At 63.6% G+C, this 55,400-nt stretch carries 58 protein-coding genes and 1 tRNA gene; 5 read left to right on the top strand and 54 right to left on the bottom strand.

The window, feature by feature from the left end; genetic code table 11:
• Positions 1–14: 14 nt before the first annotated feature.
• From IVA96_RS08770 to IVA96_RS08745, 6 genes are all read right to left on the bottom strand, one after another.
• On the bottom strand, positions 15–278 hold the full coding sequence (locus IVA96_RS08770; protein WP_247276197.1) for an EscU/YscU/HrcU family type III secretion system export apparatus switch protein: 264 nt from the start codon (positions 276–278) through the stop codon (positions 15–17).
• A complete protein-coding gene (locus IVA96_RS08765) occupies positions 275–1,900 on the bottom strand; it encodes a flagellar hook-length control protein FliK (RefSeq protein WP_247276196.1) in 1,626 nt (541 codons plus the stop codon). The genes IVA96_RS08770 and IVA96_RS08765 overlap by 4 nt, the downstream gene beginning before the upstream one ends.
• 56 nt (positions 1,901–1,956) lie before the next feature.
• A complete protein-coding gene (locus tag IVA96_RS08760; RefSeq protein ID WP_247416832.1) occupies positions 1,957–2,751 on the bottom strand; it encodes an ATP12 family protein in 795 nt (264 codons plus the stop codon).
• 139 nt (positions 2,752–2,890) lie between these two features.
• Positions 2,891–4,105: an RluA family pseudouridine synthase gene (locus tag IVA96_RS08755; RefSeq protein WP_247276194.1), complete on the bottom strand. Its 1,215-nt coding sequence runs from the start codon at positions 4,103–4,105 to the stop codon at positions 2,891–2,893.
• A 56-nt stretch (positions 4,106–4,161) separates the two neighbouring features.
• Positions 4,162–5,493 carry a replication-associated recombination protein A gene (locus IVA96_RS08750; protein WP_247276193.1) on the bottom strand — a complete coding sequence of 444 codons (1,332 nt, stop codon included), beginning with the start codon at positions 5,491–5,493 and terminating at the stop codon, positions 4,162–4,164.
• Positions 5,490–6,896 (bottom strand): DegQ family serine endoprotease, encoded by a 1,407-nt coding sequence (locus tag IVA96_RS08745; RefSeq protein ID WP_247276192.1) that lies wholly within the window; start codon positions 6,894–6,896, stop codon positions 5,490–5,492. Before IVA96_RS08745 ends, IVA96_RS08750 begins: the two co-directional genes overlap by 4 nt.
• Before the next feature lie 311 nt (positions 6,897–7,207).
• Here IVA96_RS08745 and IVA96_RS08740 point away from each other — a divergent pair, with 311 nt between their 5' ends.
• Positions 7,208–8,827 (top strand): OprO/OprP family phosphate-selective porin, encoded by a 1,620-nt coding sequence (locus IVA96_RS08740; RefSeq protein ID WP_247416829.1) that lies wholly within the window; start codon positions 7,208–7,210, stop codon positions 8,825–8,827.
• A 41-nt stretch (positions 8,828–8,868) separates the two neighbouring features.
• On the opposite strand, the gene IVA96_RS08735 is transcribed toward IVA96_RS08740, so the two are convergent.
• Positions 8,869–9,246, bottom strand: coding sequence for a helix-turn-helix domain-containing protein (locus tag IVA96_RS08735; protein WP_018647266.1), 378 nt, complete (start codon positions 9,244–9,246; stop codon positions 8,869–8,871).
• Positions 9,247–9,369: 123 nt separating this feature from the next.
• Between IVA96_RS08735 and IVA96_RS08730 the strand changes: the two genes are divergently transcribed.
• Positions 9,370–10,383: a zinc-binding alcohol dehydrogenase family protein gene (locus IVA96_RS08730; RefSeq protein ID WP_247279375.1), complete on the top strand. Its 1,014-nt coding sequence runs from the start codon at positions 9,370–9,372 to the stop codon at positions 10,381–10,383.
• 50 nt (positions 10,384–10,433) lie between these two features.
• Here the strand turns inward: IVA96_RS08730 and IVA96_RS08725 are convergent, their stop codons facing one another.
• From IVA96_RS08725 to IVA96_RS08505, 45 genes are all read right to left on the bottom strand, one after another.
• Complete coding sequence (locus tag IVA96_RS08725; RefSeq protein WP_247279376.1) at positions 10,434–10,730, bottom strand: DUF1330 domain-containing protein; 297 nt, start codon at positions 10,728–10,730, stop codon at positions 10,434–10,436.
• A 7-nt stretch (positions 10,731–10,737) separates the two neighbouring features.
• Positions 10,738–11,526, bottom strand: coding sequence for an SDR family oxidoreductase (locus IVA96_RS08720; RefSeq protein ID WP_247279374.1), 789 nt, complete (start codon positions 11,524–11,526; stop codon positions 10,738–10,740).
• A 424-nt stretch (positions 11,527–11,950) separates the two neighbouring features.
• The gene (gene rplQ, locus IVA96_RS08715; protein WP_247279373.1) at positions 11,951–12,367 is read right to left on the bottom strand and encodes a 50S ribosomal protein L17; all 417 of its coding nucleotides are present in this window, start codon (positions 12,365–12,367) and stop codon (positions 11,951–11,953) included.
• A 121-nt stretch (positions 12,368–12,488) separates the two neighbouring features.
• Positions 12,489–13,520, bottom strand: coding sequence for a DNA-directed RNA polymerase subunit alpha (locus tag IVA96_RS08710; protein ID WP_247279372.1), 1,032 nt, complete (start codon positions 13,518–13,520; stop codon positions 12,489–12,491).
• A 113-nt stretch (positions 13,521–13,633) separates the two neighbouring features.
• Entirely contained in the window at positions 13,634–14,023 is a 390-nt protein-coding gene (gene rpsK, locus IVA96_RS08705; RefSeq protein WP_007603045.1) for a 30S ribosomal protein S11, read from the bottom strand.
• 123 nt (positions 14,024–14,146) lie between these two features.
• The gene (rpsM, locus tag IVA96_RS08700; RefSeq protein ID WP_247279371.1) at positions 14,147–14,515 is read right to left on the bottom strand and encodes a 30S ribosomal protein S13; all 369 of its coding nucleotides are present in this window, start codon (positions 14,513–14,515) and stop codon (positions 14,147–14,149) included.
• A gap of 185 nt (positions 14,516–14,700) precedes the next feature.
• Positions 14,701–15,570, bottom strand: a complete 870-nt coding sequence (locus IVA96_RS08695; RefSeq protein ID WP_247279370.1) for an adenylate kinase — start codon at positions 15,568–15,570, stop codon at positions 14,701–14,703.
• 273 nt (positions 15,571–15,843) lie between these two features.
• Positions 15,844–17,175, bottom strand: coding sequence for a preprotein translocase subunit SecY (secY, locus tag IVA96_RS08690; RefSeq protein WP_247279369.1), 1,332 nt, complete (start codon positions 17,173–17,175; stop codon positions 15,844–15,846).
• Positions 17,176–17,447: 272 nt separating this feature from the next.
• A complete protein-coding gene (gene rplO, locus IVA96_RS08685; RefSeq protein ID WP_247279368.1) occupies positions 17,448–17,933 on the bottom strand; it encodes a 50S ribosomal protein L15 in 486 nt (161 codons plus the stop codon).
• 76 nt (positions 17,934–18,009) lie between these two features.
• On the bottom strand, positions 18,010–18,204 hold the full coding sequence (gene rpmD / locus IVA96_RS08680) for a 50S ribosomal protein L30 (protein WP_011088137.1): 195 nt from the start codon (positions 18,202–18,204) through the stop codon (positions 18,010–18,012).
• A gap of 25 nt (positions 18,205–18,229) precedes the next feature.
• Positions 18,230–18,826, bottom strand: coding sequence for a 30S ribosomal protein S5 (rpsE, locus tag IVA96_RS08675; protein WP_247279367.1), 597 nt, complete (start codon positions 18,824–18,826; stop codon positions 18,230–18,232).
• Between the two features lie 47 nt (positions 18,827–18,873).
• Positions 18,874–19,236: a 50S ribosomal protein L18 gene (gene rplR / locus IVA96_RS08670; protein ID WP_007603036.1), complete on the bottom strand. Its 363-nt coding sequence runs from the start codon at positions 19,234–19,236 to the stop codon at positions 18,874–18,876.
• A gap of 11 nt (positions 19,237–19,247) precedes the next feature.
• Positions 19,248–19,781, bottom strand: a complete 534-nt coding sequence (rplF, locus tag IVA96_RS08665; RefSeq protein WP_247279366.1) for a 50S ribosomal protein L6 — start codon at positions 19,779–19,781, stop codon at positions 19,248–19,250.
• A gap of 16 nt (positions 19,782–19,797) precedes the next feature.
• A complete protein-coding gene (gene rpsH, locus IVA96_RS08660) occupies positions 19,798–20,196 on the bottom strand; it encodes a 30S ribosomal protein S8 (protein WP_008549240.1) in 399 nt (132 codons plus the stop codon).
• Positions 20,197–20,210: 14 nt separating this feature from the next.
• A complete protein-coding gene (rpsN, locus tag IVA96_RS08655; protein ID WP_018647251.1) occupies positions 20,211–20,516 on the bottom strand; it encodes a 30S ribosomal protein S14 in 306 nt (101 codons plus the stop codon).
• Between the two features lie 46 nt (positions 20,517–20,562).
• A complete protein-coding gene (gene rplE / locus IVA96_RS08650; protein ID WP_247279365.1) occupies positions 20,563–21,120 on the bottom strand; it encodes a 50S ribosomal protein L5 in 558 nt (185 codons plus the stop codon).
• Positions 21,113–21,427, bottom strand: a complete 315-nt coding sequence (gene rplX, locus IVA96_RS08645; RefSeq protein WP_011088142.1) for a 50S ribosomal protein L24 — start codon at positions 21,425–21,427, stop codon at positions 21,113–21,115. Before rplX ends, rplE begins: the two co-directional genes overlap by 8 nt.
• The gene (gene rplN, locus IVA96_RS08640) at positions 21,427–21,795 is read right to left on the bottom strand and encodes a 50S ribosomal protein L14 (RefSeq protein WP_008549246.1); all 369 of its coding nucleotides are present in this window, start codon (positions 21,793–21,795) and stop codon (positions 21,427–21,429) included. Before rplN ends, rplX begins: the two co-directional genes overlap by 1 nt.
• An 83-nt stretch (positions 21,796–21,878) precedes the next feature.
• On the bottom strand, positions 21,879–22,127 hold the full coding sequence (gene rpsQ / locus IVA96_RS08635) for a 30S ribosomal protein S17 (RefSeq protein WP_008549247.1): 249 nt from the start codon (positions 22,125–22,127) through the stop codon (positions 21,879–21,881).
• 13 nt (positions 22,128–22,140) lie between these two features.
• The gene (rpmC, locus tag IVA96_RS08630) at positions 22,141–22,347 is read right to left on the bottom strand and encodes a 50S ribosomal protein L29 (protein WP_011088144.1); all 207 of its coding nucleotides are present in this window, start codon (positions 22,345–22,347) and stop codon (positions 22,141–22,143) included.
• A 5-nt stretch (positions 22,348–22,352) separates the two neighbouring features.
• Positions 22,353–22,766: a 50S ribosomal protein L16 gene (gene rplP / locus IVA96_RS08625; protein ID WP_018647247.1), complete on the bottom strand. Its 414-nt coding sequence runs from the start codon at positions 22,764–22,766 to the stop codon at positions 22,353–22,355.
• Between the two features lie 30 nt (positions 22,767–22,796).
• The gene (gene rpsC, locus IVA96_RS08620) at positions 22,797–23,522 is read right to left on the bottom strand and encodes a 30S ribosomal protein S3 (protein WP_247279364.1); all 726 of its coding nucleotides are present in this window, start codon (positions 23,520–23,522) and stop codon (positions 22,797–22,799) included.
• Between the two features lie 17 nt (positions 23,523–23,539).
• The gene (gene rplV, locus IVA96_RS08615) at positions 23,540–23,929 is read right to left on the bottom strand and encodes a 50S ribosomal protein L22 (protein ID WP_035729589.1); all 390 of its coding nucleotides are present in this window, start codon (positions 23,927–23,929) and stop codon (positions 23,540–23,542) included.
• 10 nt (positions 23,930–23,939) lie between these two features.
• Positions 23,940–24,218, bottom strand: coding sequence for a 30S ribosomal protein S19 (gene rpsS, locus IVA96_RS08610; RefSeq protein WP_008136357.1), 279 nt, complete (start codon positions 24,216–24,218; stop codon positions 23,940–23,942).
• A gap of 12 nt (positions 24,219–24,230) precedes the next feature.
• Positions 24,231–25,064, bottom strand: a complete 834-nt coding sequence (gene rplB / locus IVA96_RS08605; protein WP_194467932.1) for a 50S ribosomal protein L2 — start codon at positions 25,062–25,064, stop codon at positions 24,231–24,233.
• A gap of 12 nt (positions 25,065–25,076) precedes the next feature.
• Positions 25,077–25,379 (bottom strand): 50S ribosomal protein L23, encoded by a 303-nt coding sequence (locus IVA96_RS08600; protein ID WP_247279363.1) that lies wholly within the window; start codon positions 25,377–25,379, stop codon positions 25,077–25,079.
• Positions 25,376–25,996 (bottom strand): 50S ribosomal protein L4, encoded by a 621-nt coding sequence (gene rplD / locus IVA96_RS08595; protein ID WP_018647243.1) that lies wholly within the window; start codon positions 25,994–25,996, stop codon positions 25,376–25,378. The genes IVA96_RS08600 and rplD overlap by 4 nt, the downstream gene beginning before the upstream one ends.
• A 1-nt stretch (position 25,997) precedes the next feature.
• Complete coding sequence (rplC, locus tag IVA96_RS08590; RefSeq protein WP_247279362.1) at positions 25,998–26,711, bottom strand: 50S ribosomal protein L3; 714 nt, start codon at positions 26,709–26,711, stop codon at positions 25,998–26,000.
• Positions 26,712–26,763: 52 nt separating this feature from the next.
• Positions 26,764–27,072: a 30S ribosomal protein S10 gene (rpsJ, locus tag IVA96_RS08585; RefSeq protein ID WP_002712302.1), complete on the bottom strand. Its 309-nt coding sequence runs from the start codon at positions 27,070–27,072 to the stop codon at positions 26,764–26,766.
• Positions 27,073–27,159: 87 nt separating this feature from the next.
• On the bottom strand, positions 27,160–28,350 hold the full coding sequence (tuf, locus tag IVA96_RS08580) for an elongation factor Tu (RefSeq protein WP_211406468.1): 1,191 nt from the start codon (positions 28,348–28,350) through the stop codon (positions 27,160–27,162).
• 40 nt (positions 28,351–28,390) lie between these two features.
• A complete protein-coding gene (fusA, locus tag IVA96_RS08575) occupies positions 28,391–30,463 on the bottom strand; it encodes an elongation factor G (protein ID WP_247279361.1) in 2,073 nt (690 codons plus the stop codon).
• A 32-nt stretch (positions 30,464–30,495) separates the two neighbouring features.
• Positions 30,496–30,966, bottom strand: a complete 471-nt coding sequence (gene rpsG / locus IVA96_RS08570) for a 30S ribosomal protein S7 (protein ID WP_035709569.1) — start codon at positions 30,964–30,966, stop codon at positions 30,496–30,498.
• A gap of 15 nt (positions 30,967–30,981) precedes the next feature.
• Positions 30,982–31,353, bottom strand: a complete 372-nt coding sequence (gene rpsL, locus IVA96_RS08565) for a 30S ribosomal protein S12 (protein ID WP_007603006.1) — start codon at positions 31,351–31,353, stop codon at positions 30,982–30,984.
• A gap of 890 nt (positions 31,354–32,243) precedes the next feature.
• Positions 32,244–34,268 carry an ABC transporter ATP-binding protein gene (locus tag IVA96_RS08560; RefSeq protein WP_247279360.1) on the bottom strand — a complete coding sequence of 675 codons (2,025 nt, stop codon included), beginning with the start codon at positions 34,266–34,268 and terminating at the stop codon, positions 32,244–32,246.
• Positions 34,269–34,400: 132 nt separating this feature from the next.
• Complete coding sequence (locus IVA96_RS08555; RefSeq protein ID WP_247279359.1) at positions 34,401–36,461, bottom strand: FAD-dependent oxidoreductase; 2,061 nt, start codon at positions 36,459–36,461, stop codon at positions 34,401–34,403.
• 192 nt (positions 36,462–36,653) lie between these two features.
• On the bottom strand, positions 36,654–40,850 hold the full coding sequence (gene rpoC / locus IVA96_RS08550) for a DNA-directed RNA polymerase subunit beta' (RefSeq protein WP_247416824.1): 4,197 nt from the start codon (positions 40,848–40,850) through the stop codon (positions 36,654–36,656).
• A gap of 128 nt (positions 40,851–40,978) precedes the next feature.
• Positions 40,979–45,097 carry a DNA-directed RNA polymerase subunit beta gene (gene rpoB, locus IVA96_RS08545; protein WP_247279357.1) on the bottom strand — a complete coding sequence of 1,373 codons (4,119 nt, stop codon included), beginning with the start codon at positions 45,095–45,097 and terminating at the stop codon, positions 40,979–40,981.
• 482 nt (positions 45,098–45,579) lie between these two features.
• A complete protein-coding gene (rplL, locus tag IVA96_RS08540; protein WP_124157674.1) occupies positions 45,580–45,957 on the bottom strand; it encodes a 50S ribosomal protein L7/L12 in 378 nt (125 codons plus the stop codon).
• Positions 45,958–46,011: 54 nt separating this feature from the next.
• The gene (rplJ, locus tag IVA96_RS08535; RefSeq protein WP_247279356.1) at positions 46,012–46,530 is read right to left on the bottom strand and encodes a 50S ribosomal protein L10; all 519 of its coding nucleotides are present in this window, start codon (positions 46,528–46,530) and stop codon (positions 46,012–46,014) included.
• 586 nt (positions 46,531–47,116) lie between these two features.
• The gene (locus IVA96_RS08530) at positions 47,117–48,070 is read right to left on the bottom strand and encodes a 2-hydroxyacid dehydrogenase (protein ID WP_247279355.1); all 954 of its coding nucleotides are present in this window, start codon (positions 48,068–48,070) and stop codon (positions 47,117–47,119) included.
• Positions 48,071–48,176: 106 nt separating this feature from the next.
• On the bottom strand, positions 48,177–48,869 hold the full coding sequence (gene rplA, locus IVA96_RS08525; RefSeq protein ID WP_018647230.1) for a 50S ribosomal protein L1: 693 nt from the start codon (positions 48,867–48,869) through the stop codon (positions 48,177–48,179).
• Positions 48,870–48,875: 6 nt separating this feature from the next.
• On the bottom strand, positions 48,876–49,304 hold the full coding sequence (gene rplK / locus IVA96_RS08520; protein WP_012045056.1) for a 50S ribosomal protein L11: 429 nt from the start codon (positions 49,302–49,304) through the stop codon (positions 48,876–48,878).
• Positions 49,305–49,436: 132 nt separating this feature from the next.
• On the bottom strand, positions 49,437–49,991 hold the full coding sequence (nusG, locus tag IVA96_RS08515) for a transcription termination/antitermination protein NusG (RefSeq protein ID WP_247279354.1): 555 nt from the start codon (positions 49,989–49,991) through the stop codon (positions 49,437–49,439).
• Positions 49,991–50,182, bottom strand: coding sequence for a preprotein translocase subunit SecE (gene secE, locus IVA96_RS08510; protein ID WP_027564420.1), 192 nt, complete (start codon positions 50,180–50,182; stop codon positions 49,991–49,993). Before secE ends, nusG begins: the two co-directional genes overlap by 1 nt.
• A 259-nt stretch (positions 50,183–50,441) precedes the next feature.
• Positions 50,442–50,517: transfer RNA gene (locus IVA96_RS08505), tRNA-Trp, on the bottom strand.
• Between the two features lie 150 nt (positions 50,518–50,667).
• Between IVA96_RS08505 and IVA96_RS08500 the strand changes: the two genes are divergently transcribed.
• On the top strand, positions 50,668–51,891 hold the full coding sequence (locus tag IVA96_RS08500; protein ID WP_247279353.1) for a serine hydrolase domain-containing protein: 1,224 nt from the start codon (positions 50,668–50,670) through the stop codon (positions 51,889–51,891).
• 116 nt (positions 51,892–52,007) lie between these two features.
• Here the strand turns inward: IVA96_RS08500 and IVA96_RS08495 are convergent, their stop codons facing one another.
• Both IVA96_RS08495 and IVA96_RS08490 read right to left on the bottom strand, forming a co-directional pair.
• Positions 52,008–52,775, bottom strand: coding sequence for an SDR family oxidoreductase (locus IVA96_RS08495; protein ID WP_247279352.1), 768 nt, complete (start codon positions 52,773–52,775; stop codon positions 52,008–52,010).
• Between the two features lie 70 nt (positions 52,776–52,845).
• Complete coding sequence (locus IVA96_RS08490) at positions 52,846–53,544, bottom strand: histidine phosphatase family protein (protein ID WP_247279351.1); 699 nt, start codon at positions 53,542–53,544, stop codon at positions 52,846–52,848.
• 133 nt (positions 53,545–53,677) lie between these two features.
• Here IVA96_RS08490 and IVA96_RS08485 point away from each other — a divergent pair, with 133 nt between their 5' ends.
• Both IVA96_RS08485 and IVA96_RS08480 read left to right on the top strand, forming a co-directional pair.
• Positions 53,678–54,463, top strand: coding sequence for an SDR family oxidoreductase (locus tag IVA96_RS08485; protein WP_247279350.1), 786 nt, complete (start codon positions 53,678–53,680; stop codon positions 54,461–54,463).
• A 711-nt stretch (positions 54,464–55,174) separates the two neighbouring features.
• On the top strand, positions 55,175–55,400 hold a 226-nt coding region (locus tag IVA96_RS08480), incomplete at its 3' end, for an IS110 family transposase (RefSeq protein ID WP_247416820.1).

The following is a 55,400-nucleotide window of genomic DNA, read 5'->3' as shown; positions in this document are numbered from 1 at the left end:
GTCCGGATCATGCTCTACCGCCCGCGACCCGAAAGCCGCAGCACGAACACCAGCACTTCGGCGACGGCCTTGTAGAGGTCTGGAGGGATCTCCTCGCCGAGCTCGAGCTTGGAGAGCGCGCCGGCCAAGACCTCGTTCTCCTCGATCGGAATGTCATGGGCCTTGGCGATCTCGACGATCTTTTCACCGATCGTGCCCTTGCCCTTGGCGACGACGACGGGGGCGTTGGTGCCCTTCTCGTAGTGCAGGGCAATCGCAAGCTTGGAGGCGTCGCTCATGTGGCCCGATCCAGGAAATGTCCGGCGCGGGCCGGCGCCGGTTGCGGCGGGGTGCCCTCGCGCACCACGATATCACCGGGCTTGAGCTCGGCTCTCGTCAGTGCCTGGTTGAGTTCACCGATTCCGGCGCGGAGCTGCTGCGCCGTCGCCGGCCGCTCCGCCCACATCCGCACAAAAGTCTTGTCGCCGCTCAGCGTGATCAGCGCATGCACGGGACCTGCCGGCTCGACATTAAGTGAGAAGCGCGCGCGCCAGGCACGCGTGGCGGGATCGGCGGATTCGTTGCCGCCGTCGCGCGAGATCTCGAACTGCGCCATCGCGGTGCCCTGTTGGGTTGCGAAGGGAATTTCGAAACTCCATTGCGGCACGGCCGGGTCGATGCGGTGGCCGGAGGCATCGGCGCGATCAGGGAGCGAGGCGATCTGAAGCAATGTCTGCCGCGCGATCGCGGCATCGGTGTCGTCGAGCAGACGGTGCACGGTTGCAGCGAGCGGGGTATCGGGCGCGAGCGATGGCGAGGCGATGGGTTGGGGCACCGGCAATGCGCCGCGGAACGGTGGTGGCGCGGTCGCATGGGTGGCCACCTCGAAGATGTGGCCATCCGGTACGGCCTTGTTGGAGCCGGGCACGTTGCCGATGATCCGCGGCAGGTTCTGCGTCATCTCCTGCAAGAGGCTGGCGGCAAGGCCGGCCGTCACGGTTCGCGGCATCGCCATTTGTGGCGCCTTGGCAGCCATGTCGGCGAGGACCGCGGCCGCGAGATTAGCGCCGCGCGGATGTTGCGCCGTTTGGGCAATATCGGGGGCCGCTGACGACAATGCGGCCTGCGCGGCCTCACCTGCTGCCTGCGCCGGCGCGGCGTTGACCTGCGGTGTGCCCGTGGCGCTGGCAGGAATGGCGGCGCCTTGCGTCTGAGGCGAGGTTGTCCCGAGCGCGGCCAGCGTCTGGCGCAGCACGAGCAACGCCGCTTTCAAATCGGGCGTTGCGCCGGACGCCGGCGTGCGGCCGGCGGCCAGCGAGGCTTCGAGGAAGAGGCCAGACTTTTGGAAGGCAGTCTCGATATCGCCGCCGTCGAGCCCGGCGTTGAGCGGCGTCTGCTGCGCCAGCACGTCCAGCACGGCCTGCTTCAGCCCCGCCGGCAAATCGCTGCCGACGACGACCGCGGCGAGATTGGCGAATAGCGGCGCTTGGCTGCCCTGCCTGGTCACGGCCTCGGCGGACGCCGCAGTGACGGCAATCTGCTCCGCTGGCGTCAGCGTATTGCGCGCAGCGCTCGTCGACGGCGCAAGCGGCGGGCTATCCATCAGCGAGGCCGCAGCCGGCGTCAGCGTAATCTGATCGGACGCCGCCCCGTCTGCCCCGCCCACGACGACGGCGAGCCGGATGGTGCCGTCGTTCTGCGACACCGCGAGCTGGAGATTCTGCCCCGGCGACAACGCCACTTCCGACATCACGTCCATCGAAAGGTTGGCGATTGCGATCCGCACGAGATTGTCGGCGAGCACGCTGACCACTTTGGCGTCGACAACGCTGCCGGCCTGAAGCACGAGATCGGGCGTCGCCGCGTCAGCCACAGGGCTGGCGGCGCTGATCGGAACGATCGAGCTTATCGGCGTCGGCATCTCGAAGGGCCCAGGGAATGCTGGCGCCACCCTAAGGCCGCCTCGTAAACCTCTCGTTAAGGACCTTCCGGTGCTTGCGGCTTTACCGTCGCCAAGACCGTCACGGCGGCCTCGAAATCCCGCAGGCGCGTGGCGCGGCGAGCGGCCGCTTCCTCGTCCACGCCCCATTGGTCGATGTTCCAGTCCTCATCGACATGGGCGGCGGCCCAGACCTGCCCAGCATCGCGCACGCCATGGGCCAGGGCCAGCGCCAGCAGCGCCGAGCCGGTCAACGTTGTCACCATATGGAGCGCCGCGACCGACCAGGCATCCCCCGGCAGCGCGGCGCGCGCGGCCCTGACCGCCTCGTCCGGCTGCTTCACATGCATGATGCCTTCGGACAGGATGAAATGCGCGCCCAGCGTCTCTGCGGCCCAAAACAGCACGGGGTCCCAATGCGCGGCCTCGCGGGCAACCAGCCCTTCGGGGTGGCCGGCGCGATAGAACAACAGGTCGGTCTCGAAGTATTTTGCGAGGTCGTCGCTGACGAGATCGATCCGGTCGATCACACCCTCGACTACACTGTTGGCGATCCGCGTCAGTGGCATGGTCACGGGATCGATCGTCTCGCCCTGTGCCGCCCATTCGGCAGCAACCGCATCGGCGAGCTCGCGCGAGGGAATCAGCACCTGGCGGCCGGAGGGCGTGCGGATCGGCTTGCCGTCGAGGGCGATGGCGAAACCGCCCTCGGCCTCGACTGCGCCGGCATCCTTGTAGAAGCGCTTGCGCAGGGGCGCGCGCGCGGAGGCGCGCGCCGATTCCTGCGGATCCGACGCGGGTTGCCCCGCAGCTTCTTCGAACAATTCGCGCATGTGAGTCTTCGGTCCCGGTCGCTGAGTGCTAAGCTTTCAAAGATAAGGGCGGCGGGCGACAAAGCGAGCGGCAGGCATAAGGGAACTTGCGGGCATTGCGGCCCGTTCGCCGGGCTTTGGCTGGCCCCGGCGCCTAGCCCTACTCCTCCGGCGCGTTCTCGATCGGATCAAACCGGGTTGCGTCGAGCCCGAGCAGATTCCACGATTGCTGCATATGCGGCGGCAGTGGTGCCGTGGCGTCGATCACGCCGCCGCGCGGATGCGGAATGACGATCCGGCGTGCCAGGAGATGCAGACGGTTTTGCAAGCCACCCGGCAGCTGCCAGTTCTCGATGTTGAAATATTTGGGGTCGCCGACGATGGGATGGCCGATATGGGCCATGTGGGCGCGGAGCTGGTGGGTGCGTCCCGTCACCGGCTTCAGCGACACCCAGGTCAGCTTGTTGCCGGCGGTCTCGACCATCGCATAGTAGGTCACCGCGTGGCTTGCACCCTCATCGCCATGCTGGGCGATGCGCATGATAGTGTCGTCCTCGCCCTCCTCCTTCGCGAGAAAGGTCGAGATGCGGCCCTGCTTCGGCTTCGGCAGGCCCGGGACCAGCGCCCAATAGACCTTTCGCGCCGACCGCGAGCGGAACGCGCCGGTCAGATGCGAGGCGGCAAAGCGCGTCTTGGCGATCAGGAGACAGCCCGACGTCTCCCGGTCGATACGGTGCACGAGGCGCGGCTTCTGGCCTTTGGAATCGCGCATCACCTCCAGCATCTGGTCGATGTGCCGCGTCATGCCCGAGCCGCCCTGCACGGCAAGTCCGGCGGGCTTGTTGAGCACGAGCACGTCATCGTCCTCCCAGATCGTCATCTCCTTCAGCGCGGCCAGCGTCTTCTGCGCGGCTTCCGAGAGTGGGCCGGCGGCCTTCGGCGTGTCGAGCTTCAGCGGCGGAATGCGGACGCTCTGGCCCTCCTCCAGGCGGTCCTTGCTGTCGACGCGCTTGCCGTCGACGCGCAGCTCGCCTTTGCGCACGACGCGCTGGATGTGGGAGAACGACAGGCCGGGAAAGCGTGCTTCGAGAAAGCGGTCGACGCGCATGTTGTTCTCGTCGGCCGTGACGGTGACAGTCTGCACCTTGGTCGGCAGCAATGCCTCGACGGACTTTTCCGGCGCGGTCTTTTCCAGCGCAGCTTTGGGTGCGCGCCGCTCGGCGCGCTCGCCTGCAAAGCGCGGCGGCTTGCTCGCTGCCTTGCCGCCCGGCCGCGGCCCCGCTTTCTGCGCGCTGCGCGCCTTGAAGGGACGCGCGTCACCGCGCTCGTCGCGCGAACGGGGCTTTGGGTTCATTCTCTTGATGCGGCGGCTCATGGCTGCCTGCCTATCCCAAAAGAGCCCTTTCGTCACGACGAAATGGCGATTGGGCCTCAGCCACCCCGCTCCTTGCGCAGCTTGGCCCAGTAATCCAGCCGTGTTCTGATCTCGCGCTCGAAACCGCGCTCGGGCGGGTCATAAAAAGTCTGGCGGCCCAGGGCTTCCGGGAAATAATCCTGGCCGGAGAAGGCTTCCGGCGTGTCGTGGTCGTATTCGTAAGCTGCGCCGTAGCCTTCCGACTTCATCAGCTTGGTCGGGGAATTGAGGATGTGTTTTGGCGGCAGGAGCGAGCCGGCCTGTTTTGCCACCTGCATCGCCGTGCCGAAGGCAGTGTAGACCGCGTTCGATTTCGGCGCGGTGGCGAGATAGACCACGGCCTGCGCGATCGCGAGCTCCCCCTCGGGATGGCCGAGAAAGTCGAAGGCGTCCTTAGCCGCATTGGCGATGACGAGCGCCTGTGGATCGGCAAGCCCGATGTCCTCCACGGCCATGCGCACGACGCGGCGGGCCAGGAACAGCGGATCCTCGCCGGCATCGAGCATGCGCGCGAGGTAATAGAGCGCGGCATCGGGATCAGAGCCGCGCACCGATTTATGCAGCGCCGAGATCAGGTTGTAATGGCCATCGGCCGACTTGTCGTAGATCGGGGCGCGGCGCTGCAAAATCTCCTGCAGCTGCGCGGCGTCGAAAATCTCGTCCTTGCGCGCGGCGCGCCAGACTTCCTCGGCGAGCGTCAGCGAGGCACGTCCGTCGCCGTCGGCCATGCGCACCAGAACCGCGCGTGCCTCGGCATCGAGCGGCAGCTTCTTGCCCTCGACCGCCTCGGCATGGGCGAACAGCTTTTCGATCGCGGCAGCATCGAGCGAGCGAAACACCAGGACGCGCGCGCGAGAGAGCAACGCCGCGTTGAGCTCGAACGACGGATTCTCGGTGGTGGCGCCGACCAGGACCACCGTGCCGTCTTCCATCACAGGCAGAAACGAATCCTGCTGGGCACGATTAAATCGATGCACCTCATCGACGAACAGCAGCGTGCCCTTGCCCGTCTCGCGGCGGGCGCGCGCGGCATCGAAGGCCTTCTTCAAATCGGCGACACCGGAGAACACCGCGGAAATCTGCTCGAAATGCAGGTCGGTTGCATCCGCCAGCAGCCGCGCCACCGTGGTCTTGCCGGTACCCGGCGGCCCCCAGAAGATGAGCGAGCCGAGCGTGCGCGTCTCCAGCATGCGCGTCAGCGCACCGTCCGGACCGAGGATGTGGTCCTGGCCCACAACCTCCGACAGCGCGCGCGGACGCAGCCGGTCCGGCAGCGGATGTGGAGCGTCGTGATCGAGCCCCGCCGCGGCGAAGAGAGTTGGCGTCTCCTGTGGTCGCTTCGAACTCATCCGCCTAGCGTGACGTTGATCTGCTGGCCGCCGCGCACCAGCGTGATGCGCCAGATCCGCGACCGCTCGCCGGCAGCCTTCTCGAGGTCCCCGGTCTTGCTGATCTTTTGGTTGTTGACGGCCAGGATGATGTCGCCTTTCTGAAAACCGACATTTGCGGCCGCGGTATCGCCGCCGATATCGGTGATCACGACGCCTTCGGTGTCGGCATCCAGATGCAATTCGTCGGCGAGCGCCGGCGTGATGGTCGAGACTTTCGCGCCCTGGAATGGCGAGCGCGCGGTCACGACGAGCTCGTTGCGGCCGGTGTCGGGGGCAGTCTCCAGCGCCACCGTCAGCTTGACCGGCTTGCTGCCGCGCTGCACGTCGATCTGCGCGGTACCGCCCAGCGGACGGGTTGCGAAGCGGTAGTCGAAGGCATTGGGATCGTCCACGATCTGGCCGTCGATCCCGGTGATGAGGTCGGAGGATTTCAGGCCGGCCTTCGCCGCGGGGCCATTCGGCACCACGCTTGCGACCAGCGCGCCGGTCGGCGAACGCAAGCCGAGGCTTTCGGCGATCTCGGGCGTCACCGCCTGCAATTTTGCCCCCAGCCACGGCCGCTTCACTGCCTTGCCGCCACTCTTGGCGGAAGCGACGACGACGCGCACCATGTTGGCGGGAATGGCAAAGCCGATACCTTGCGAGCCGCCGGAGCGCGAATAGATCGCAGTGTTGATGCCGGCGAGCTTGCCGCTCATGTCGACCAGCGCGCCGCCGGAATTGCCGGGATTGATCGCCGCATCGGTCTGGATGAAGAACTGGTAATCGGTGATGCCGACCTGCGTGCGCGCCAGCGCCGAGATGATGCCGTGGGTCACGGTCTGGCCGACGCCGAAGGGATTGCCGATGGCGAGGACGACGTCACCGACCAGCAATTCGTCGGAATTGGTGAAGTCCAGGGTCGGGAATTTCTCCTTGGAGTCCTTCAGGCGGAGCACGGCGAGATCGGTGCGGGAATCCTTCAGCAGGATCTCGGCCTCGAATTCGCGCTTGTCCGACAATGACACTTTCACCTGGTCCGCGCCCTCGATGACGTGGACGTTGGTGACGACGAGGCCGGAGGCATCGACGATGACTCCGGAGCCGAGCGAACGCTGCATCTGCTCGGGCTGCTGGCCCGGCACGCCGAAGAAACGGCGGAAGATCGGGTCGTCGAGCAGCGGATTGCGGTTCTGCACCACCTTGGCGGCATAGACGTTGACGACGGCCGGCTGCACACGCTGCACGATCGGTGCATAGGACAGCCGCAGCTCGGCCGGCGACGATGGCACCCGACGGTCCTGCGCAGCAGTCGGATTGAAGTGGGCTGAAAACGCTATGCACAGGGCCGCGACGACGGCGCTCCAGGTCGATCGAAACATTCCTACCTCTTGGAAAAGACGCCGGAATATAGGCGCGTTCGCCCGCCAATAGAAGGGCGCCGGGCGGCAATATTCGGCCTCTTCCCCGTGGTGTCCGAGATGCAAGCACAGCGTACTAAGCGGCAATTTGCCAGAGTGATGGATTGGCATGATGCGCGTCATCCACCATTGTAGTGTCGAGCGGATTCGGTTGCGGCGAATTGGCATCAGTGGGAACCGCGCAACCGGGCGCAGCGTCGCGGGGCAGTCATCGATCACACCTAGGCTCCGCCAGCGACTTGGGGAAGTTCGTCAAACGATGGAGTCATGACATGAGCAGAACAAGGATTGCGGCCACGGCGATCGGTCTCGCCGGCGCGCTGGCGGCCTCGCAGGCCCAAGCCCAGACCCAAACGGTAAGCAGCAGCGAGCAGGAGATCGCGCTGTTGAAGCAGCAGCTGAAGATGCTGGAGCAGAAGCTCGACAAGCTCCAGAGCCAGACCGCGGCGAACACGGCGGCTACGGCGAAGGCCAGAGCCGAAGCGAAGGCTGAAGCCAAGGCCGAGGCGCGCTCGGAGGCAAAGGCCGTCGTTGCCAACGCCAATGCGGCAATCCCCGTCAAAGGACCGGCGCCGGCCTCCGGTGTGGTCGTGACGATGCCGAACAACCGGCCAACTGTCTGCACCGCCGACCAGGCCAATTGCGTCGCCATCACCAGCCGCCTGCACTGGGATGTCGGTGGTTATGACTATCGTCCAAACACCGCGGCGACCGTGCCGCAGAAGCTCGACAGCGGCCAGAACGTTCGCCGCGCGCGCATCGGCCTGACCGGCAAGTTCTTCAACGACTGGAACTTCGCGCTGGTCTACGACTTCGGCGGCTCGTCCGATGGATTTGGCGGCGCGGCGCCGGGATCCCTTCCGGGCGGTGGCGTCTCCGGGGTCGAGAACGCCTATCTCAGCTACACCGGCTTGAAGCCGTTCGGCGGACGGATGGCGATCGAGGCCGGCATCATGGACCTGCCCTACACCATGGACGAGGCGACGAGCTCCAACGACATCATGTTCATGGAGCGCGCCTCGCCCGGCGTGATCGCCACCAACATCGCGGCCGGCGACTTCCGCTCCGCAGCCGGTGCGCGCTGGTTCAACGACCAGCTCTGGATCGGCGGCTATGTCACGGGACCGTCGACCGGTGCGATCCACTCCGCGTCGAGCGCGGCACCACCCGGTACCAGCGAGCAATATGGCGCCGTGGCGCGCGTGGCCGGCAATCCGATCAGCGGCAAGGACTATTCGGTGCATATCGGCGCCGACGCGCAATGGCTGATCCAGCCGCCGCGCAACCTGATCGCCAACACGCAGACGGTCACGCTCAGCGACCGTCCGGAATTGCGTCTCGACCCGACCACGCTGATCTCCACCGGCGCTATCGCCAATGCCTCAGGCGCGCAGGTCTACAGCGTCGAGGCAGCGGCGACGTACGGCCCGTTCATCGTTCAGGGTGAGTACTTTTGGTACAATGTCGATCGCACAGCCAATACCGGCGTGCCGCTGGTCGGCGCACCGAGCCTGAAATTCCAGGGCGGCTATGCCCAGGCCGGATACGTGCTGACGGGCGAAGGCCGGACCTACAATGCGGCGAACGCGGCTTATAGCGGCGTCAAGCCGGCGCACCCGTTCTCGCTCGACGGTGGCGGCTGGGGCGCCTGGGAGATCGCGGGACGTTTCTCCACCATCGATCTCAACGACCAGCTGGCAACCGCCAACGGCGTCGCCGGCGGACGGCAGACGGTCTACACGCTCGCGCTCAACTGGTACGTCAACGGCAACGTCCGCTTCATGCTCGACTACCTGCACGGAACTGTGTCACGGCAGGCCTCGCCGATCTCGACCGCCGATGTCGGCTCGAAGTTCGACGCCGTCGCGATGCGCACACAGTTCGCGTTCTGAGGCAATCTCATCCGGGAGCAGAACGATCCGCTCCCGGATGTTTACGCCGCGCGCTTCGGCTTCTTCACCACGACCGGCGGCGGCGCACAGGACAGCCGCTGCTGGTGGCTCTCGCCCCAGGCCTTCAGGATGTCGATGACTGGCTTGAGGCTCTCGCCGAGTTCGGAGAGGCAATACTCCACGCGCGGCGGCACCTCCGCATAGACCTTCCGAATCACGAGCTTGTCCTCCTCCAGCGCGCGAAGCTGCTTGGTCAGCATGCGCTGGGTGATGCCGGGCATCCGGCGGCGCAATTCGCCGAAGCGCTGGGTGCCGCTCTGGAGGTGGTAGAGGATGACACCCTTCCACTTGCCGTCGATCAGATCCAGCGTCGCCTCGACCGAGCAGCCGGGGCGCCGGGCAAAATTGCGCCGTTTCATGCGTGTTTTCCCGATAGTATCCAAACAGGGACTATATCCCCAAATTTACAGTACTTGCCAAATCGGGGCCAGAGCGACAGTTAGGGCGGCGGGCGAACAGAAGCCATCTGATGGAGACAAGCCATGAAGGCCGTCGGCTACAAGAAATCGCTTCCGATCGAGGACGCGGATTCACTCATTGATTTCGAGACCGCAAAACCCGAGCCCGGAGGGCGCGACATCCGCGTCGCCGTGAAGGCGATTTCGGCCAACCCGGTCGACTACAAGGTGCGCAAGCGCGCCACCCCGTCCGAGGGCGAGATCAAGATCCTCGGCTATGACGCGGCGGGCGTCGTCGATGCCATCGGTCCCGACGTCACGCTGTTCAAGCCAGGTGATGAAGTGTTTTACGCTGGTTCTATTCTGCGTCAGGGCACCAACTCGGAATACCACCTGGTTGAGGAGCGCATCGTCGGCAACAAGCCGAAGAGCCTGTCGTTCGCGCAAGCGGCCGCCCTTCCCCTCACCTCCATCACCGCATGGGAGCTTCTGTTCGACCGTCTCGGCGCAGTACCCGGCAAGAGCGTCGATCCGCGCACACTGCTGATCACTGGTGGCGCCGGTGGCGTCGGCTCGATTCTGATCCAGCTCGCCCGCCGCCTCACTGGCCTCACGGTGCTCGCGACCGCGACGCGGCCGGAGTCGCAAAAATGGTGCCTCGATCTCGGCGCCCATGCGGTGATCGACCACGGCAAGCCGATGAAGGAGCAGATCGAGAGCTTGAGGCTGCCGCCGGTCGCGTTGGTCGCAAGCCTCACCTTCACTGACCAGCACTACAAGGCGATCGCTGAGTTCATGGCACCGCAGGGCAAGTTCGGCCTGATCGACGATCCGCAGGAATTCGCCATGAGCACATTCAAGGGCAAGGCGATCTCGGTGCACTGGGAGTCGATGTTCACGCGTTCCTCGTTCCAGACCCCCGACATGATCGCGCAGCATCATCTGCTCAATGACGTCGCCGACCTCATCGACAAGGGCGTGTTGCGCACCACGCTCGACCAGACCTTCGGCACCATCAATGCGGCCAACCTCAAGCGCGCGCACGCGCTGCTCGAAAGCGGCAAGTCACGCGGCAAGATCGTGCTGGAGGGGTGGTAGCGGCTCCGGCGTCGGTGCGTAGGGTGGGTTAGCCGAAGGCGTAACCCACCCTACGTTTCCGCCACGCCTTCGACGAACATCAGCCGCCGCTCCAGCGCCGTCTGCCGCACTCTTAGCGCTTCGGCATATTCCGTTGAAGCGTACCATTCCTTCAGCCTCGCCATCGACGGAAATTCGACGATGACGATAGCCTTCGGTGGAAGATTACCTTCGGCCAGTTCAGCCTTGCCGCCGCGGACCAGATAACGCCCGCCGTATTGCGCAATCGTCTTCGCGGCCAGCGTACGATAGGCTTCAAATTCATCGGGATCGCGCATCTCGACTTCGGAAATCACATAGGCTGTCATGCCGGCCTCACGCAATGGTGTTGACGATGCCGCCTTCCGCCCGCAACGCCGCACCGTTGGTCGCGGATGCTTCCTTGGACGCGACATAGACCACCATGTTGGCGATCTCGTCGACGCTGGCGAAGCGTTGCAGCAGCGAACTCGGGCGATGCTGCCTGACAAAATTGGCGGCGGCCTCTTCCACCGACTGTCCGTTCTGCCCAGCGAGATCCTTAACGAAGGTCTCGACGCCCTCGGACATGGTCGGGCCGGGCAGCACGGAATTAACTGTGACGCCGGTGCCGCGAGTGAGCTGCGCGAGGCCCCGCGCGACCGAGAGCTGGGCCGTCTTACTCATGCCGTAGTGAATCATCTCGACGGGAATGTTGAGTCCGGACTCCGAGGAGATGAAGACGATGCGGCCCCAATTGCGCTTCAACATGCCTTTCATATACGCCCGCGACAGACGGACGCCGCTCATCACGTTGACTTCGAAGAAGCGACTCCAGTCCTCGTCGGGAATCTCGAAAAACTCCTTCGGCTCGAAGATGCCGGCATTGTTGATGAGGATGTCGATCTCGGGAAGCGCCGCCACGAGCGCCTCGCAGCCTGCCGCCGTTGAGACGTCGGCGGCGATGCCACGGATCTTGGCGCCGGTCTCTTCCAGCTTGCGGACGGCGGCATCGACCTTGTTCCGGCCGCGGCCGTTGATCACGACGCTGGCGCCCGAAGCGGCAAGGCCCTTGGCGATGGCGCGGCCGATGCCGGCAGTGGAGCCGGTCACCAGCGCGGTTTTTCCCGAAAGGTCGATGTTCATGCGTTATCTCCATTGAGGTTGGTGGAGATATGTGCCCCGCGTGCCATCGCAATCACCGCTCACCGACGCGTGAGTACCAACGGCCACAACACGGGAATCTTAGGGCGCGCAAAGCGAAAGCGTGCCATCATTCAGAGTGCTCGCGAAGCTTTCTGCAGCGTTCGGTGCGAAACGCACGGTCGCCGAATTCTGCAGATCCGGGTCGGGCGTCTTCCAAACTTCGGAAGAGACATCCACATGCACAAGCCACGTTCCGCGGCTATCGTAGGGCTTGCTGCTGATCCTCCGATGGCTTTGATCGAGCTCCTTCGGATTCCCGCTGCTCCAAAAAAGCGAAGCTCCACCCTTCCGGCGCTCGAAGCACGGCACGGAAAAAAAGCGGCGCCCGAGGGCGCCGCTTTCAAATTTCGTACTGCCGAAAGGCTTACGCCGCCTCGGCTTCCTTTTCCTGCACCGGACCAGAATCCTGGCCCTTGGCATCGACGTCGCGATCGACGAACTCGATTACGGCCATCGGGGCGTTGTCGCCGTAGCGGAAGCCGGCCTTGATGATGCGGGTGTAGCCGCCCTGGCGGTCCTTGTAGCGGGTCGCGAGCGTATCGAAGAGCTTCTTGACCATGTCGAGGTCGCGCAGCTCCGCGATCGCCTGGCGGCGCAGCGACAGGCCGCCCTTCTTGCCGAGGGTGACGAGCTTCTCGACGATCGGGCGGAGCTCCTTGGCCTTGGGCAGCGTGGTGACGATCTGCTCGTGCTTGATCAGCGCAGCCGCCATGTTAGCGAACATCGCCTTGCGATGCTCGGCCGTGCGGTTGAGCTTCCGATGAACCTTGCCGTGACGCATGTGTTTATTCCTTACGTATGAACTGCCGCGACGGTTCGTCGGACAAGTTGCTCAGGTGGGCTTCCTGCGTTCGCCCATGAAAATCGTGGCCGGATGTCTCCGGCCACGACGGTGAAGTCGATCAGTAGTGATCCTCGAAGCGCTTGGCGAGCTCGTCGATGTTCTCCGGCGGCCAGCCCGGCACTTCCATGCCGAGGTGCAGCCCCATCTGGGCCAGCACTTCCTTGATCTCGTTCAGCGACTTGCGGCCGAAGTTCGGGGTGCGGAGCATTTCCGCTTCGCTCTTCTGCACGAGATCGCCGATGTAGACGATGTTGTCGTTCTTCAAGCAGTTGGCCGAACGCACCGAGAGCTCGAGCTCGTCCACCTTCTTGAGGAAAGCCGGGTTGAAGGCGAGGTCCGGGATGATCTCCTGGGCAACTTCCTTGCGCGGCTCTTCGAAATTGACGAACACGTTGAGCTGATCCTGGAGGATGCGCGCGGCGTAGGCCACGGAATCATCCGGCGAGATCGCACCGTTGGTCTCGATCGTCATGGTCAGCTTGTCGTAGTCGAGGATCTGACCCTCGCGGGTGTTCTCGACCTTGTAGGAGACCTTGCGGACCGGCGAGTACAGGCTGTCGACCGGGATCAGGCCGATCGGCGCGTCCTCGGGACGGTTGCGCTCGGCGGGCACGTAACCCTTGCCGGTCGAGACCGTGAACTCCATGCGGATCTCCGCACCCTCGTCGAGGGTGCAGATCTGGAGGTCCGGGTTGAGCACGGTGACGTCGCCGACGGTCTGGATATCGCCAGCGGTGACGACGCCCGGGCCCTGCTTCTTCACGACCATGCGCTTGGGGCCCTCGCCCTGCATCTTGATCGAGATGTCCTTGATGTTGAGCACGATGTCGGTGACGTCCTCACGGACGCCAGCGATCGAGGAGAACTCGTGCAGCACGCCGTCGATGTGCACCGACTGCACCGCCGCGCCCTGGAGCGAGGAGAGCAGGATGCGCCGCAGCGCGTTGCCGAGGGTCTGGCCGAAGCCGCGCTCGAGCGGCTCGGCGACGATGGTCGCGAAACGGTTCGAGTCGCTGCCAGGCGTAACCTGGAGCTTGTTCGGTCGAATCAGTTCTTGCCAATTTTTCTGGATCGTCACTGTTTCACCCATACAGGCCAGTCAATTTGAAAAACTCAAATACTGGCGTTGGAGAAAGGCCGCGGATGATTCCCGCGGCTTCGCAAAAAAAACATCGCGAGCGCCGACGCGCTCGCAATTTCGTATTAAACGCGCCGACGCTTCCGGGGACGGCAACCGTTGTGCGGGATCGTGGTCACGTCGCGGATCGAGGTGACGGTGAAGCCCGCGGCCTGGAGCGCGCGGAGCGCCGATTCGCGGCCCGAACCGGGACCGGCCACTTCGACTTCCAGCGTGCGCATACCGTGCTCCTGCGCCTTCTTGGACACGTCCTCGGCTGCAACCTGCGCGGCATACGGGGTCGACTTGCGCGAGCCCTTGAAGCCCATCGTGCCGGCGGAAGACCAGGCAATCGTGTTGCCCTGCGCATCCGTGATGGTGATGGTCGTGTTGTTGAACGACGAGTTCACATGCGCGACGCCGGAGGCGATGTTCTTGCGCTCACGACGGCGAACGCGGGTGGCTTCCTTGCCCATTGAGTCCCTTTCCTGACGATCTCAAACGCCGCCGTAATGCCAGCGGCTACACCTGTGGAACGAAAGGCGCGTGGCGAACGGGTCATCCCCCGTTCACCACACGCCGCGATTGGCTGCGAAAACTTACTTCTTCTTGCCGGCGATGGCCTTCGCCGGGCCCTTGCGCGTGCGCGCGTTGGTATGAGTGCGCTGACCGCGCACCGGCAGACCGCGACGATGACGCAGGCCGCGATAGCAGCCGAGGTCCATCAGACGCTTGATGTTGATACCGACCTCACGACGCAGATCGCCCTCGACGAGATAGTCGCGGTCGATCACTTCGCGGATCTGGAGCACTTCGGCGTCGCTGAGCTGATTGACGCGACGATCCGCGGGGATCTTCACCTTCTCCAGGATCTCACTGGCGATCTTCGGGCCGATGCCATGGATATACTGGAGCGCGATCAGCGCGCGCTTGTTGGTGGGAATGTTCACGCCGGCAATACGGGCCACGGCCTTCTCTCCTATCGCCGATCCTCGTCAGGATCGGGCTTTAAGTGCTTGTGTTCTCGGGCAGGTGTTCACAAACGCGAACACGACGCCCACCCCCGGTCTTCCTGGGGCCCGGCATCGTCTGAAACTATCCGACTTGGATGCGGGGCTTATTAGGGGATTCCGGGGGCGCTCGTCAACCGCTGCTAGCGTTTGGCTCGCTTTTTCGTGACCTTTTTTGCGGCCTTTTTGGCACCCTTCTTGACGGCCTTCTTGGCAGTCTTCCTGGTCGCCTTCTTTGCTGTCTTCCGGGTGGCCTTCCCGGCGCTCTTCAGGGCTTTCTTGGCGGCCTTTTTAGCGGAATTGGCCGCCTTTTTGGCCGTTTTTGCCGGCTTTTTGGCCGCTGTCTTCGCTGTCTTCGCCTTCTTGGCCGGCGCAGCCTTGGCCGCGCTGCGGGCATGCGTCTTGCCGTGGGTCTTGGGCTCGACCGCCCCGAGCGCCAGGAGCTGGCGGTGGATGGCACGGGTGACCTCGTCGATGGCCATCATGCCGTCGATGGTCGAGAGCTTCCGCCGCTCGGAATAGTAGTGAATCAGCGGTTCCGTCTGGCTGCGGTAGCTGGCGAGGCGCTTGGTCAGGACCTCCGGGGTGTCATCGACCCGGACCTCCTCCCCGCGCTCGCGCATCTGGGCGACGCGGGTCTCGACGCGGTTCAGGAGTGCGCTCTCGTTGACACGCAGCTCGATCACGGCATCGAGCTTGAGATGCTTGCGCTTGAGCAGCTCGTCCAGCGCCTCGGCCTGCGGCACGGTGCGTGGGAAACCGTCGAGGATGAAACCGTTCTTGGCATCCGGCTGGTCGATGCGGTCGGAGATGATTCCGACCACGACCTCGTCGGGCACGAGGCCGCCACTCGCCATGATCTCCTTGGCCTTCAGCCCGACCGGCGTTCCTGCCGCAACGGCCGCGCGCAGCATCTCGCCGGTCGAGAGCTGGACGATGCCATAGCGCTGCACCAGCAGCTGCGCCTGGGTCCCCTTGCCCGACCCCGGCGGTCCCAGAAGTATAATTCTCATCGGCGTACGCCCCCCGGATTGGTGAGCGATACGTCGCGCACCTGTGTTTGAAGATCAAGGACAGTGCAAACCATAATCGGCGCTGCACCGCTACCCACATCATAGGGGAGCGGATGGGCTGTCGCCAAGAAGGGCTTTGAAATCAGTGATTGTGCTGCTGTGAGAACAGCTCTGCCGATATGACCGAATGGCTGCTGCTGCCGTGCAGGCGCCGCGTGTTGCTGGCGGAGCGAATCGGCGGCGCAATCGCGCCGCCTTCGGGGGACGCTGCGCTTAGCGGCGGCGGCCGCGCAGCTTCGACTTGCGGATCAGGCCTTCGTACTGATGCGCCAGCAGATAGCCCTGCACCTGCGCCACGGTGTCCATGGTGACGCTGACGACGATCAGCAGCGAGGTGCCGCCGAAGTAGAACGGCACCGAGGCGTAGGAGATCAGGATCTCCGGAATCAAGCAGACGATCGCCAGATAAATCGCGCCGAGCACGGTGATGCGTGACAGCACGTAGTCGATATATTCGGCGGTGCGCTCGCCGGGACGGATGCCCGGAATGAAGCCGCCGTGCTTCTTCAGATTGTCCGCGGTCTCGGTCGGGTTGAACACGATCGCGGTGTAGAAGAAGGCGAAGAAAACGATCAGCGCCAGATACATGATCAGGAACAGCGGACGGCCGTGGCCGAGCTGGGTGGTGATCCACTGGAACCATTCCGGTCCGCTGCCGGCGTTGAAGTTCGCCACCGTGGTCGGCAGCAGCAGCAGCGAGGACGCGAAGATCGGCGGGATCACGCCCGAGGTGTTGAGCTTGAGCGGCAGATGTGAGGACTGGCCCTCGAACATCTTGTTGCCGACCTGACGCTTCGGATACTGGATCAGCAGGCGGCGCTGCGCGCGCTCCATGAACACGATGAAGGCGATCACGGCGACCGCCATGATGATGACGACCAGGATCAGACCGGTCGACATCGCACCCTGACGGCCGAGCTCGAGCATATTGGCGAGCGCCGCGGGCAGCTCGGCGACGATGCCGGCGAGAATGATCAGCGAGATGCCGTTGCCGATGCCGCGCGAGGTGATCTGCTCGCCGAGCCACATCAGGAACATGGTGCCGCCGGTCAGTGTGATCGCCGTGGACAGGCGGAAGAATAGGCCAGGCTCGCTGACGACGTTGCCGGCGCCCTCGAGGCCCACCGCGATGCCGTAGGACTGGAACGCGGCCAGGATGACGGTGAGATAGCGGGTGTACTGGTTCAGCGTCTTGCGGCCGGCCTCGCCTTCCTTCTTCAGCGCCTCAAGCTGCGGTGAGACGGTGGTCAGGAGCTGGATGATGATCGAGGCCGAGATATACGGCATGATGTTCAGGGCGAAGATCGCCATGCGGTGGATGCCACCGCCGGCGAACATGTTGAACATGCCGAGGATGCCGCCCGCCTGGGACCGGAACACCTGCTCCCAGATGTTGGGATCGATGCCGGGCAGCGGGATGTAGGTGCCGAGCCGATAAACGAGCAGCGCACCCAGAGTGAACCAGATGCGCTTCTTCAGTTCGTCGGCCTTGGCGAACGCGCCGAAATTGAGATTGGCTGCCAGTTGTTCCGCTGCAGAGACCATCTTGGACTTTCTCCCGCCGCCTGTTGCGCCGTCATGCCCGCGGCCGGGCTACTCTAAAGCGCGATGAGATCAGGATGCCTCACCGTCGCGCTCTAGATTGTCGTTTTCAGCATGATCTTCTCGGAAAACCGCTTCACACTTTGCGTTAACGCGGTCCTTCGGGTCCCGATCATGCTTTAGCGGACGCCGGACATTATCTGGGGCTCGGCTCCGATAAGTCCATCGTCCCGCATGCGTAAAGGCCCGCGAGGCGCGGGCCAATGACGCAGTTGTTACGCCGCCTCGCCTTCTTCCTTGGCAGGGGCGAGGATCTTCACCGAACCGCCGGCCTTCTCGACCGCCGCGATCGCGGTCTTGGAGGCGCCATGCGCTTCGATGTTGAGCTTGGACTTGAGCTCGCCGCGGCCGAGCAGCCGCAGACCGCCCTTGGCGCGGCGCAGCACGCCGCCCTTCACCAGCGCCTCGACGTTCACGACGCTGCCGGCGTCGATCTTCTTGGCATCGACTGCCTCCTGGAGCCGGTCGAGATTGATCTCGGCGAACTCGACGCGGAAGATGTTGTTGAAGCCGCGCTTGGGCAGACGGCGATGCATGGGCATCTGGCCGCCTTCGAAACCCTTGATGCGCACGCCCGAACGCGCGGTCTGGCCCTTGCCGCCGCGGCCCGACTGCTTGCCCTTGCCCGAACCGATGCCGCGGCCGACGCGCATACGCTTCTTGCGCGAGCCGGCGTTGTCGGCGATATCGCTGAGCTTCATCGCCCTTCTCCTTGTGTCTTGCGCACGATCTTCACCGAAAACCGGGTGCCCGCTTTTCGGGATCCTGCGCCGCTTCTTACTTCTCGTCGACGATGCGGACGAGATGGTGAACCTTCTCGATCATGCCGCGAACGGCCGGGGTATCCGGCAGTTCGCTGGTGCGCCCGATCTTGTTGAGCTTGAGCCCGATCAGCGTCGAGCGCTGCGAGTGATGGCGGCGGATCGCGCTGCCGGTCTGCTCGAGCTTGATCGTCTTTGCGGCCTTGGCCATGGGAGTCTACTCCGAAAAGCTTCCGTTAGTCGGCAGTCGCCTCGGCGTCACCGCCGATACGACGGGACTGGAGGGTGGACACCTTGATGTTGCGGCGGGCAGCAACCGAGCGCGGCGAATCCTGATGCTTCAGCGCGTCGAAGGTGGCGCGAACCATGTTGTACGGGTTCGACGAGCCGATCGACTTCGCCACCACGTCCTGGACGCCGAGCGTCTCGAACACGGCGCGCATCGGGCCACCGGCGATGATGCCGGTGCCGGCCGGGGCGGCACGCAGGTAGACACGGCCCGCGCCATGACGGCCGGCGATGTCGTGATGGAGCGTGCGGCCCTCGCGCAGCGACACGCGAGTCAGGTTGCGCTTGGCGGATTCGGTCGCCTTGCGGATCGCCTCAGGCACTTCGCGCGCCTTGCCGTGACCGAAGCCGGCGCGGCCCTTCTGATCGCCGATCACGACCAGCGCTGCGAAACCGAAGCGCTTGCCGCCCTTGACGACCTTGGCCACGCGGTTGATGTGGACGAGCTTGTCGACGAACTCGCTGTCGCGCTCCTCGCGCTCCCTGCGTTCACGTCCGCCGCCGCGTTGATCGCGTCCACCACGTTGTTCGCGTTCAGCTGCCATGGTTTTTCCAATCCTTCAGAGGCTTGCGCCTCAATCCTCAAATTCTGTTAGAAGCTCAGCCCACTCTCACGCGCGGCGTCGGCAAGAGCCTTGACGCGCCCGTGATAGAGATAGCTGCCGCGATCGAACACGACTTCCTTGACGCCCTTCTCGGCAGCGCGCTCCGCCAGCAGCTTGCCGACCGCCTTCGCCGCATCGATGTCGGCGCCGGTCTTGCCGCCGTCCCGCATCGACTTCTCGAGCGAAGAGGCAGAGGCCAGCGTCTCGCCCTTCAGGTCGTCGATGACCTGGGCGTAGATGTGCTTGGACGAGCGGAACACCGACAGGCGCGGACGGCCACCACCGGAGCGGCGCAGCTTCAGCCGCACACTCCGCTTGCGCCGGGCATTCGTAACCTTGGCTTTCGACATGACCGGCTCCGTTACTTCTTCTTGCCTTCCTTGCGGAAGATGAATTCGCCAACATACTTCACGCCTTTGCCCTTATAGGGCTCCGGCGGGCGATAGCCGCGGATCTCGGCTGCGACCTGGCCAACGCGCTGGACGTCGCTGCCGGTCACCGTGATCTCGGTCGGCTTCGGCACGGTGATCGTGATCCCTTCCGGGATCGGATAGATCACGTCGTGGCTGTAACCGAGCGCAAGCTGCAGGTTCTTGCCCTGCATCGCGGCGCGGTAGCCGACGCCGGTGATCTCGAGCTTCTTCTCGAAGCCCTTGGTGACGCCCTCGACGAGGTTCGCGACCTGAGCGCGAGCGGTGCCGTACAGCGCCCGCGCGCGATTGGTCTCGAACCGCGGCTTGACCTTGATCTCGCCGCTCTCGAGCTTCACCTCGACGTCGTCATGGACGACGAACTGAAGCTGGCCCTTCGGCCCCTTCATCTTGACGGTCTGCCCATCAACGGTCGCGGTAACGCCCGACGGAACCGCTACAGGCCTTTTGCCAACACGTGACATGGATCAAAAATCCTTCTCAGAACACCGTGAAGAGGACTTCGCCGCCCACATTCGCGTCGCGCGCGCTGTGGTCGGCCATAATCCCCTTCGGCGTCGACAACACCGAAATGCCGAGTCCGTTGTTGACCCGCGGCAGAGCCTTCACCGAGGCGTAGACACGACGCCCCGGCTTGGAGACCCGTTCGATCTCGCGGATGACGGGCTCGCCGTCGAAATACTTCAGCTCGATCTCGATCTCGCTGCGGCCCGAGGGATGCTCAAGCGTGGCGTAACCGCGGATGTAGCCCTCGGACTTCAGCACCTCGAGCACGTTCTCGCGCATCTTCGAGCCAGGCGTGGAGACCTTGGTCTTGGAGCGCATCTGCGCGTTGCGGATGCGGGTGATCAGATCGCTGATTGGATCGTGCGTAGACATCTAAACGACCCTCCTTACCAGCTCGACTTGACGAGGCCCGGGACCATGCCCTTGGAGCCAAGGTCGCGCAGCGCGATACGGGACAGCTTGTTCTTGCGGTAGTTCGAGCGGGGACGGCCCGACAGCTCGCAACGCAGACGGATGCGGGTCGCCGACGAGTTGCGCGGCATTTCCGCCAGCTTCAACGTCGCAGCGAAGCGCTCTTCCATCGGTAGCTTCTTGTCGGCGATGATCGCCTTCAACCGCTCGCGCTTGGCGGCGGCGTTCTTCACCATCCGCTTGCGCCGGTTGTTCTTCTCGACTGAACTCTTCTTTGCCATGCTTGGCTCCTGGGTATCCGCGTTTGAGAGGCTTTAGCTCAGCGTCTCACTGCCGGAACGGGAAATTGAAAGCGGTCAACAAGGCCCTCGCCTCTTCGTCGGTCTTGGCCGTGGTGCAGACGGTGATGTCCATACCGCGGGCTTCCGTGACCTTGTCGAAGTCGATCTCGGGGAAAATGATGTGCTCCTTGATGCCGAGCGAGTAGTTGCCGCGGCCGTCGAAGCTCTTCGGGTTCAGGCCGCGGAAGTCGCGGACGCGCGGCAGCGCGACCGTCACTAGGCGATCGATGAACTCGTACATGCGCGCCTTGCGCAGCGTGACCTTGCAGCCGATCGGCTGATTCTCACGCAGCTTGAAGGTCGCGATCGCGACGCGCGAATAGGTCACGATCGCCTTCTGGCCGGCGATCTGGGTCAGTTCGGCAGCGGCGGTCTCGGCCTTCTTGCGATCGTTGACGGAATCGCCAACGCCCATATTTAGCACGACCTTATCCAGACGCGGAACCTGCATGACGTTCTCGTAACCGAACTTCTCGGTCAGAGCCGTGCGGATCTTCGCATCATATTCCGCGCGCAGGCGCGGCGTGTAAGCGGCCTCAGCCATCGATCTCAGCTCCCGAGCTCTTGGCGATGCGGACCTTCTTGCCGTCCGCCAGAATCTTGAATCCGACGCGGGTCGGCTTTCCGTCCTTGCCGACATACGCGATGTTGGACAGTTGGATCGGCGCCTCTTTCGAGATGATGCCGCCCTCCTGGGCCTGCGTCTGCTTCTGGTGACGCTTGACCATGTTGATGCCGCGCACGAGCGCGGTCCCGGCGTCGGGGCGCACCTCGAACACCTCGCCGGTCCGGCCCTTGTCGCGACCGGTCAGCACGACGACCTTGTCGCCCTTGCGGATCTTCGCAGCCATCACAGCACCTCCGGCGCGAGCGAAATGATCTTCATGTGGTTCTTGGCGCGCAGCTCGCGCGGCACGGGCCCGAAGATGCGGGTCCCGACCGGCTCGGCCTGGTTGTTGATCAGGACGGCCGCGTTGCGGTCGAAGCGGATCACCGAACCGTCGGCGCGGCGGATGTCCTTGCGGACGCGCACCACGACGGCCTTCATCACGTCGCCCTTCTTCACCTTGCCACGCGGAATGGCTTCCTTGATCGAGACGACGATGATGTCGCCGATCGTGGCGTAGCGGCGCTTGGAGCCTCCGAGCACCTTGATACACATGACACGGCGTGCGCCAGAATTGTCGGCCACGTCGAGGTTGGTCTGCATCTGAATCATTGATGCACCTCGTCCTCTTCTCTTTGCGCCAGCCCAGCCGGCGCTCAACATTTCCCTGAAGTCGGTCGGCTAAAGCCAACAGATCAGGCGCTTTTCTTGTGCTCGCCCCGGATCACGACCCAGCGCTTCAACTTCGAAATCGGCTTCGATTCCTCGATCCACACCACGTCGCCCGGCTTGAACTGGTTGCTCTCGTCGTGCGCGTGATAGTTCTTCGAACGGCGGATCGTCTTCTTGTAGATCGGGTGCGTGAAGCGGCGGTCGACGCGCACCACGATGGTCTTGGCTTGCTTGTCGCTGACGACCACGCCCTGCAGAGTACGTTTCGGCATCTTCGTAAGCCTCTTACTTCTTCTTCGCGCGCGTCTGCGCGGCGACGGTCTTGATCCGGGCGATGTCGCGCCTAGCCTCGCGCAGGCGCGAGGTGTTCTCGAGCTGCCCAGTGGCGCGCTGGAAGCGCAGGTTAAAGCGCTCCTTCTTCAGGTTCAGGATGGCATCATCCTGCTGGTCGGGGCTCATCGCGCGGATGTCTTCGATCTTCATCTGGGCCATGGGCATTACTCCGCAATGCGCTCGACGAAGCGCGTCTTGATCGGCAGCTTGGCGGCCGCCAGGGTCAGCGCCTCGCGCGCGGTCTGGGTGTTGACGCCGTCGATCTCGAACAGCACCCGGCCCGGCTTGACGCGCGCGACCCACAGTTCCGGCGAACCCTTGCCGGAGCCCATGCGGACTTCGGCCGGCTTCTTCGACACCGGAACGTCGGGGAACACGCGGATCCAGACGCGGCCGGCGCGCTTCATGTGGCGGGTCAGCGCGCGGCGGGCGGCTTCGATCTGCCGCGCGGTGACGCGCTCAGGCTCGGTCGCCTTCAAGCCGTACTGGCCGAAGGCCAACGTCGCGCCCGAAGACGCAACGCCGTGGATGCGGCCCTTATGCGCCTTCCGGAACTTCGTTTTCTTAGGTTGCATCATGGCTTTAAGCCCTCAAATTCCTGTGCTGGCTCAGGCTGCAGCCGAATCGCGGCGCTGACGGCCACCACGATCACCACTGCCGCCCGTCTCGCCTTCGGCCATTCTCTTGTCCTGGGCCATCGGATCGTGCTCGAGGATCTCGCCCTTGAAGATCCAGACCTTGACGCCGCACGTGCCGAAGGTTGTGAACGCGGTCGCAACGCCGTAGTCGATGTCGGCGCGCAGCGTGTGCAGCGGCACGCGACCTTCGCGGTACCACTCCATGCGCGCGATTTCCGCACCGCCAAGGCGTCCCGAGCAGTTGATGCGGATGCCTTCCGCGCCGAGACGCATTGCCGATTGCACGGCGCGCTTCATGGCGCGGCGGAACGCCACGCGGCGCTCGAGCTGCTGCGCAATCGACTCGGCCACCAGCGTCGCGTCGAGCTCCGGCTTGCGGATCTCGACGATGTTGATGACGACGTCGGACGAGGTAATGTCCGCGACCTTCTTGCGCAGCTTGTCGATGTCGGCGCCCTTCTTGCCGATCACCACGCCCGGACGGGCCGAGTGGATGGTGACGCGACACTTCTTGTGCGGACGCTCGATCACGATGCGGGCGACGGCGGCCTGCTTGAGTTCCTTGTGCAGGATCTCGCGGATCTTGACGTCCTCGTGCAGCAGCTTGCCGTATTCCTGCTTGCCGGCGAACCAGCGAGAATCCCAGGTCCGGTTGATGCCGAGACGCAGACCGATCGGATTGATCTTTTGACCCATCGTGTTCTCCTGCGCCTTTAAGCGGCTGCTGCTTCGGCTTCGACCTGACGAACGATGATCGTCAGTTGCGAAAATGGTTTGTAGACACGGCCCGAGCGGCCACGGCCGCGGGCGGCGAAGCGCTTCATCACGAGGCCATTGCCGACGAAAGCCTGCGCCACGACGAGATCATCGACGTCGAGGTCGTGATTGTTCTCGGCATTGGCGATAGCCGATTCCAGGCACTTCTTCACATCGACCGCGATCCGCTTGCGCGAAAACTGCAGGTCAGCGAGCGCGGCAGACGCCTTCCGGCCGCGAATGAGCTGGGCGACCAGGTTGAGCTTCTGCGGGCTTACCCGCAGCATCCGGGCGACCGCCTTGGCCTCGTTGTCGGCGAGGCTCCGTTCGCGCTTAGGTTTGCTCATCGTTTAATCCTCAAGCCTTCTTGGCTTTCTTGTCGCCGGAGTGGCCATGGAAGGTCCGGGTCGGCGAGAACTCGCCGAACTTGTGACCGACCATTTCCTCGTTGACGGCCACCGGCACGTGCTTCTGACCGTTGTAGACGCCGAAGGTCAGGCCGACGAACTGCGGCAGGATCGTCGAGCGACGGCTCCAGATCTTGATGACGTCGTGACGGCCGGACGCGCGCGCGGCATCTGCCTTCTTGAGCAGAGAACCCTCGACGAACGGGCCTTTCCAGACTGAACGAACCATGTCCGGCGTTCCTTACTTCTTCCGCTTGTGGCGGCTTAGGAGGATGAATTTGTTGGTCGACTTGTTGGTGCGGGTCTTCTTGCCCTTGGTCGGCTTGCCCCACGGAGTGACCGGGTGGCGACCGCCCGAGGTACGACCTTCACCACCGCCGTGCGGATGGTCGATCGGGTTCATCGCGACACCGCGGTTGTGCGGCCGACGGCCCATCCAACGCTTGCGGCCGGCCTTGCCGATCGAGGTGTTCATGTGATCCGGGTTCGACACGGCGCCGATCGTGCCGCGGCAACGGCCGTGCACGAGGCGCTGCTCGCCCGAGTTCAGGCGGATGATGACGTAGTCTTGGTCGCGACCGACGAGCTGGGCGTAGGTGCCCGCGGAACGGGCGAGCTGGCCGCCCTTGCCGATCTTGACCTCGATGTTGTGGATGATCGTGCCGACCGGCATGTTGCCGAGAGGCATGACGTTGCCCGGCTTCACGTCGACATAGTTGCCGGCGACGATGGTGTCGCCAACGGCCAGGCGTTGCGGCGCCAGGATGTAGGCCTGCTCGCCGTCCTGATACTTGATCAGGGCGATGAATCCGGTGCGGTTCGGATCGTATTCGAGCCGCTCGACCGTCGCGGGCACGTCGATCTTCTCGCGCTTGAAGTCGACGGTGCGCAGCGTCTGCTTGTGACCGCCGCCGCGGAAGCGCACGGTGATGCGGCCGGTGTTGTTGCGACCGCCCGAGGACTTCTTGCCCTCGGTCAGCGCCTTCAGCGGCTTGCCCTTGTAAAGGGCCGAACGATCGACCATGACCAGCTGGCGCTGGCCCGGCGTCGTGGGATTGAATGTCTTCAGTGCCATCGTCGTACGACCTTACAGACCGGTGGTGACGTCGATCCGGTGACCCTCTTCGAGGGTCACGATCGCGCGCTTGGTGTTCGACTGCGAGCCGAGATTGCCGCGGAAGACCTTGGTCTTGCCCTTGCGGACCAGCGTGTTGACGCTCTTGACCTTGACGTCGAACAGCTTCTCGATCGCTTCCTTGATCTGCGGCTTGGTCGCCTTCGCGGCCACCTTGAACAGCACCTTGTTGTGCTCCGAGGCGATCGTCGCCTTTTCGGTCACGACCGGCGACAGGATCACGTCGTAGTGGCGAGGCTCAATGTTCTTCGTCATTTGAAGCGCGCCTCCAGCGCATCGATGGCGGCCTTGGTCAGAACGAGCTTCTGACGGCGCAGGATGTCATAGACGTTGATGCCCTGGATCGGCAGCACGTCCATGTTCGGGATGTTACGCGCGGCCGCGGCAAATCCGTTGTTGAGCTCGGCACCATCGATGATCAGCGCGTTGGTGAGTCCCAGGCCCGAGAAGTGACCGAGCAGCGCCTTGGTCTTGGCGGCTTCCAGCGCGGCCTTCTCGATCACGACGAGATCGCCGTCCTTGGCCTTGGCCGAGAGCGCATGCTTCAACGCGAGCGCGCGGACCTTCTTCGGCAGGTCGGTGGCGTGCGAGCGCACCACCGGGCCGAAGGCACGGCCGCCGCCACGGAACTGCGGCACGCGGGCCGAGCCGTGACGAGCACCGCCGGTGCCCTTCTGCTTGTACATCTTCTTGCCGGTGCGCCAGATCTCGGCGCGGCCCTTGGCCTTGTGCGTGCCGGCCTGGCGCTTGTTGAGCTGCCACTGCACGCAGCGCGCGATGATGTCCTCGCGCGGCTCGAGGCCGAAAATGGCGTCGGAAAGCTGGACCGAGCCGGCTTCCTTACCTTCGAGGGTCGTGACCTTCAATTCCATCTCACGCCTCCTGCGCAGCCGGGGCGACTTCCGCTTCGCCAGCAACCTTGAACTTGCCGGGCTTCGGAGCTTCCTTCGGCAGCGGCTTCTTGACGGCGTCGCGCACGCGGATCCAGCCGCCCTTGGAGCCGGGAACGGCGCCTTCGACGAGGATCAGGCCGCGCTCGACATCGGTCTGGACGACACGAAGATTGAGCGTGGTGATGCGATCGACACCCATGTGGCCGGGCATCTTCTTGTTCTTCCAGGTCTTGCCGGGGTCCTGACGGCCACCGGTCGAACCGATCGAGCGGTGCGAGATCGACACACCGTGCGTGGCGCGCAGACCGCCGAAGTTCCAGCGCTTCATACCGCCGGCAAAACCCTTACCGACGGAGGTGCCGGTCACGTCGACGAACTGGCCGACGACGAAGTGATCGGCCTGGATCTCGGCGCCGACCGGGATCATGGCATCCGCGGTGACGCGGAATTCCTCGACCCGGCGCTTCGGCTCGACCTTGGCGACGGCGAACTGACCGCGCTCGGCCTTGGGCATGTAAACGGTCTTGCGGCTGCCAGAACCGAGCTGGAGCGCGACGTAACCGTTCTTCTCTTCGGTGCGGTGGCCTACGACCTGGCAATTGCCGAGCTTCAGCACGGTCACGGGGATATGTTCGCCGGCCTCCGTGAAGACCCGCGTCATCCCGACCTTTTGTGCGATCACTCCGGAGCGCATCGGCTTGCTTCCTGTTCTTTCTGTCCGCTTGACGCGAACGGGATCCAAAATCTTAGAGCTTGATCTCGACGTCGACACCGGCGGCAAGGTCGAGCTTCATCAAAGCATCGACGGTCTGCGGGGTCGGATCGACGATGTCGAGCAGGCGCTTGTGAGTGCGCATCTCGAACTGTTCGCGGCTCTTCTTGTCGACGTGGGGCGAACGGTTGACGGTGAACTTCTCGATGCGGGTGGGCAGCGGAATGGGTCCGCGGACCTGCGCGCCGGTGCGCTTCGCCGTGTTCACGATCTCACGGGTCGACGTATCGAGGATACGATGGTCGAACGCCTTGAGACGGATACGAATGTTTTGGCCGTTCATTGCCGTGCTTTCTTTGAGTAGAGTGGCGAGTAGCGAGTAGCGAAATAGAACTCCCTATTCGCCACTCACCATTCCCTATTCGCTTGTTTACTCGATGATCGAGGCGACGACGCCGGCACCGACGGTGCGGCCGCCTTCGCGGATCGCGAAGCGGAGCTTCTCTTCCATCGCGATCGGCACGATCAGGTGCACTTCCATCGCGATGTTGTCGCCCGGCATCACCATCTCGGTGCCTTCCGGCAGGTGCACGACACCGGTCACGTCGGTGGTGCGGAAGTAGAACTGCGGACGGTAGTTGGTGAAGAACGGGGTGTGGCGACCGCCCTCTTCCTTGGTGAGGATGTAGGCCTCTGCCTTGAACTTGGTGTGCGGCTTGACCGAACCGGGCTTGGCCAGAACCTGGCCGCGCTCGACGTCCTCGCGCTTGGTGCCGCGGAGCAGCGCGCCGATGTTGTCGCCGGCCTGGCCCTGATCGAGCAGCTTGCGGAACATTTCGACGCCGGTGACGGTGGTCTTCTGGGTCGCGCGCAGACCGACGATCTCGATTTCCTCGCCGACCTTGACGACGCCGCGCTCGACACGGCCGGTCACGACGGTGCCGCGGCCCGAGATCGAGAACACGTCTTCAACCGGCATCAGGAACGGCTGGTCGATCGGACGCTCCGGCTGCGGGATGTACTCGTCGACGTTGCGCATCAGCTCGAGGATGGCGTCGTGGCCGAGCTTCTTGTCGGAATCTTCGAGAGCGGCCAGTGCCGAACCCTTGATGATCGGAATCTTGTCGCCGGGGAATTCGTACTTCGAGAGCAGCTCACGGACTTCGAGTTCGACGAGCTCGAGCAGCTCCGGATCGTCAACCATGTCGCACTTGTTGAGGAACACGACGAGCGCGGGCACGCCGACCTGACGGGCGAGCAGGATGTGCTCGCGGGTCTGCGGCATCGGGCCGTCAGCGGCCGACACGACCAGGATCGCACCGTCCATCTGGGCGGCGCCGGTGATCATGTTCTTGACGTAGTCGGCGTGGCCGGGGCAGTCGACGTGGGCGTAGTGGCGGTTCTTCGTCTCATACTCGACGTGGGCGGTCGAGATGGTGATACCGCGCGCCTTCTCTTCCGGCGCCTTGTCGATCTGGTCGTACGCGGTGAACGTCGCGCCGCCGGTCTCGGCGAGGATCTTGGTGATCGCCGCGGTCAGCGACGTCTTGCCATGGTCGACGTGACCGATGGTGCCGATGTTGCAGTGCGGCTTGTTACGTTCAAACTTTGCTTTGGCCATTTGACTCTCCGTTCAATCGTCAGCTTGAGACCGACGACAATCAGGCAAACTTCTTCTGGACTTCTGCCGACACGTTGGCCGGCGCTTCTGCGTAGTGGTCGAACTGCATGGTGAAGGTCGCGCGACCCTGGCTCATCGAGCGCAGATTGTTCACGTAACCGAACATGTTCATGAGCGGCACCATCGCATTGATGACGTTGGCGTTGCCGCGCATGTCCTGACCCTGGATCTGACCGCGCCGGGAGTTCAGGTCGCCGATGACCGAGCCGGTGTAGTCTTCCGGGGTCACCACTTCGACCTTCATGATCGGCTCGAGCAGGACGGACTTGCCCATCTGGAGCGCTTCGCGGAAGCAGGCGCGCGAGGCGATTTCGAAGGCGAGCGCCGACGAGTCGACGTCGTGATACTTGCCGTCGACGAGCGTCACCTTGACGTCGACCACGGGGAAGCCAGCGACCACGCCGGACGACAGCACGCTCTCCAGGCCCTTCTCGACGCCGGGGATGTATTCCTTCGGCACCGCGCCGCCGACGACCTTCGATTCGAACTCGAAGCCCTTGCCGGGCTCGTTCGGCTCGACGATGAACGACACGGCCGCGAACTGGCCGGTACCGCCGGTCTGCTTCTTGTGGGTGTAGCTGTGCTCCACCCGCTTGGTGATGCGCTCACGGAACGCCACCTGCGGCGCACCGATGTTGGCGTCGACCTTGTAGGTGCGCTTGAGGATGTCGACCTTGATGTCGAGATGAAGTTCGCCCATGCCCTTGAGGATGGTTTGGCCGGACTCGTGGTCGGTCGACACGCGGAAGGACGGATCCTCCGCGGCGAGCTTGGCCAGCGCCACGCCCAGCTTCTCCTGGTCGGCCTTGGACTTCGGCTCGATCGCGATCTCGATGACCGGCTCGGGGAATTCCATCTTCTCCAGAATCACCTGCTTGTCGGGATCGCACAGCGTGTCGCCGGTGCGCGCTTCCTTCAGGCCGGCCAGCGCGACGATGTCGCCGGCATAGGCTTCCTTGATGTCCTCGCGGTTGTTCGCATGCATCAACAGCATGCGCCCGATGCGCTCCTTCTTCTCGCGGGTCGAGTTCACGACGCCGGTGCCGCTCTGTAGAACGCCGGAGTAGATGCGGCAGAAGGTGATGGTGCCGACGAACGGGTCGTCCATGATCTTGAACGCGAGCAGCGCCAACGGCTCCTTGTCGTCCGCCTTGCGCACGACTTCGTTGCCCTTGTCGTCGGTGCCCTTGATCGCGGGCACGTCGAGCGGCGACGGCAGATAGTCGACGACGGCGTCGAGCAGCGGCTGCACGCCCTTGTTCTTGAAGGCCGAGCCGCACAGCACGGGATAGAACGCGCCGGTCAGCACCGCCTTGCGGATCAGCCGCTTCAACGTCGCCTCGTCCGGCTCCTTGCCGTCGAGATAAGCGGCCATGGCGTCGTCGTCGAGCTCGACGGCGGCTTCCACCATCTTCTCGCGGTATTCCTTGGCCTGATCGACGAGCTCTTCCGGAATATCGACATAGTCGAACTTCGCGCCGAGCGATTCATCGTTCCAGACGACGCCCCTCATCTTCACGAGGTCGACGAGACCCTTGAAGTTGTTCTCGGCACCGATCGGAAGCTGAATCGCGACGGGCTTGGCGCCGAGGCGATCGACGATGTCAGCCAGGCACTTGAAGAAGTCCGCACCGATCTTGTCCATCTTGTTGGCGAAGACGATGCGCGGAACCTTGTACTTGTCGCCCTGGCGCCAGACCGTCTCGGTCTGGGGCTCGACGCCCTGGTTCGAGTCGAGCACGCAGACGGCGCCGTCGAGCACGCGCAAGCTGCGCTCAACTTCGATGGTGAAGTCGACGTGGCCGGGCGTGTCGATGATGTTCAGGCGCTTGCCGTTCCAGAACGCGGTGGTCGCAGCCGAGGTGATCGTGATGCCACGCTCCTGCTCCTGCTCCATCCAGTCCATCGTCGCGGCACCTTCGTGCACTTCGCCGATCTTGTGGCTCTTGCCGGTGTAATAGAGGATGCGCTCGGTCGTCGTCGTCTTGCCGGCGTCGATATGCGCCATGATACCGAAATTACGGTAGTCCTCGATGGCATGTTGGCGGGGCATGGGTGTTCCTTGCGAGTCCGTTGGTTTCGCCGTTACCAGCGATAGTGCGAGAAGGCGCGGTTGGCTTCCGCCATGCGGTGCACGTCTTCGCGCTTCTTGACGGCGTTCCCCCGGTTGTTCGATGCGTCCAAAAGCTCCGCCGAGAGCCGCTCGGTCATCGTCTTCTCGTTGCGCTCGCGCGCGGCCGCGATCAGCCAGCGAATGCCGAGAGCCTGCCGGCGGGTCGAGCGAACCTCGACCGGAACCTGGTAGGTCGCGCCGCCGACGCGGCGGGAACGCACTTCGATCGTCGGCATGACGTTCTCGAGCGCCTGCTCGAACACGCCGAGCGGGTTCTGCTTGGTCTTGGTTTCGATGATACCGAACGCACCGTAGACGATGCCCTCGGCGACCGACTTCTTGCCGGCATACATCACCGAGTTCATGAACTTCGTGACGATGATGTTCCCGAACTTCGGATCGGGAAGGACTTCACGCTTTTCAGCAGAATGGCGACGAGACATGGACGAGGTTCCCGCTTACTTCGGACGCTTGGCGCCGTACTTCGAACGACGCTGCTTACGGTTTTTGACGCCCTGGGTATCCAGAACGCCGCGGAGGATGTGGTAGCGCACGCCGGGCAAGTCCTTGACGCGGCCGCCGCGGATCATGACCACCGAGTGCTCCTGGAGGTTATGACCTTCGCCGGGGATGTAGCCGATCACCTCGAAGCCGTTGGTCAGGCGCACCTTGGCGACCTTACGAAGCGCCGAGTTCGGCTTCTTCGGGGTCGTGGTGTAGACGCGGGTGCAAACACCACGCTTTTGCGGCGACTGCTGCAGCGCCGGCACCTTCTTGCGCGACTTCTGCACTTCCCGCGGTTGAGCGATCAGCTGGTTGATCGTCGGCATCCTGGCCTTACCCTTTGTTCTGCCGCGGCCCCTTTCGGGTCCGCTGTCTTGCCGCGGCCCGTTGCCGGGACCGCAAATTCTTTCGAGCTACCGGCCCGACGGAGCCGCCTTGCGCAGATCAATCCGCACAAAGCGAAATTGCGCCAACCGCTCCATCACCGAGCGGAAAGCGCTTCGACGCCACAGAGGACCGCAGTATTGGACCGGTCAGCACAATGCCGTGGCCCGCGCACTGAGGTCATGCATCCGAGTTCGATCTCATGAGAACGTGCTCAAGAGAACTAAAATCGCACTGGCATTGCCTAGCTATGATCGACAGCGTTTGAGCGGCATTCGTCGAGGTTGGTGCCCGCCTTAGCGATCCCCTGAGGGATCAAACGGGTGGCCCGTTCCGACGCTGGCGATGCTCACCGCCTGTCGTTAAGTGAGGCGCTTTCTATAAGTGAGAATCGATCAAGTCAAGGTGAAACGACAGTCACAAAGCGCTTCAGGCGCCTGCAGAAACAGCCTCTTGGCCACCTCACTGCCCCTGCCTCACATGGGAATGAAGCGCTCGATTTGCTAGGTCCGAAGACAATTATACCCGGACTAAATGTAGCTTTATTACCAAAGTGAGCGTGTTTTCCAGCCCACACCCCAATCCGCTGGCTCGTGGCAGGCTTTCCAGTCTTCCGTGGCGCGCCACGATGCCCAGTCTCGCCTGGATTTTCGGCTAGCGTTGGTCGATCCCCGATGGGCCGGCGCGCCCAATCCAAGGGCCGAAAATCTGCGGCTTCGCGTCGGCCGAACGCCACGCATCAGGGAATCAGCGACTCGGTGCCGGGGTCCGCGTTCTGGGCGAGGAGACATGGATCGCGCACGGCGATTGCTTTGCAGCCGAACGACCCCGGTCACTCCTCCTCGTCGTCCTCATCATCATCGAGGTCTTCATCCTCGTCAACATCGTCGCTGTCGCCGTCGGCGTGAGCCACCGCGCCATGGGGCTGGTGGACCTGATCGTTCCACAGCTTGCGATAGGTGCCGTTGCTGGCGAGCAGCTCGGCATGGGAGCCGCGCTCAATCGCCTTGCCCCCTGATATCACGATGATCTCGTCCATCTCGACCACCGAGGTCAGGCGGTGGGTCGACCAGATCATGGTGCGGCCCTTGGCGACCTTCAGCAGCGTGCGGTTGATCGCGGCTTCCGTGGTCTGGTCGAGCGCCGAGGTGGCTTCGTCCAGCAGCAGCACCGACGGATTGCGGATGATCGCGCGCGCGATCGCGATGCGCTGGCGCTGGCCGCCCGAAAGCGTATCGCCGCGCTCGCCCACCGGGGTGTCGTATCGCTGCGGCAGGCCCATGATGTAGCGGTGGATCTCGGCCTTTTTGGCCGCCTCCTCCACCTCTTCATCGGTCGCACCCTCCTTGCCGAGCCGGATGTTCTCGCGGATCGACATGTTGAACAGCATGTTCTCCTGAAACACTACCGCCATGCTCCGGCGCAGCGAATCCAGCGTCACCTTGCGGACGTCGACGCCGTCGATGGTGAGGCGGCCTTCGTCGGGCACGTAGAGCCGCAGGATCAGATTGAGCAGCGTGCTCTTGCCGGAGCCGGAGGGACCGACGATGGCAATGCGCTTGCCGGCATTGAGCTTAAGGCTGAGATTGTCCAGCACCGGCGTCTGGCTGCCTTCGTATTGGAACGTCACACGGTCGAAGGTGATGTCGTGGGTGATGCGTGGCAGGTCGGGCGCGCCAGGGCGATCGGCGCCGCGCGTCGGTTCGTCCAGCAATTCCTGGATGTGCCGGATCGCGGCGGCCGAGGAGATCGACACCGGAATGAAATGCATCACATGGGCGATGTTGTAGGAGACCTCCCAGAACGCGCTCTCGAAGGTGACGAAGGTGCCGATGGTGATCTGGCCCTTGGTCGCCAGATATGCGCCGATCGCGAGCACGACCAGGTGCAGGAGCAGCACCGAGATGGTGACCGTCCGCTCCACCATGGTCGACAGGAACGCGGCGGAGGCGATCTTGTTGCGCGTCTCGTCGTTGCGGAAGGTGAAGAAGCCGAACATCTTGCGCTGCAGGCTGAACGCCTTGATCACGGCCTGGGCCGCCACGTTCTCCTGCACCATGCCGAGCAGCGCACTCTCGTTGAGCTTCTGCTCGTAATTGGCCTGCACTGCCTTCGGAGTGAGGATGCGCGGACCGATCAGCGTGATCGGGAACACCAGCAGCGCGACCGCCGCGAGCTGCCAGTTCAGGAACACCATCAGGATGATGCCGGCGATCAGCTCCAGGAACGGCAGCGCTGCGCTATTGGCAAAGGTCTTGACCGAACCTTCGAAGGCCGAGAGATCGACGGAAAAGCGCGACAGGATCTCGCCGCGCCGGGTGCGGCCGAAATAGGCCGCCGGCAGATCCTGGACGTGCTCGAACAGGCGTTTGCGCACGTCGGAAATGATGCAGGCAGCGAGCCGCGCGTCCCAGCGCTCGTACCAGACCGCGACGATCGAGGTGAAGATGCCGGCGACCGCGAGCACGCCGAGGATCTTGTAGAGGGCCTGGAAGTCCTCCTCGCCGAGCGCGTCGTCGATGAGGTACTTCAGGCTGAGCGGCATGATGACGTTGAACAGGGTCTCGACCAAGACGCCGAACGCCACGAATGACAGCATCCGCTTGTAGTTGGTCAGATAGGGCCTGACGAACCCGACAATGGTGGCGAGCGCACCGGCAGCCTCGCGCGCAGTAAAGACGACGAGATCCTCGTCCTCATCGTCCTCATCGAGCTCCAGCTCATGCTTCCCCTTGCCTTCGTCATCCTCATGGTCCTCGAGGTCCGGCTTGGCGCTGGAGGCGAGCCTGTCGTCGCGCTCGGCCGCCTCTTCCACGGCGGGCTTCTGTTTGTCGGGCGAGAGGGGCTTGGACGCCATGAAACCAACCGATGCTGACGGCCGGCATGACCGCAGAGAAAGCAGGAATAGCGGCAACCGCTATTGCACCGATTCTATGCGATCAAGATGAATTCGGCAAACAATTGGCAAATTCGGGGGGGCCGCGGCTTGCTAGTCGTCGTCCTCGTCCTCGACCTTGTCGAAGAAGGAATAGCGCAAGCTGTCAGCGTCGGCATACCACTGGCCCGGCCCCTTGTTGGCGGCGAGCGTGGCCTCCCAGAGCGCATCGGTGCAGTCCTTGCGGTGCATCGACAGATCGAAGCCGTTGCCGAAGAACAGTTCGGACCATTCCCACCAGGTGCCGAGCTTCTTGACCCCGCGCAGCAGGTCGTAGCGGTCGATCAGTGCCGGCGCCATGTCCGAGGTGATCGAGCCGAACACGACGCCGGTCTTGACCACACGATTCAGCTCGCGGATCGCGCGGGCCACCTGTTTCGGGGAAACGTGGCAGAGGCTGGTCTCGAACACGAAGTCGAACGCACCGTCCTTGAACGGCATGTCTGTGATCGAGCCGAGCTTGTTGAACTTCTTCAGTGCCTTCGGCGTCTTGGCATGAATGGCGCGGTTGTTCTCGATTCCCCATGCATCGATGCCGCGATCGCGCAGTGCACCGACCAGTTCGCCGCTGGCGGAGCCCGCGACCAGCAGCTTGGCGCCCCTCGGCTCGCCCCAGACGATGCCGACCAGCTTGGTGAGATAATCGGGATCGGTGAAGTGGCGCCACGCCTCGTGATAGGGACCGAGGCCGCGATAGTTCTCGAAATAATTGCGGTCGATCTTGTCGGAGCGCGGCTTGTCCTCCTGCGCGCGCTCGCGGCGCAGCCGCATCATCTCCGTCAGGATGATGTCGGTCGCCGCATCCGAGGAGTCGAGCAGACCGTTCAACGTCGAGTCGAACAGATAGTCGCCGACCACGACGATACCGGGATGCTCCTTCGGCTCGGGCCGGTGATTGGTCATCACGTCGCGCACCGGCAGACCGCCCGGCAGCGCGTTCACCGACGACAGCCAGCGGTGGATCTTGCCTTCCATAAAATGCGAACGCGCGTTGCCGAGGAATGCCGGCAGCGATTTCAGCGCCGCGTCGATCAGCTCCTGGTCCGACAGATTGGCAAAGGCCAGCGCGTCAGAGCCGGCAATGAGCCAGTTCAAGACGCCATGCTTGCCGACGTCGTGGCGCGCGCCCTCATTGTAGACGCAGCAGCCGCCGAAGGCCTCCGACATGAACCAGGCGCCGGAAATCTTCTGGCCCCAGAACGGCTCGTCGAACAGGATCGAGACGCGCAGGTAATGCGCGGGGCGGTCGAAGTATGAGACGTGCTTGACCATCGACTTGCGCAGCTGCTCGCCTTCCCAGCCGACGGTGGCGAGCCAGGAATGCGGCAGGCACATCAGCACGAGATCGAAATCGCGCGTCTCGGGCCCCCTGCCGTTCATCATCTTGAGCTGGTAGCGACCGGTCGGCGCCTTGCCGACGGTGAGCACCCGGTGGTTGAGTTGGATGTCGGCATTGACTTCCGACTGGAGGCACTCGATCAGTTGCTCGTTGCCGTTCTGGATGGAATAGAGGCCGATATAGCCGTCGACGTCCATCAGATAGTTCTTGAGCGCATTGAGGCCGTTGGTGTTGTGGCTCTCGGTCGCAATGTCCGAGCGCGCCATGACCTTGAAGAAGCGCTTTGCCGTCTCGTCCTCGACCTCCTCGTCGAGGACCTGCTCGGCGGTCTTGTAGGCCCAGGGGTTCTCGTTGTCGTGCGCGCCGACGCCCTCGTAATATTCGATCGGCGACATCACCTCGGTACAGCGCTTGCGGAATGCCTCGATCGCGGCCGCGGTCTTGGCGCCATATTTGCGGCGCATGCCCGCGACGTCGTTGAGGAGCTCGCCGCCGAACTGGACCTGCTCGGCATCCATCGGAATGGTCTGAAGCCCGAAATGCTGGATCAGTTCGCGCAGCGGATCGGGGCCGGTCATCGAGTAGTCGTAGATCTCGGCCACGCCGGCCTCGTACATCGCGGGCGCAGAATCGAATTTGCGCGTGACGATCTTGCCGCCGAGCCGATCGGATGCCTCGAAGATGGTGACGCGGCAGAGGTCGCCGAGCTTGCGCTTCAGATACCAAGCGCTCATCAGCCCGCCGGGGCCGCCGCCTACGATTGCAAGATCAAGCATGTGAGTTCCGTGGTCTCCGGCCCTGCCCCCGACACGGGACCACCGGCCTAAGCTCTCCTAGCAGAAGCGCTTTTGCGGCTGAAGGAAAGATGAACAAGAGCTGATCCCGCATCGCAATAAACATGGAAAGCAGCAAAAAGGCCGGCAAAAGCCGGCCTTTTCATTGTCCTCGGTATTCCTACGGATGAAGCATCATTCCGCCGGCGGCAGCGCCATCGGCTCCGCTTCCGGGGCGGGCGACACGACGGCCGCCTGCTTCTCGCGCTCGTCCAGGATCAGCTTGTCGCGCTTCATGGCGACTTCGCGGATCTTGGCCATGGAGGCGCCGGTGCCTGCCGGGATCAGCCGGCCGACGATGACGTTCTCCTTGAGGCCTTCGAGCGGATCGATCTTGCCGTTGACCGCCGCTTCCGTGAGGACGCGGGTGGTCTCCTGGAACGAGGCCGCCGAGAAGAACGAGCGGGTCTGGAGGCTGGCCTTGGTGATGCCGAGCAGAACCGGCGTTCCCGTGGCGGGCTTCTTGCCCTCTTCCCTGGCCTTCTCGTTCAGCGCGTCGAACTCGATCTTGTCGACCTGCTCGCCCGAGATCATGTCCGTGTCGCCCTGGTCGGTGACTTCCACCTTCTGGAGCATCTGGCGAACAATCACCTCGATGTGCTTGTCGTTGATGAGCACGCCCTGGAGCCGGTAGACCTCCTGGATCTCGTTGACCAGATAGGCCGCGAGTTCCTCGATGCCCTTGATCGCCAGAATGTCGTGCGGCGCCGGGTTGCCTTCCACGATGAAGTCGCCCTTTTCGACGACGTCGCCGTCCTGAAGGTGGATGTGCTTGCCCTTCGGGATCAGGTACTCGCGCGGCTCCTCGGTCTTGTCCATCGGCTCGATCGAGATGCGACGCTTGTTCTTGTAGTCGCGGCCGAACCGGATGGTGCCCGCGATCTCGGCGATGATCGCCGCATCCTTCGGACGCCGTGCCTCGAACAGCTCCGCCACCCGCGGCAGACCGCCGGTGATGTCGCGCGTCTTGGCGCTTTCGGTCGAGATACGGGCGAGGATGTCGCCCGGCTGAACCTTGGCTCCGATGTCGACCGAGAGAATGGCGTCGACCGACAGCATGTAGCGGGCATCGCCGCCACGGGCGAGCTTGAGCACCTTGCCGTCCTTGCCCTTGACCACGATGGCCGGACGCAGGTCCGAACCGCCGCGGGTCGAACGCCAGTCGATGACCACGCGCTTGGCGATGCCGGTGGCCTCGTCCAGCGTTTCCGAGATCGACTGCCCTTCGACCAGATCCTCGAAGCCGATGGTGCCCTCGACCTCGGTGAGGAGCGGACGGGTATAGGGATCCCACTCGACGATGCGCTGGCCGCGCTTGACGTTGTCGCCCTCGTCGACGTGCAGGCGCGAGCCGTACTGGATACGGTGCGTCGCACGCTCGGTACCGTCGGCATCGACGATCGCCACCACCATGTTGCGCACCATCGCGATCAGGTGACCTTCGCTGTTGCGGGCGATGGCCTTGTTCCTGATCATGATCTTGCCGTCGAAGTTGGCTTCGACGAAGGACTGCTCGTTGAGCTGCGCCGCACCGCCAATGTGGAAGGTGCGCATGGTGAGCTGGGTGCCCGGCTCGCCGATGGACTGCGCCGCGATGACGCCGACCGCTTCGCCGTGATTGACCGGCGTGCCGCGGGCGAGGTCGCGGCCGTAGCACTTGCCGCAGATGCCGTTGACGAGCTCGCAAGTCAGTGCCGAGCGGATCTTCACCTCCTGCACGCCACCCTGCTGGATGGCATCCAGATGGCTCTCTTCCATCAGCGTGTCGCGCTTGATGATCACCTTGCCCGAGCTGTCACGCACGTCTTCGCAGGCCGTGCGTCCGAGGATGCGCGAACCAAGCGAGGCGACCACGGTGCCGGCATCGACGATGGCACGCATCTTGATGCCGAGCTTGGTGCCGCAATCGCTCTGCGTGATGATGCAGTCCTGCGCCACGTCGACCAGACGACGGGTCAGGTAGCCGGAATTCGCGGTCTTCAACGCGGTGTCCGCGAGGCCCTTGCGGGCGCCGTGGGTCGAGTTGAAGTACTCGAGCACCGAGAGGCCTTCCTTGAAGTTCGAGATGATCGGCGTCTCGATGATCTCACCCGACGGCTTGGCCATCAGGCCGCGCATGCCGGCGAGCTGACGCATCTGGGCCGGCGAACCGCGGGCACCGGAGTGAGCCATCATGTAGATCGAGTTGATGTCGGCGTCGGCTCCGCTCGCCGTCTTCTTGGTGGCGGAGATCTCCTTCATCATCGCCTTGGCGATTTCTTCCGTGGCCTTCGACCAGGCGTCGACGACCTTGTTGTACTTCTCGCCATGAGTGATCAGGCCGTCGTTGTACTGCTGCTCGAAATCCTTCGCCAGCGTACGGGTGGTATCGACGATCTTCCACTTGCCGTGCGGCACGACCATGTCGTCCTTGCCGAACGAGATGCCGGCCTTGAACGCGTTGTAGAAGCCGAGCGCCATGATGCGGTCGCAGAAGATCACCGTCTCCTTCTGGCCGCAATGACGGTAGACCTGGTCGATCACGCCCGAGATCTCGCGCTTGGTCATCAGCTTGTTGATGATCTCGTACGAGATCCGCGGATTCTTCGGCAGCAGATTGCCCAGCATCACGCGGCCGGCGGTGGTCTCGATCCAGCGCCTGGAGACCTTGCCGGTCTCGTCCATGCCTTCCCACCGGTACTTGATCTTGGTGTGGAGGTGGATGACCTTCGCGTGTAGCGCGTGCTCGAGCTCGGCCATGTCGCCGAAGACCTTGCCCTCGCCGGGCAGGCCTTCGCGCATGATCGAGACGTAGTACAGACCCAGCACGATGTCCTGCGACGGCACGATGATCGGCTGGCCGTTCGCCGGATGCAGGATGTTGTTGGTCGACATCATCAGCACGCGCGCTTCCAGCTGCGCTTCGAGCGACAGCGGAACGTGCACGGCCATCTGGTCGCCGTCGAAGTCGGCGTTGAACGCGGAGCAGACCAGCGGGTGCAACTGGATCGCCTTGCCCTCGATCAGCACGGGCTCGAACGCCTGGATGCCGAGGCGGTGCAGCGTCGGTGCGCGGTTGAGCAGCACCGGATGCTCGCGGATCACCTCGTCCAGGATGTCCCAGACCTCGGGCCGCTCCTTCTCGACCAGCTTCTTGGCCTGCTTCACGGTGGTGGACAGACCCTTGGCGTCAAGCCGCGAATAGATGAACGGCTTGAACAGCTCGAGCGCCATCTTCTTCGGCAGGCCGCACTGATGCAGACGCAGCTCGGGACCGACCACGATCACCGAACGACCCGAATAGTCGACGCGCTTACCGAGCAGGTTCTGACGGAAGCGGCCCTGCTTGCCCTTGAGCATGTCGGCGAGCGACTTCAGCGGGCGCTTGTTGGCACCGGTGATGACGCGGCCGCGGCGGCCGTTGTCGAACAGCGCATCGACCGCTTCCTGAAGCATGCGCTTCTCGTTGCGGATGATGATGTCGGGCGCGCGCAGCTCCATCAGCCGCTTCAAGCGGTTGTTGCGGTTGATGACGCGGCGGTAGAGGTCGTTGAGGTCCGAGGTCGCAAAGCGGCCGCCGTCCAGCGGCACCAGCGGACGCAGGTCCGGCGGGATCACCGGGACCACGGTCATGATCATCCATTCCGGCTTGTTGCCGGAGTGGCGGAACGCTTCCACGATCTTCAGGCGCTTGGCCAGCTTCTTGTGCTTGATGTCGGAGTCGGTCTCCTGCATCTCGAGGCGCAACGAGGCCTCGAGCTTCTCGAGGTCCATGCCCTTGAGCAGCTCACGGATCGCTTCCGCGCCGATCATGGCGGTGAAGGAATCCTGGCCGTACTCGTCCTGCGCCTTCAGATACTCGTCTTCCGACAAGAGCTGACGGTCCTTCAGCGCGGTGAGGCCCGGCTCCAGCACGACGTAATATTCGAAGTAGAGGATCCGCTCGAGATCCTTCAGCGTCATGTCCAGCAGGAGGCCGATGCGCGAGGGCAGCGACTTCAGGAACCAGATGTGGGCGACGGGGGCTGCGAGCTCGATATGGCCCATGCGCTCGCGCCGGACGCGCGACAGCGTGACCTCGACCGAGCACTTCTCGCAGATGATGCCCTTGTACTTCATGCGCTTGTACTTGCCGCACAAGCACTCGTAGTCCTTGATCGGCCCGAAGATGCGGGCGCAGAACAGGCCATCGCGCTCGGGCTTGAAGGTACGGTAGTTAATGGTCTCCGGCTTCTTGATCTCGCCGTAGGACCAGGACAGAATCTTCTCTGGAGACGCGATCGAGATCCGGATCTGGTCGAAGACCTGAGCCGGCGTCGTCGGGTTGAAGAGATTCATAATTTCTTGGTTCATCGTCTTCTCCTCGCGTGCCGGTCGCCTCCGGCCGCAAATTCGAAAATCACTTAGCGGGGCGCCCTGCCCTCAAGGCCTCAGGCGGGGCGCCAATGCCCGGCCGCGAAGGCCGGGCACGACAGGTCGAATTACTCGGCCGCTTCCGACGTCGGCGCCGGTCCCATCTTGGAGTTGTGCAGGTCGACGTTGAGGCCGAGCGAGCGCATTTCCTTGACCAGCACGTTGAACGATTCCGGAATACCGGCCTCGAACGTGTCGTCGCCGCGCACGATCGCCTCGTACACCTTGGTGCGGCCGGCGACGTCGTCCGACTTCACCGTCAGCATCTCCTGGAGCGTGTACGCCGCGCCGTAAGCCTCGAGCGCCCACACCTCCATTTCGCCGAAGCGCTGGCCGCCGAACTGCGCCTTGCCGCCCAGTGGCTGCTGGGTGACGAGCGAGTACGGACCGATCGAACGCGCGTGGATCTTGTCGTCGACGAGATGGTGCAGCTTGAGCATGTAGATGTAGCCGACCGTCACCTTGCGATCGAACGGATCGCCGGTACGGCCGTCATAGACGGTCGACTGCCCCGAAGCGTCGAGACCGGCGAGCTTCAGCATCTCCTCGATGTCGGCTTCCTTGGCGCCGTCGAACACCGGCGTCGCAATCGGCACGCCGCGGCTCAGATTGTGGCCGAGCTCGATCAGTTCGCTGTCGTTGAGCGACTTGATCGTCTCGTCCTCGCCATAGACCTTCTTCAAGGTTTCCTTCAGCGGCTTGATGTCCTGCTTCGACAGGTAAGCATCGACCGTCTGGCCGATCCGCTTGCCAAGGCCGGCACAGGCCCAGCCGAGATGGGTCTCGAGAATCTGTCCGACGTTCATGCGCGAGGGCACGCCCAGCGGATTGAGCACGATGTCGGCATGCGTGCCGTCTTCGAGGAACGGCATGTCCTCGATCGGCACGATCTTGGACACCACGCCCTTGTTGCCGTGGCGGCCGGCCATCTTGTCGCCGGGCTGGATCTTGCGCTTCACCGCGACGAAGACCTTGACCATCTTCATCACGCCGGGCGGCAATTCGTCGCCGCGCTGAAGCTTCTCGACCTTGTCGAGGAAGCGCTGTTCCAGCCCCTTCTTCGACTCGTCGTACTGCTTCCGCATGGCCTCGATCTCGGCCATCAGCTTGTCGTTCGGCGAAGCGAACAGCCACCACTGCGACTTCGGGTACTCCTCGAGCACCGCACGGGTGATCTTGGTGTCCTTCTTGAAGCCCTTCGGACCGGCGATGCCCTGCCGCCCTTCGAGCAGCTCGGCAAGACGGTTGTAGACGTTGCGGTCGAGGATCGCCTGCTCGTCGTCGCGGTCCTTGGCCAGACGCTCGATCTCTTCCCGCTCGATCGCCAGCGCACGCTCGTCCTTGTCGACGCCGTGACGGTTGAACACGCGCACTTCGACGATGGTGCCCTGCACGCCCGGAGGAACGCGCAGCGAGGTGTCGCGAACGTCGGAAGCCTTCTCGCCGAAGATGGCGCGCAGGAGCTTCTCTTCCGGCGTCATCGGGCTTTCGCCCTTGGGCGTGATCTTGCCCACCAGGATGTCGCCGGCGCGCACTTCCGCACCAATGTAGACGATACCGGCTTCGTCGAGGTTCTTCAGCGCTTCTTCCGAGACGTTCGGAATGTCGCGGGTGATTTCCTCGGGCCCGAGCTTGGTGTCGCGGGCCATCACCTCGAACTCCTCGATGTGGATCGAGGTGAAGACGTCTTCCTTCACGATCCGTTCGGAGAGCAGGATCGAGTCTTCGAAGTTGTAGCCGTTCCACGGCATGAACGCGACCAGCACGTTGCGCCCCAGAGCGAGCTCGCCGAGATCGGTCGAGGGACCGTCGGCGATGATGTCGCCCTTCTTGACGACGTCGCCGACCTTCACCAGCGGACGCTGGTTGATGCAGGTCGACTGGTTGGAGCGCTGATACTTCATCAGCCGGTAGATATCGACGCCCGACTTGGTCGGATCGAGATCTTCGGTGGCGCGGATGACGACGCGGGTCGCGTCGATCTGGTCGATCACGCCCGAACGGCGCGCCGCGATCGCGGCACCCGAGTCACGCGCAACCACGCCTTCCATGCCGGTGCCGACGAACGGCGCCTCGGCGCGAACCAGCGGCACCGCCTGACGCTGCATGTTCGAGCCCATCAGCGCGCGGTTGGCGTCGTCGTTCTCGAGGAACGGGATCAGCGCCGCGGCCACCGAAACGAGCTGCTTCGGCGACACGTCCATGTAGTCGACCTTGTCAGGCGTCACCGGCAAGACTTCGCCGGCGTGACGGCAGACCACGAGGTCTTCGGTGAAGCGGCCCTTCGGGTCGAGCGGCACGTTGGCCTGCGCGACCGTGTAGCGGCCCTCCTCCATCGCCGAGAGGTACACGACCTCGTCGGTGACTCGGCCGTCCTTGACCTTGCGGTACGGCGTCTCGACGAAGCCGTACTTGTTCACGCGCGCGAAGGTCGCGAGCGAGTTGATCAGGCCGATGTTCGGGCCTTCCGGCGTCTCGATCGGGCAGATGCGGCCGTAATGCGTCGGATGCACGTCGCGCACCTCGAAGCCGGCACGCTCGCGGGTCAGACCGCCCGGTCCGAGCGCCGACAGGCGTCGCTTGTGGGTGATCTCGCTGAGCGGGTTGGTCTGGTCCATGAACTGCGAGAGCTGCGAGGAGCCGAAGAACTCGCGCACGGCGGCGGCCGCCGGCTTGGCGTTGATCAGGTCCTGCGGCATCACCGTGTCGATGTCGACCGAGGACATGCGCTCCTTGATCGCGCGCTCCATGCGCAGGAGGCCGATGCGGTACTGGTTCTCCATGAGCTCGCCGACCGAACGCACGCGGCGGTTGCCGAGATGGTCGATGTCGTCGATCTCGCCCTTGCCGTCGCGCAAATCCACCAGCGTCTTGATGACGGAGAGGATGTCTTCCTTGCGCAGGGTACGCTGAGTATCGGGCGCATCGAGGTCGAGGCGCATGTTCATCTTGACGCGGCCGACCGCGGAGAGGTCGTACCGCTCGGCGTCGAAGAACAGCGACTGGAACATGGCCTGCGCCGATTCCAGCGTCGGCGGCTCGCCCGGACGCATCACACGGTAGATGTCGAACAGCGCGTCCTCACGCGTCATGTTCTTGTCGGCCGAGAGCGTGTTGCGAATGTAGGGGCCGACATTGACGTGGTCGATGTCGAGCAGCGGCAGCTCCTTGTAGCCCTGCTCGTTGAGCGCCTTCATCAGCTTGTCGGTGATTTCCTCGCCGGCTTCAGCGTGGATCTCGCCCGTCTTCGGATTGACGAGGTCTTCGGCGACGTAGTTGCCGACCAGTTCCTCATCGGCCATGCGCAGCGCCTTCAGCCCCTTCTCTTGGAACTGGCGGGCGGCACGGACGGTGAGCTTCTTGCCGGCCTCGAGCACGACCTTGCCGGTATCCGCGTCGATCAGATCGTTGACGGTCGAGTAGCCGCGGAAGCGATTGGCGTCGAACGGAACGCGCCAGCCTTCCTTGGTCCGCTTGTAGAGGATCTTCTTGTAGAACGTGGACAGGATCGCCTCGCCGTCGAGGCCGAGCGCGAACATCAGCGACGTCACCGGAATCTTGCGGCGACGGTCGATACGCGCATAGACGATGTCCTTGGCGTCGAACTCGATGTCGAGCCAGGAGCCGCGGTACGGGATCACGCGGGCGGCGAACAGCAGCTTGCCCGAGGAATGGGTCTTGCCCTTGTCGTGGTCGAAGAACACGCCGGGCGAACGGTGCATCTGCGAGACGATGACGCGCTCGGTGCCGTTGACGATGAAGGTGCCGTTCATCGTCATGAGCGGGATGTCGCCCATGTAGACGTCCTGCTCCTTGATGTCCTTCACCGACTTCGCGCCGGTCTCCTCGTCGATATCGAATACGATGAGGCGCAGCGTTACCTTGAGCGGAGCCGCGAAGGTCATGCCGCGCTGGCGGCACTCGTCGACGTCGTATTTCGGCTGCTCGAACTCGTAGCGGACGAATTCCAGCATCGAGGTGCCCGAGAAGTCGGAGATCGGAAACACCGAGCGGAACACCGCCTGCAGACCCTCGTCAAGACGGCCGCCCGGCGGTTCGTCGACCATCAGGAACTGGTCATACGACGCCTTCTGAACCTCGATGAGGTTCGGCATCTCGGCGACTTCCTTGATGTGTCCGAAGAACTTGCGAACGCGTTTGCGACCGGTGAATGTCTGCTGCGCCATCGTGGCCTCTCATTTCGTCGCCCGCTTGGGCGCGCCGTCCGGAACGCGGCTGCCGCCGCTCCCGGGTTGAATTTTTCGAACCCGTCTTGGGGGCCAAAAGCTCAGTTCAGGCGGGAATGTCCTGAATCTGTTCTTCAGACCTTCAAAACGCAAAACGACGCGCGGGGCGCAGAAGCGCGCCCGCCCGTCACAACGATTGTCTTCACGGACTGCAAAAGCCCGAAATAGCCTGCTCTCCCAACGGCTTACAGGGAAATCCGGCATCCCTGCCCACCGCGCTTTCGTGCTGCCGACCCGATATGGGGCGACAATAGTGGAGATTCGAGGGGTAAACCCTCAAATCCCCACACTTTTTCGTGTTCGGCCTGCGTCGGGACGTTCCGTCGCACGCCTTTTGCATCCGGCTCACCCCTTCGATGAGGAGCGGACCAAGACCCCGGGTCGCGCTGATGCTCGCCCGGGACCTCACCAGCAAGCTGCGCTTACTTGAGCTCGACCTTGGCGCCAGCCTTCTCGATCTGCGCCTTGATCTTCTCGGCTTCTTCCTTGTTCACGCCTTCCTTCAGCGGCTTGGGAGCACCCTCGACGAGGTCCTTTGCTTCCTTCAGGCCGAGACCGGTGATGGCGCGGACTTCCTTGATGACCTCGATCTTCTTGTCGCCAGCGCTGGCGAGAACGACCGTGAACTCGGTCTTCTCTTCCGCCGGAGCGGCAGCGGCGCCGCCAGCGGCCGGGCCGGCCACGGCGACAGCCGCGGCAGCCGAAACACCCCACTTCTCTTCGAGGAGCTTCGCGAGTTCGGCAGCTTCGAGCACGGTGAGGCTCGAGAGGTCGTCAACGATCTTCTGCAAGTCAGCCATTGTTCAGTTTCCTTACGTGTAAGTCTGGTTCGGGTTTGAGTTTTGCGAAGGGTGTCAGGCCGCTTCGCCCTTTGAGGCATGAGCCTGGATGACGCGCGCGAGCTTGCCCGCGGGCGCGTTGGCGAGCTGAGCGAGCTTGGTCGCCGGGGCCACGATGAGGCCGACGATCTTGCCGCGCAGTTCGTCAAGCGACGGCAGCGAGGCAAGCGCCTTCACCCCGTCGACATTCAGGACGGTCTTGCCCATCGAGCCGCCGACGATGACGAACTTTTCGTTCGCCTTGGCGAATTCGATGGCGACCTTTGGCGCCGCTACCGGATCGTTGGAAGTCGCGATCACGGTCGGCCCCTTCAGCATGGGGCCGATGGCAACGACGTCAGTGCCTTCAAGAGCAATTTTGGCGAGACGGTTCTTCGAGACCTTCACCGAGGCGCCAGCCTGCTTCATCTGCGTGCGCAGCTTCTGCATCTGGGCAACGGTGAGGCCGGAATATTGAGCAACGATCGCGACGCTCGTGGTCTTGAAGACCTCGTTGAGCTGTTCGACCGCTTCCTTTTTTGCCGCTCGTTCCACAGCAAGCTCTCTCCGGTTGGCGGTCATCGCGAGAAGCGGGACCGCCGGGTTGCACCCATCGTCCCGCCCAAACCTGAACCTCCGGGCCAAACCCATCGGACACGCCGGGCAAGACGACAATTCAAAGCCTGCCCTCCGGGAGCCCATGAGGCCCACGGCGTGTCGAGGTCCGAACCAGACCCCGTTTCGCGAAGCCAGTTTTGAAGCTGGGGCGCGAAGTGAAATCCGGTCTTCACCCGTCTATGCAGGCCATGCGATTAAGCCGTTGAGAAATCGAAATTCCCCGCGGACGCCTGCAGTCTTGGACAGGACAAGGTCAGCCGGCGAACCGTCCGACCTCTGTCCGCATTCCACCAAATGACGGGCTCTCTTTCCTTGTCCGGAAAATCCTTACGGACGTCCTGGAAAGGAATGATCTCCTGTCGTGTCGGGTTTTCGGAATGCGAGCACGAACGCGCCAGCCGAGGCCGGCACGTCCGGAAGCGGTTCTTTAACCGCTCGGAGCCGGCTTGCCAAGAGCAAAATTCGCACCAGTTCCAAGCCGCTGCCGCAAGCGTTTGACCAATTAGGGCAGAGAAGGATCGATTCAGGCCTTTTTGACCTCATAGGGCAGCGGCCTGCCATCGAAAAACGCGGTCAGGTTGGCCAGCACGCAATTCTGCATGGCGACGTGCGATTCGAGGGTATGGCCGCCGAGATGGGGGGCGAGCACCACATTGGGCAGCGCGGTTAGCGCGTCGGGCGCGTGCGGTTCCCTCTCATAGACGTCGAGGCCGGCGCCGGCGATGGTCTTGTCGGTCAGCGCCGCGACCAGGGCCTTCTCGTCGATGACCGAGCCGCGGGAGATGTTGATGACATACCCGTCCGCGCCAAGGCGCCTCAGGATGTCGGCGCTGACGACGTGCTGGGTCTCGGCCCCTGCCCGGACCGCAATCATCAGCACGCTGCACCAGTCGGCGAGTCCTTCCAGCGACGGGAAATATTGATACGGCAAATCGTATTTGGTGCGGCTGAAATAGCCGACTTCGCTCTCGAAAGCGGCGCAGCGCGCCGCGATCTTGCGGCCGATCTCACCCATGCCGTAGACGCCGATGCGGCGGCCGGGCATGCCCGTCTGTGGCCGCATCATCGGCGAGGGTTTTGACGCCGCCCAATCGCCGCTGCGGACATATTGGTCGGCAGCCAGGATCCGCCGCGTCGTCGCCAGCATCAGGGTCATCGCAATATCGGCGACCGAAGCTGCGTTGGCACCCGGACTGTGGCCGACCGCAACGTTGCGCGCGGCGGCCGCCTCCAAGTCGACGCCGTCATAGCCGGTGCCGTAGCAGACGATCGCACCGAGCTTGGGAAACAGGTCCATCGCCTCCGCTCCCAGCGGGGTGCCGCCTGCCGTCAGTACCGCGCGGATGCCGCCGAGCTCGTCGGCCGAAAACACCTCGCGCGCGGGCTTGCCGCCAGTGTCGAGCAGTTCGAAGCGCTCGGCGAAAAGCACCATCATCGTCTTGGGAAAGCGGGAGTAGATCAGGACCTTGTCAGCCATTGTTCTTGTTTCCCGTGAACGCGGTCACAAACGACGAGGGGCGGAATCGGTTGCCCAATTCCGCCCCTCGCCTCATGCAATTTGCAAATCTCAGCCGAGGCAAGCCTTAGCCGAGGATGGTGCCCGGCTCGACCTTCACGCCGGGGCCCATCGTCGAGGACACCGCAACGCGCTGGATGTAGGTGCCCTTGGAGCCGGCCGGCTTCGCCTTGGAGACGGCGTCTGCCAGGGCCTTGATGTTCTCAACCAGCTTCTCCTCGGAGAACGACGCCTTGCCGACGCCGGCCTGCAGGATGCCGGCCTTCTCGACACGGAACTCGACCGAGCCACCCTTGGCACCCTTCACCGCGCCGGTGACATCCATGGTCACCGTGCCGATCTTCGGGTTCGGCATCAGGCCGCGCGGGCCGAGCACCTTACCGAGGCGGCCGACCAGCGGCATCATGTCGGGGGTGGCGATGCAGCGGTCGAAATCGATCGAGCCGTTCTGCACCTTCTCGACCAGGTCCTCGGCGCCGACGACGTCAGCACCCGCCGCCTTTGCCTCGTCGGCCTTGGCGCCACGGGCGAACACGCCGACGCGGAGCGTACGGCCGGTGCCGTTCGGCAGGGTCACGACGCCGCGAACCATCTGGTCGGCGTGACGCGGATCGACGCCGAGATTGATCGCGACCTCGATGGTCTCGTCGAACTTCGCCTTGGCGCGTTCCTTGACCATCTTGATCGCGTCCGCGAGCGGGTAAAGCTTTTCGCGATCAATGCCTTCGCGGGCTTTGTTCAAACGCTTTCCGATTGCCATGACCGCTTACCCCGCAACTTCCAGACCCATCGAACGGGCGGAGCCCTCGACCATCTTCATGGCCGATTCGATGCTGTCGCAATTCAAGTCCTTCATCTTCTTCTCGGCGATCTCGCGCACCTGCGCCTTGGTCACCTTGCCCGCCTTGTCACGGCCCGGTGCTTTCGAGCCGGACTGAATCTTGGCGGCCTGCTTGAGGAAGTAGGACATCGGCGGCGTCTTCATCTCGAAAGTGAAGGAACGGTCCGCATAGATGGTAATGACCACCGGGATTGGGGTGTTCTTCTCTTCCTTCTGGGTCTGCGCGTTGAACGCCTTGCAGAACTCCATGATGTTGAGACCGCGCTGACCGAGCGCGGGACCGATCGGGGGCGAAGGATTCGCCGCACCGGCCGGGACCTGAAGCTTCAGGTATCCGGTCACTTTCTTTGCCATGTATCACTCCTGTTGTGCCGGCATGTCCGCCGGCGGTTTCAGGTTCGTGGTCTGGGTCGGATGCGGCTGGCAACCGCCCTCTCCCTCCCACGGCCTCTTGCTGCGCAAGACCGAAGTCTCACGCCTACCCGGTCAGACCTTCTCGACCTGACCGAATTCCAGTTCGACCGGCGTGGCGCGGCCGAAGATCGACACCGCGACCTTCACGCGCGAGCGCGCCTCGTCGATTTCCTCGACCACACCCGAGAACGAGGCGAACGGGCCGTCGGCCACGCGCACGTTCTCGCCGATTTCGAACGAGACCGACGCCTTCGGCCGTTCCACGCCCTCCTGCACCTGATGCAGGATGCGCATGGCCTCGGCTTCCGAGATCGGCATCGGCTTGTTCTCGGCGCCGAGGAATCCCGTCACCTTCGGCGTGTTCTTGATCAGATGGAACGCCTCGTCGGTCAGCTTCATCTTCACCAGCACATAGCCGGGGAAGAACTTGCGCTCGGCGTCGATCTTGCGGCCGCGGCGCACTTCCGTGACCTTCTCGGTCGGCACCAGTACCAGGTCGAACAGCTCCTCGAGCCCGCGCTGCTTGGCCTGCTCGCGGATCGATTCGGCGACCTTCTTCTCGAAGTTCGAATAGGCGTGGACGATGTACCAGCGCTTGTCGGACACTTGAGCGGTTGCTGTTGCCATCAGTGGATGCCCAGAAGGAAGGTGATGAGGTAACGGATGATCTGGTCGGCGGCGAAGAAGAAGACCGAGGCCACGGCAACCATGACGAACACCATGATGGTGGTGATCGTGGTCTCACGACGGGTCGGCCAGGTGACCTTGGCGGTCTCCGAGCGCACTTCCTGCAAGAACTTGAACGGGCTGACTGCCATCGTTTGATGTCCAACGTCCGTCGCAAGACGGCTACTGATTTCAAAGGGATCCGAACAGCCGCCTTTGGCCCAGCCCTCGTCTGAAGGATGAGCCGGAAACCGGGCTCGATTGTTCGGGGATTTCAAAGCCGCGCCGGAAATCCGCGTCTAACGGGCCGGCTGCGAGTGCGGGGTAAATACTGCGGATGGGGCCAAAGGTCAAGATATGGGGACGGCTTGCGCGGCAAGCGAGCGGATCGAGCCGCCTAATTGATTTTGCTGGCAGGAGTGGCAGGGCTCGAACCTGCGACCCCCGGTTTTGGAGACCGGTGCTCTACCAATTGAGCTACACTCCTACAGACCCCGCGTCGCCTTAGGATCAGGGCCGCTTTCAAGCACAGGGGACGGCCGGTTTGCAAGGGTGAACCGCGCCGGCTTCGCTTGTTTGTGCCGGGGTTTTGGGGCCACAGTCCATTCCAGATAATCAAGAGCAACCGGGAGCGCCCATGACCGCCACAGCCGCCCAACACGCCACGATCGCGCCGCAGACCCCGCCTCTGCCGGAAGCCCGCCCCGAGACGCTCGGGCTGTCGCGTCCCCGCCTCCAGGCCATGTCGGACGCCTTCAAGCGCGAGATCGACAGGGGAACCGTTCTCGGCGTCACCGTGCTGGTGGCCCGCCGCGGCCAAATCGGCTGGTTCGAGGCACTGGGACGGCAGAGCCCGACGGGCGCGGCGCCGATGGCGCGCGATTCGATCTTCCGGATCTTCTCGATGACCAAGCCGATTGTCTCGGTCGCTATCATGGCGCTGATCGAGGATGGCCATCTCCTTCTCAGCGACGCGGTCGCCAAGTTCATTCCGGAGTTCGCCGAGCAAAAGGTCGGCGTGGTCAGCGGCGGCCGGCTCAACCTGGTTCCGCCGAGGCGGCCGATGACGGTGCAGGACCTGCTCCGTCACACCTCGGGCCTGACCTACGAGCACCAGGGCGACGGCCCGGTGCACAAGCTCTACCAGGAGTCCCGCGTCCGCAGCCGCAAGATCACCAATGCCGAGCACGCCGCGCTGGTGGCGAGCTTTCCGTTGATCTGCCATCCCGGCGACGAGTTCAACTACAGCCGCTCCACCGACATCCTCGGCCGCATCGTCGAAGTCGTCAGCGGCAAGTCGCTCGGCGCGTACCTCGCCGAACGCGTCCTCGCGCCCTTGCAGATGGCCGAGACCGGCTTTGCGACGCCCGAGACCAATTCCGGCCGCCTCGCCGAACCGTTCGCGGCCGATCCCTGGACCGGCGACAAGGTCGCGCTCTTCAACATGCTCGAGCAGCCGGTGATGGAGTCCGGCGGTGGCGGGCTGGTCTCGACCACGATGGATTATGCGCGCTTCTGCCTGATGCTGCGCAACGGCGGCACGCTCGACGGCAACAGGATCATCGGCCGTAAGACGCTGGAGCTGATGGCGTCCGATCATCTCGGGCCGCATGTTGCAACAAATGGCACGCTGCTGTCGCCCGGCCACGGCTTCGGTCTCGGCTTTGCCGTGCGCCGCGAGGCCGGCATCGCGCCCTTCCCCGGCAGCGTCGGCCAGTATTTCTGGAGCGGCATTGCGGGCACGTTCTTCTGGATCGATCCGAAGGAGGATCTGTTCGCGGTGTTCATGAGCCAAGGCCCGGGCCAACGCGACTATACGCGTACGCTGGTGCGGGATCTGGTTTACGCGGCGGTGGAGTGACCCGAAGGGTCATTCCGGGGCGATGCAAAGCATCGAACTATGGTGCGCAATTGCGCACCTGAGAATCTCGCGATCCCGGGTTCACGCTTCGCGTGCCCCGGGATCACGCCAAAGCCTCAACTGATCGTCGCGCCGCCGTCGATCACCATGGTCTGCCCGGTCATGAAGTCGCCGGCCTTCGAGCCGAGGAACACCGCCGCGCCCGCGATCTCGTCTGGCATGCCGATGCGCAAGAGAGGCGAGCGCGAGGTCGAGGCTTTCAGATTCTCCGGATTGTCCCACAGCGCTTTCGCAAAGTCGGTCTTGATCAGGCCGGGCGCGATGCAGTTCACGCGGATATTGTGCTTGCCGTATTCGCAGGCGAGGTTGCGCGCGAGCTGCATGTCGGCGGCTTTCGAGATCGCGTAGGCACCGAGGATGGTCGAGCCCTTGAGGCCGCCGATCGACGAGACGATGATGATCGAGCCGTCCTTGCGCTCGATCATCTGCGGCACCACCATCGAGATCAGCCAATTGTTGGCGACGATGTTGTTGTCGAGGATTTTTCTGAACTGATCATCGGAGATGCCGGCGAGCGGACCGTAGTACGGGTTCGACGCCGCGTTGCAGACCAGCACGTCGATCTTGCCGAAAGCGCGGTTGCTCTCGTCGACGAGGTTTTGCAGATTCTCTTTCGAGGAGATGTTGGCGGCGATCGCGACCGCGGTGCCCTTGCCGAATCTATCGTTGATGCTATTGGCCACCTGCTCGCAAACGTCGGCCTTGCGCGAGGAGATCACCACCTTAGCGCCGTGCTCGGCCATACGCTCGGCGATCGCGAGCCCGATGCCGCGGGTCGAGCCGGTGATGACGGCAACTTTCCCCTTCATGTCGAACAAGGTCATGTTTCTCTCCCAGAGTATGATTTGACTTGGCTTTGAACCTTACGCCGCAGCCGCGCGGCCGGACAACGGCTCACGCAAGCTTCTTGACTTCCGGTCCCGCAGGCTGGTGCATCGCTGCGTGCGCAGCATCGGCGATCCACGGCTGCTGGTTCACCATCGGCAACCGCCAGACCGTGCGCTTGGGGCTTGCGAAATGATCGAGCCGCGTCACCGAGCAATTGTCGATATCGAATGCGAGCCCCTGCTCCGGCAAGCCGCCGAGCGCAAGGCCTACGGCCGCCTTGATGGTGCCACCATGCGCGACCGCGATGATGTCCTGCCCGGCCGCTTCCACATTGATCCGTTCGATGGTGCGCCGCGTGCGATTATAGAGGTCCATGAAACTTTCGCCGCCGGGCGCGGGCTCGTTGATGTCGGCGAACCAGCTGGCGCCGACGGGGCGGCTCGCGATGAACTCGGCGCGGTTCATGCCCTGCCAGCGGCCGAGATTCTGCTCGGCGAGATCCGCTTCCCATTTCATCGACGCAGGCCGTGGAAAGCCTGTTGCCCAGATCGCCTCGGCCGTCTGATGTGTGCGCATTAGATTGCTCGAATACCAGACTGCGTTGCGTGGCAGCACCTTGGCAACAGCGTTGAACACATAGGTGTCGCTGATGTCGCAGGCGATGTCGGACTGGCCGTAGATGTTGCCGCCGTCATCGCGCACCGGCGCGTGCCGGACCCACCACCACCGTGTCGTGACCACATTCGGCTTGTCTGCGCCTGCCATCGAAACCCTTCCATCCCGCGTGATGTCGCTGTACGTCAGTAGCGAACGTGTCTCAAGACACTTTGCCGTTTGAAATGTTGTTTGAAATTCCGTCGCGCGGCAAGGGCCGCGTGCGAGCCAAAGGGAGAAGCGCATGGGCCGCTTGCAAGGCAAATCCGTCATCATCACCGGCGCCGGCAGCGGCATCGGCCGCGCCGCTGCGCTGCTTTTCACCAGGGAAGGCGCAAAGCTCATCGCCGTCGATCGCACCGAAGCGGTGAAGGAGACCGTCGAGGAGATCAAGAACGCCGGTGGCATCGCGGAAGCCATGATCGCGGATGCCGGCTCCGAGACGGACGTCATCGCAATGATCGACAAGGCCGTGAAGGCGCATGGCCGGCTCGACGTGATCTGGGCCAATGCCGGCATCTCGGGCGGGCTCATCCCGCTCGCCGAGCAGACGGTGGAGCACTGGCAGGAGATTTTGCGCGTCAACCTCATCGGGCCGTTCCTCGCGGTGAAATACGCGATGCCGCACATGGTCAAGCAACAGTCCGGCGCGATCGTGCTGACGGCGTCCGTCGCCGGCCTCAAGGCCGGCGCCAGCGGACATCCCTATGCGGCGAGCAAGGCGGGCGTGATCAGCCTGGTGCAGACCACAGCCTATTCGCTCACCGGCACCGGCGTGCGCATCAACGCGGTGTGCCCCGGCCTGATCGAGACCGGCATGACCAAACCGATCTTCGACCGCGCCAAGGAGCGCGGCACTCAAGACAAGATCGGCCAGCTCAACCCGCTCAAGCGCCCCGGCCAGCCGCACGAGCTCGCGGCGATGGGACTGTTTTTGGCCAGCGACGAGGCCTCGTACGTGAATGGTCAGGCATTCCCCGTCGACGGCGGCCTGACGGCATCGATGCCGTATACGGGCAAGCCGGTTTAACTGAAGGTCTCGTGTCCCGGACGCGACGCAGCGCGCAAGCGATGTGGCGCAGAGCCGGGACCCAGCAGGCCACCGCACTAGCGGATGGGCCCCGGCTCGGCAGCGCACCGCTGAAGAAGCGCTGCGCTGCGTCCAGGGCACGAGCGGAGAGTTTTGTCGCGCGCCTGTATCAACATCGTCATTGCGAGCGCAGCGAAGCAATCCAGAATCTATCCGCGGATACATTTTTGGATTGCTTCGCTGCGCTCGCAATGACGGAGTGTGGGGTGATGGCATCGCGCTTTCAATTCGCTTTCAATTGCAGACACACCTTCGCATCTTCGCGGCTTGTTCGCCCGAGCTCTGCTTCGATGCCTTGCCCTCTCATGAAAGAGGGCGCAGGGAAGACCGGGAGCCGGTTGGCTCCCATGGGCCGCCATGCCAAGAGCAGATTGCGTGTGCTTCATGCATAGCGGACAACAGGGCAACCGGAGACATCCCGGCCTTCCCTGCGCGGATGGTTGGAACGGCTTATGGCGCGCTCTTGTGTCTGGGAAATCTGCCAGAATGTGCAAACGGGCGGTTCTCGCAAAACCGCCCGTTGCTGGATCTGAGCCCGGTCGCGCTCAAAGGCCGTGAGCCTGTCGGGGAGCGAGGGACAGATCCGGTGGTCTTCCTCAACCCGAACAGTTGCATGGGCTTCGAGCCCGGACCGAGCAAGGAAGGGATTGGATGATGGCACAAAACGATCTTGTTGTCGCCGGTATCGACGTGGCCAAGGACAAGGTGGATGTGTGTATTCGATCATTGTCGCAACGGCGGACGTTCGCGAGCACGGCAGAGGGACGGCGAATGCTGATCCGTTGGCTTCGCAAGTACAAGGTCACTAAAGCAGCGATGGAAGCGTCCGGCGGCTATGAGCGAGAGTGGGTCAAGGCGCTGCGCGAGGCCGATATCG

The sequence above is a fragment of the Bradyrhizobium sp. 159 genome (genome assembly GCF_023073795.1).
Lineage (GTDB): Bacteria > Pseudomonadota > Alphaproteobacteria > Rhizobiales > Xanthobacteraceae > Bradyrhizobium.
The sequence above is the reverse complement of the archived record's forward strand: the minus strand, read 5'-3'. Positions and strand labels throughout refer to the sequence as shown.

Bases quoted from the DNA above. Each gene is read 5' to 3' on its own strand.
- IVA96_RS08770 (WP_247276197.1), bottom strand. From the start codon at position 278: ATGAGCGACGCCTCCAAGCTTGCGATTGCCCTGCACTACGAGAAGGGC.
- IVA96_RS08765 (WP_247276196.1), bottom strand. From the start codon at position 1,900: ATGCCGACGCCGATAAGCTCGATCGTTCCGATCAGCGCCGCCAGCCCT.
- IVA96_RS08760 (WP_247416832.1), bottom strand. From the start codon at position 2,751: ATGCGCGAATTGTTCGAAGAAGCTGCGGGGCAACCCGCGTCGGATCCG.
- IVA96_RS08755 (WP_247276194.1), bottom strand. From the start codon at position 4,105: ATGAGCCGCCGCATCAAGAGAATGAACCCAAAGCCCCGTTCGCGCGAC.
- IVA96_RS08750 (WP_247276193.1), bottom strand. From the start codon at position 5,493: ATGAGTTCGAAGCGACCACAGGAGACGCCAACTCTCTTCGCCGCGGCG.
- IVA96_RS08745 (WP_247276192.1), bottom strand. From the start codon at position 6,896: ATGTTTCGATCGACCTGGAGCGCCGTCGTCGCGGCCCTGTGCATAGCG.
- IVA96_RS08740 (WP_247416829.1), top strand. From the start codon at position 7,208: ATGAGCAGAACAAGGATTGCGGCCACGGCGATCGGTCTCGCCGGCGCG.
- IVA96_RS08735 (WP_018647266.1), bottom strand. From the start codon at position 9,246: ATGAAACGGCGCAATTTTGCCCGGCGCCCCGGCTGCTCGGTCGAGGCG.
- IVA96_RS08730 (WP_247279375.1), top strand. From the start codon at position 9,370: ATGAAGGCCGTCGGCTACAAGAAATCGCTTCCGATCGAGGACGCGGAT.
- IVA96_RS08725 (WP_247279376.1), bottom strand. From the start codon at position 10,730: ATGACAGCCTATGTGATTTCCGAAGTCGAGATGCGCGATCCCGATGAA.
- IVA96_RS08720 (WP_247279374.1), bottom strand. From the start codon at position 11,526: ATGAACATCGACCTTTCGGGAAAAACCGCGCTGGTGACCGGCTCCACT.
- rplQ (WP_247279373.1), bottom strand. From the start codon at position 12,367: ATGCGTCACGGCAAGGTTCATCGGAAGCTCAACCGCACGGCCGAGCAT.
- IVA96_RS08710 (WP_247279372.1), bottom strand. From the start codon at position 13,520: ATGGGTGAAACAGTGACGATCCAGAAAAATTGGCAAGAACTGATTCGA.
- rpsK (WP_007603045.1), bottom strand. From the start codon at position 14,023: ATGGGCAAGGAAGCCACCCGCGTTCGCCGTCGTGAGCGCAAGAACATC.
- IVA96_RS08695 (WP_247279370.1), bottom strand. From the start codon at position 15,570: ATGAGAATTATACTTCTGGGACCGCCGGGGTCGGGCAAGGGGACCCAG.
- secY (WP_247279369.1), bottom strand. From the start codon at position 17,175: ATGGTCTCTGCAGCGGAACAACTGGCAGCCAATCTCAATTTCGGCGCG.
- rplO (WP_247279368.1), bottom strand. From the start codon at position 17,933: ATGAAGCTCAGCGATATCGCCGACAACGCCGGCTCGCGCAAGAAGCGT.
- rpmD (WP_011088137.1), bottom strand. From the start codon at position 18,204: ATGGCCAAGGCCGCAAAGACGATCAAGCTCGAGCAGACCGGCAGCGCG.
- rpsE (WP_247279367.1), bottom strand. From the start codon at position 18,826: ATGGCAGCTGAACGCGAACAACGTGGTGGACGCGATCAACGCGGCGGC.
- rplR (WP_007603036.1), bottom strand. From the start codon at position 19,236: ATGTCGAAAGCCAAGGTTACGAATGCCCGGCGCAAGCGGAGTGTGCGG.
- rplF (WP_247279366.1), bottom strand. From the start codon at position 19,781: ATGTCACGTGTTGGCAAAAGGCCTGTAGCGGTTCCGTCGGGCGTTACC.
- rpsH (WP_008549240.1), bottom strand. From the start codon at position 20,196: ATGTCTACGCACGATCCAATCAGCGATCTGATCACCCGCATCCGCAAC.
- rpsN (WP_018647251.1), bottom strand. From the start codon at position 20,516: ATGGCAAAGAAGAGTTCAGTCGAGAAGAACAACCGGCGCAAGCGGATG.
- rplE (WP_247279365.1), bottom strand. From the start codon at position 21,120: ATGGCTGAGGCCGCTTACACGCCGCGCCTGCGCGCGGAATATGATGCG.
- rplX (WP_011088142.1), bottom strand. From the start codon at position 21,427: ATGGCTGCGAAGATCCGCAAGGGCGACAAGGTCGTCGTGCTGACCGGT.
- rplN (WP_008549246.1), bottom strand. From the start codon at position 21,795: ATGATTCAGATGCAGACCAACCTCGACGTGGCCGACAATTCTGGCGCA.
- rpsQ (WP_008549247.1), bottom strand. From the start codon at position 22,127: ATGCCGAAACGTACTCTGCAGGGCGTGGTCGTCAGCGACAAGCAAGCC.
- rpmC (WP_011088144.1), bottom strand. From the start codon at position 22,347: ATGGCCCAGATGAAGATCGAAGACATCCGCGCGATGAGCCCCGACCAG.
- rplP (WP_018647247.1), bottom strand. From the start codon at position 22,766: ATGATGCAACCTAAGAAAACGAAGTTCCGGAAGGCGCATAAGGGCCGC.
- rpsC (WP_247279364.1), bottom strand. From the start codon at position 23,522: ATGGGTCAAAAGATCAATCCGATCGGTCTGCGTCTCGGCATCAACCGG.
- rplV (WP_035729589.1), bottom strand. From the start codon at position 23,929: ATGAGCAAACCTAAGCGCGAACGGAGCCTCGCCGACAACGAGGCCAAG.
- rpsS (WP_008136357.1), bottom strand. From the start codon at position 24,218: ATGGTTCGTTCAGTCTGGAAAGGCCCGTTCGTCGAGGGTTCTCTGCTC.
- rplB (WP_194467932.1), bottom strand. From the start codon at position 25,064: ATGGCACTGAAGACATTCAATCCCACGACGCCGGGCCAGCGCCAGCTG.
- IVA96_RS08600 (WP_247279363.1), bottom strand. From the start codon at position 25,379: ATGACGAAGAACATTGAGCCTCGCCACTACGACGTGATCCTGTCGCCG.
- rplD (WP_018647243.1), bottom strand. From the start codon at position 25,996: ATGGAATTGAAGGTCACGACCCTCGAAGGTAAGGAAGCCGGCTCGGTC.
- rplC (WP_247279362.1), bottom strand. From the start codon at position 26,711: ATGCGCTCCGGAGTGATCGCACAAAAGGTCGGGATGACGCGGGTCTTC.
- rpsJ (WP_002712302.1), bottom strand. From the start codon at position 27,072: ATGAACGGCCAAAACATTCGTATCCGTCTCAAGGCGTTCGACCATCGT.
- tuf (WP_211406468.1), bottom strand. From the start codon at position 28,350: ATGGCCAAAGCAAAGTTTGAACGTAACAAGCCGCACTGCAACATCGGC.
- fusA (WP_247279361.1), bottom strand. From the start codon at position 30,463: ATGCCCCGCCAACATGCCATCGAGGACTACCGTAATTTCGGTATCATG.
- rpsG (WP_035709569.1), bottom strand. From the start codon at position 30,966: ATGTCTCGTCGCCATTCTGCTGAAAAGCGTGAAGTCCTTCCCGATCCG.
- rpsL (WP_007603006.1), bottom strand. From the start codon at position 31,353: ATGCCGACGATCAACCAGCTGATCGCTCAACCGCGGGAAGTGCAGAAG.
- IVA96_RS08560 (WP_247279360.1), bottom strand. From the start codon at position 34,268: ATGGCGTCCAAGCCCCTCTCGCCCGACAAACAGAAGCCCGCCGTGGAA.
- IVA96_RS08555 (WP_247279359.1), bottom strand. From the start codon at position 36,461: ATGCTTGATCTTGCAATCGTAGGCGGCGGCCCCGGCGGGCTGATGAGC.
- rpoC (WP_247416824.1), bottom strand. From the start codon at position 40,850: ATGAACCAAGAAATTATGAATCTCTTCAACCCGACGACGCCGGCTCAG.
- rpoB (WP_247279357.1), bottom strand. From the start codon at position 45,097: ATGGCGCAGCAGACATTCACCGGTCGCAAACGCGTTCGCAAGTTCTTC.
- rplL (WP_124157674.1), bottom strand. From the start codon at position 45,957: ATGGCTGACTTGCAGAAGATCGTTGACGACCTCTCGAGCCTCACCGTG.
- IVA96_RS08530 (WP_247279355.1), bottom strand. From the start codon at position 48,070: ATGGCTGACAAGGTCCTGATCTACTCCCGCTTTCCCAAGACGATGATG.
- rplA (WP_018647230.1), bottom strand. From the start codon at position 48,869: ATGGCAATCGGAAAGCGTTTGAACAAAGCCCGCGAAGGCATTGATCGC.
- rplK (WP_012045056.1), bottom strand. From the start codon at position 49,304: ATGGCAAAGAAAGTGACCGGATACCTGAAGCTTCAGGTCCCGGCCGGT.
- nusG (WP_247279354.1), bottom strand. From the start codon at position 49,991: ATGGCAACAGCAACCGCTCAAGTGTCCGACAAGCGCTGGTACATCGTC.
- secE (WP_027564420.1), bottom strand. From the start codon at position 50,182: ATGGCAGTCAGCCCGTTCAAGTTCTTGCAGGAAGTGCGCTCGGAGACC.
- IVA96_RS08500 (WP_247279353.1), top strand. From the start codon at position 50,668: ATGACCGCCACAGCCGCCCAACACGCCACGATCGCGCCGCAGACCCCG.
- IVA96_RS08495 (WP_247279352.1), bottom strand. From the start codon at position 52,775: ATGACCTTGTTCGACATGAAGGGGAAAGTTGCCGTCATCACCGGCTCG.
- IVA96_RS08490 (WP_247279351.1), bottom strand. From the start codon at position 53,544: ATGGCAGGCGCAGACAAGCCGAATGTGGTCACGACACGGTGGTGGTGG.
- IVA96_RS08485 (WP_247279350.1), top strand. From the start codon at position 53,678: ATGGGCCGCTTGCAAGGCAAATCCGTCATCATCACCGGCGCCGGCAGC.